The 46,778-nt window shown below is 67.5% G+C and carries 39 protein-coding genes and 6 pseudogenes; 27 read left to right on the top strand and 18 right to left on the bottom strand.

Annotated elements, in window-relative coordinates:
- Window positions 1–932: 932 nt before the first annotated feature.
- On the top strand, window positions 933–2,630 hold the full coding sequence (locus ACH41F_RS41400) for a B12-binding domain-containing radical SAM protein (protein WP_398839818.1): 1,698 nt from the start codon (window positions 933–935) through the stop codon (window positions 2,628–2,630).
- A 64-nt stretch (window positions 2,631–2,694) separates the two neighbouring features.
- Here the strand turns inward: ACH41F_RS41400 and ACH41F_RS41395 are convergent, their stop codons facing one another.
- Window positions 2,695–3,315 carry a hypothetical protein gene (locus ACH41F_RS41395; protein WP_398839817.1) on the bottom strand — a complete coding sequence of 207 codons (621 nt, stop codon included), beginning with the start codon at window positions 3,313–3,315 and terminating at the stop codon, window positions 2,695–2,697.
- Window positions 3,316–3,389: 74 nt separating this feature from the next.
- On the opposite strand from ACH41F_RS41395, the gene ACH41F_RS41390 reads away from it, so the two are divergent.
- From ACH41F_RS41390 to ACH41F_RS41345, 10 genes and pseudogenes are all read left to right on the top strand, one after another.
- Window positions 3,390–4,490 carry an aldo/keto reductase gene (locus tag ACH41F_RS41390; RefSeq protein WP_398839816.1) on the top strand — a complete coding sequence of 367 codons (1,101 nt, stop codon included), beginning with the start codon at window positions 3,390–3,392 and terminating at the stop codon, window positions 4,488–4,490.
- The gene (locus ACH41F_RS41385; protein WP_398839815.1) at window positions 4,487–5,356 is read left to right on the top strand and encodes an endonuclease/exonuclease/phosphatase family protein; all 870 of its coding nucleotides are present in this window, start codon (window positions 4,487–4,489) and stop codon (window positions 5,354–5,356) included. Before ACH41F_RS41390 ends, ACH41F_RS41385 begins: the two co-directional genes overlap by 4 nt.
- Before the next feature lie 253 nt (window positions 5,357–5,609).
- Window positions 5,610–5,789, top strand: a complete 180-nt coding sequence (locus ACH41F_RS41380; RefSeq protein WP_398839814.1) for a hypothetical protein — start codon at window positions 5,610–5,612, stop codon at window positions 5,787–5,789.
- Between the two features lie 53 nt (window positions 5,790–5,842).
- Window positions 5,843–5,986: a hypothetical protein gene (locus tag ACH41F_RS41375; protein WP_398839813.1), complete on the top strand. Its 144-nt coding sequence runs from the start codon at window positions 5,843–5,845 to the stop codon at window positions 5,984–5,986.
- Between the two features lie 102 nt (window positions 5,987–6,088).
- Window positions 6,089–6,772 carry a hypothetical protein gene (locus ACH41F_RS41370; RefSeq protein ID WP_398839812.1) on the top strand — a complete coding sequence of 228 codons (684 nt, stop codon included), beginning with the start codon at window positions 6,089–6,091 and terminating at the stop codon, window positions 6,770–6,772.
- Window positions 6,773–7,180: 408 nt separating this feature from the next.
- Window positions 7,181–7,552 carry a CU044_2847 family protein gene (locus ACH41F_RS41365; RefSeq protein ID WP_398839811.1) on the top strand — a complete coding sequence of 124 codons (372 nt, stop codon included), beginning with the start codon at window positions 7,181–7,183 and terminating at the stop codon, window positions 7,550–7,552.
- A 103-nt stretch (window positions 7,553–7,655) separates the two neighbouring features.
- Window positions 7,656–9,539, top strand: coding sequence for a trypsin-like peptidase domain-containing protein (locus ACH41F_RS41360; RefSeq protein ID WP_398839810.1), 1,884 nt, complete (start codon window positions 7,656–7,658; stop codon window positions 9,537–9,539).
- On the top strand, window positions 9,536–10,561 hold the full coding sequence (locus ACH41F_RS41355) for an AAA family ATPase (RefSeq protein WP_398839809.1): 1,026 nt from the start codon (window positions 9,536–9,538) through the stop codon (window positions 10,559–10,561). The genes ACH41F_RS41360 and ACH41F_RS41355 overlap by 4 nt, the downstream gene beginning before the upstream one ends.
- A pseudogene (locus ACH41F_RS41350) lies at window positions 10,558–14,916 on the top strand (SAV_2336 N-terminal domain-related protein); the annotation flags it as partial. The gene ACH41F_RS41355 and the pseudogene ACH41F_RS41350, both read left to right, overlap by 4 nt.
- A gap of 216 nt (window positions 14,917–15,132) precedes the next feature.
- On the top strand, window positions 15,133–15,564 hold the full coding sequence (locus ACH41F_RS41345) for a cold-shock protein (RefSeq protein WP_398839819.1): 432 nt from the start codon (window positions 15,133–15,135) through the stop codon (window positions 15,562–15,564).
- Window positions 15,565–15,778: 214 nt separating this feature from the next.
- Here the strand turns inward: ACH41F_RS41345 and ACH41F_RS41340 are convergent, their stop codons facing one another.
- The gene (locus tag ACH41F_RS41340) at window positions 15,779–16,408 is read right to left on the bottom strand and encodes a class I SAM-dependent methyltransferase (protein ID WP_097872253.1); all 630 of its coding nucleotides are present in this window, start codon (window positions 16,406–16,408) and stop codon (window positions 15,779–15,781) included.
- Here ACH41F_RS41340 and ACH41F_RS41335 point away from each other — a divergent pair.
- The 3 genes from ACH41F_RS41335 to ACH41F_RS41325 all read left to right on the top strand — a co-directional run bounded on the left by ACH41F_RS41335 (window position 16,397) and on the right by ACH41F_RS41325 (window position 19,522).
- Window positions 16,397–17,355 (top strand): IS5 family transposase gene (locus ACH41F_RS41335; RefSeq protein ID WP_398839808.1). Its coding sequence is split into 2 segments (ribosomal slippage): window positions 16,397–16,799 and window positions 16,799–17,355, totalling 960 coding nucleotides; the frame shifts between segments, so codons are not numbered across the junction. The genes ACH41F_RS41340 and ACH41F_RS41335 overlap by 12 nt on opposite strands.
- Window positions 17,356–17,815: 460 nt before the next feature.
- On the top strand, window positions 17,816–18,028 hold the full coding sequence (locus ACH41F_RS41330) for a hypothetical protein (RefSeq protein ID WP_398839807.1): 213 nt from the start codon (window positions 17,816–17,818) through the stop codon (window positions 18,026–18,028).
- 72 nt (window positions 18,029–18,100) lie between these two features.
- The gene (locus ACH41F_RS41325) at window positions 18,101–19,522 is read left to right on the top strand and encodes a hypothetical protein (protein ID WP_398839806.1); all 1,422 of its coding nucleotides are present in this window, start codon (window positions 18,101–18,103) and stop codon (window positions 19,520–19,522) included.
- 81 nt (window positions 19,523–19,603) lie between these two features.
- Here the strand turns inward: ACH41F_RS41325 and ACH41F_RS41320 are convergent, their stop codons facing one another.
- From ACH41F_RS41320 to ACH41F_RS41295, 6 genes and pseudogenes are all read right to left on the bottom strand, one after another.
- Window positions 19,604–20,026: a DUF4145 domain-containing protein gene (locus tag ACH41F_RS41320; RefSeq protein WP_398839805.1), complete on the bottom strand. Its 423-nt coding sequence runs from the start codon at window positions 20,024–20,026 to the stop codon at window positions 19,604–19,606.
- 44 nt (window positions 20,027–20,070) lie between these two features.
- Window positions 20,071–20,499, bottom strand: a pseudogene (locus ACH41F_RS41315) (winged helix-turn-helix domain-containing protein); the annotation flags it as partial.
- A 139-nt stretch (window positions 20,500–20,638) separates the two neighbouring features.
- The gene (locus ACH41F_RS41310) at window positions 20,639–22,603 is read right to left on the bottom strand and encodes a B12-binding domain-containing radical SAM protein (protein ID WP_398839804.1); all 1,965 of its coding nucleotides are present in this window, start codon (window positions 22,601–22,603) and stop codon (window positions 20,639–20,641) included.
- Between the two features lie 201 nt (window positions 22,604–22,804).
- Window positions 22,805–22,978 carry a hypothetical protein gene (locus tag ACH41F_RS41305; protein ID WP_391245424.1) on the bottom strand — a complete coding sequence of 58 codons (174 nt, stop codon included), beginning with the start codon at window positions 22,976–22,978 and terminating at the stop codon, window positions 22,805–22,807.
- A 118-nt stretch (window positions 22,979–23,096) separates the two neighbouring features.
- On the bottom strand, window positions 23,097–23,558 hold the full coding sequence (locus ACH41F_RS41300; RefSeq protein WP_398839803.1) for a hypothetical protein: 462 nt from the start codon (window positions 23,556–23,558) through the stop codon (window positions 23,097–23,099).
- A gap of 75 nt (window positions 23,559–23,633) precedes the next feature.
- Window positions 23,634–25,265 (bottom strand): caspase family protein, encoded by a 1,632-nt coding sequence (locus tag ACH41F_RS41295; RefSeq protein WP_398839802.1) that lies wholly within the window; start codon window positions 25,263–25,265, stop codon window positions 23,634–23,636.
- 435 nt (window positions 25,266–25,700) lie between these two features.
- Here ACH41F_RS41295 and ACH41F_RS41290 point away from each other — a divergent pair, with 435 nt between their 5' ends.
- Both ACH41F_RS41290 and ACH41F_RS41285 read left to right on the top strand, forming a co-directional pair.
- Window positions 25,701–26,747: a transposase domain-containing protein gene (locus ACH41F_RS41290; RefSeq protein WP_391245432.1), complete on the top strand. Its 1,047-nt coding sequence runs from the start codon at window positions 25,701–25,703 to the stop codon at window positions 26,745–26,747.
- A gap of 846 nt (window positions 26,748–27,593) precedes the next feature.
- Window positions 27,594–28,430, top strand: a complete 837-nt coding sequence (locus ACH41F_RS41285) for a hypothetical protein (RefSeq protein WP_391245112.1) — start codon at window positions 27,594–27,596, stop codon at window positions 28,428–28,430.
- Here the strand turns inward: ACH41F_RS41285 and ACH41F_RS41280 are convergent.
- From ACH41F_RS41280 to ACH41F_RS41260, 5 genes and pseudogenes are all read right to left on the bottom strand, one after another.
- On the bottom strand, window positions 28,427–28,684 hold the full coding sequence (locus tag ACH41F_RS41280; protein WP_391245109.1) for a TIGR02391 family protein: 258 nt from the start codon (window positions 28,682–28,684) through the stop codon (window positions 28,427–28,429). The two genes, ACH41F_RS41285 and ACH41F_RS41280, sit on opposite strands and share 4 nt — an antisense overlap.
- 44 nt (window positions 28,685–28,728) lie before the next feature.
- A pseudogene (locus ACH41F_RS41275) lies at window positions 28,729–30,146 on the bottom strand (NF041680 family putative transposase).
- 174 nt (window positions 30,147–30,320) lie between these two features.
- Window positions 30,321–30,704, bottom strand: coding sequence for a hypothetical protein (locus tag ACH41F_RS41270; protein WP_391245106.1), 384 nt, complete (start codon window positions 30,702–30,704; stop codon window positions 30,321–30,323).
- A gap of 118 nt (window positions 30,705–30,822) precedes the next feature.
- Window positions 30,823–31,257, bottom strand: coding sequence for a DUF6892 domain-containing protein (locus tag ACH41F_RS41265; RefSeq protein WP_391245104.1), 435 nt, complete (start codon window positions 31,255–31,257; stop codon window positions 30,823–30,825).
- Window positions 31,258–31,837: 580 nt separating this feature from the next.
- A complete protein-coding gene (locus ACH41F_RS41260) occupies window positions 31,838–31,993 on the bottom strand; it encodes a hypothetical protein (RefSeq protein ID WP_010059700.1) in 156 nt (51 codons plus the stop codon).
- An 805-nt stretch (window positions 31,994–32,798) separates the two neighbouring features.
- Here ACH41F_RS41260 and ACH41F_RS41255 point away from each other — a divergent pair.
- On the top strand, window positions 32,799–33,491 hold the full coding sequence (locus ACH41F_RS41255) for a hypothetical protein (RefSeq protein ID WP_391245101.1): 693 nt from the start codon (window positions 32,799–32,801) through the stop codon (window positions 33,489–33,491).
- Between the two features lie 561 nt (window positions 33,492–34,052).
- Here ACH41F_RS41255 and ACH41F_RS41250 read toward each other — a convergent pair.
- A complete protein-coding gene (locus tag ACH41F_RS41250) occupies window positions 34,053–35,225 on the bottom strand; it encodes a hypothetical protein (protein WP_398839801.1) in 1,173 nt (390 codons plus the stop codon).
- A 235-nt stretch (window positions 35,226–35,460) separates the two neighbouring features.
- Here ACH41F_RS41250 and ACH41F_RS41245 point away from each other — a divergent pair, with 235 nt between their 5' ends.
- The 3 genes from ACH41F_RS41245 to ACH41F_RS41235 all read left to right on the top strand — a co-directional run bounded on the left by ACH41F_RS41245 (window position 35,461) and on the right by ACH41F_RS41235 (window position 37,606).
- The gene (locus ACH41F_RS41245) at window positions 35,461–35,688 is read left to right on the top strand and encodes a hypothetical protein (protein ID WP_398839800.1); all 228 of its coding nucleotides are present in this window, start codon (window positions 35,461–35,463) and stop codon (window positions 35,686–35,688) included.
- Window positions 35,689–35,908: 220 nt separating this feature from the next.
- Window positions 35,909–36,835, top strand: coding sequence for a DUF4238 domain-containing protein (locus ACH41F_RS41240; RefSeq protein WP_398839799.1), 927 nt, complete (start codon window positions 35,909–35,911; stop codon window positions 36,833–36,835).
- A gap of 273 nt (window positions 36,836–37,108) precedes the next feature.
- Window positions 37,109–37,606 (top strand): hypothetical protein, encoded by a 498-nt coding sequence (locus tag ACH41F_RS41235; RefSeq protein WP_391245089.1) that lies wholly within the window; start codon window positions 37,109–37,111, stop codon window positions 37,604–37,606.
- Window positions 37,607–37,715: 109 nt separating this feature from the next.
- On the opposite strand, the gene ACH41F_RS41230 is transcribed toward ACH41F_RS41235, so the two are convergent.
- Window positions 37,716–37,958, bottom strand: coding sequence for a sigma factor-like helix-turn-helix DNA-binding protein (locus ACH41F_RS41230; RefSeq protein ID WP_391366214.1), 243 nt, complete (start codon window positions 37,956–37,958; stop codon window positions 37,716–37,718).
- 129 nt (window positions 37,959–38,087) lie between these two features.
- Between ACH41F_RS41230 and ACH41F_RS41225 the strand changes: the two are divergent.
- A pseudogene (locus tag ACH41F_RS41225) lies at window positions 38,088–39,089 on the top strand (IS5 family transposase).
- 79 nt (window positions 39,090–39,168) lie between these two features.
- Here ACH41F_RS41225 and ACH41F_RS41220 read toward each other — a convergent pair.
- Window positions 39,169–39,467, bottom strand: a pseudogene (locus tag ACH41F_RS41220) (hypothetical protein); the annotation flags it as partial.
- Window positions 39,468–39,557: 90 nt separating this feature from the next.
- Window positions 39,558–39,764 carry a hypothetical protein gene (locus ACH41F_RS41215; RefSeq protein WP_391245081.1) on the bottom strand — a complete coding sequence of 69 codons (207 nt, stop codon included), beginning with the start codon at window positions 39,762–39,764 and terminating at the stop codon, window positions 39,558–39,560.
- A 353-nt stretch (window positions 39,765–40,117) separates the two neighbouring features.
- Here ACH41F_RS41215 and ACH41F_RS41210 point away from each other — a divergent pair, with 353 nt between their 5' ends.
- Window positions 40,118–41,017, top strand: coding sequence for a Ku protein (locus ACH41F_RS41210; RefSeq protein ID WP_391245078.1), 900 nt, complete (start codon window positions 40,118–40,120; stop codon window positions 41,015–41,017).
- 97 nt (window positions 41,018–41,114) lie between these two features.
- Here ACH41F_RS41210 and ACH41F_RS41205 read toward each other — a convergent pair whose 3' ends face one another.
- Window positions 41,115–41,453, bottom strand: coding sequence for a DUF6233 domain-containing protein (locus ACH41F_RS41205; protein WP_391245075.1), 339 nt, complete (start codon window positions 41,451–41,453; stop codon window positions 41,115–41,117).
- Between the two features lie 145 nt (window positions 41,454–41,598).
- Here ACH41F_RS41205 and ACH41F_RS41200 point away from each other — a divergent pair, with 145 nt between their 5' ends.
- The 5 genes and pseudogenes from ACH41F_RS41200 to ACH41F_RS41180 form a co-directional block, all read left to right on the top strand.
- Window positions 41,599–41,970: a hypothetical protein gene (locus ACH41F_RS41200; protein WP_398839798.1), complete on the top strand. Its 372-nt coding sequence runs from the start codon at window positions 41,599–41,601 to the stop codon at window positions 41,968–41,970.
- A complete protein-coding gene (locus ACH41F_RS41195) occupies window positions 41,963–42,163 on the top strand; it encodes a hypothetical protein (RefSeq protein ID WP_398839797.1) in 201 nt (66 codons plus the stop codon). The genes ACH41F_RS41200 and ACH41F_RS41195 overlap by 8 nt, the downstream gene beginning before the upstream one ends.
- A gap of 560 nt (window positions 42,164–42,723) precedes the next feature.
- Window positions 42,724–43,650 (top strand): LysR substrate-binding domain-containing protein, encoded by a 927-nt coding sequence (locus ACH41F_RS41190; protein ID WP_391245070.1) that lies wholly within the window; start codon window positions 42,724–42,726, stop codon window positions 43,648–43,650.
- Window positions 43,651–44,146: 496 nt separating this feature from the next.
- Window positions 44,147–45,079, top strand: coding sequence for an NAD-dependent epimerase/dehydratase family protein (locus ACH41F_RS41185; RefSeq protein ID WP_398839796.1), 933 nt, complete (start codon window positions 44,147–44,149; stop codon window positions 45,077–45,079).
- Window positions 45,080–45,587: 508 nt separating this feature from the next.
- Window positions 45,588–46,292, top strand: a pseudogene (locus ACH41F_RS41180) (BTAD domain-containing putative transcriptional regulator); the annotation flags it as partial.
- Window positions 46,293–46,778: the final 486 nt, after the last annotated feature.

The raw sequence follows: 46,778 nt of genomic DNA, 5'->3' as shown, positions 1-46,778 counted from the left end.
TTGTCACTCCCCTGCCGCGCGCGGGCCCTGCACCCCTGGCGTCGATCCCGTTCCCCCACGGCCGGCGCCAGGGGCCCCACACCCTTGTCCCCCGGTGAGACGGTGCCCCGGGGGGCAAGGGCCAATACCCGGGTGCCGGGACTGCCCGCCCCCGAGCAGCACCGGCACCCGGGGCCTGGGATTTCGAGGGAACGGCCGCCATGCACCAACTCATCGTCACGCACCTGATGCAGGCTGGAGCGCGACAGGTACGTGGGCGACACCGGCAACGATGTCCGCCACGCCAACGCCGCCGAACCGGACCGGCTGTTGCACACACCGGCCGGCTTGTCTGCCTTGGACCGGGCCCATCCGTCCCGCAGGCCGAATGCTGCACCGGCGGCCCACACCAACGACCACATGCCGAATCGGCCCGCCCGTCCCCGGGGAACCGCCTTCACACCCCGTGGGCCGGTAGGCCCTGCCCGGAAGGACGCTCCACATGGCCGACACGACCACTGCGGCGCTGGACCGGTTGACCCGCGCCGTCACCACCGCATACCCCAACAGCCGCCCGCTGACCGACACCGGCCTGGCTGCCCTCGCGCCGCTGCTCATCTCCCCCAACGACCTGAGTGCCTGGCTGGGGGCGCACCTGGCCGGTGAGGGGCGGATGCGGGTCACCGGCACCCTAGACCGGCGCCTGCTGCTCCTGGAACGCCCCGACGGCGAATGGGTCGCGGCCGACCTGTCCGGCGCCGAGCTCGCCGCGCGCCACTGGCCCAGGTGGACCGAGGGCACCATGCGGCTACACACGCCGGACTCGTGGCTGTCGTACGCCGAACTGACCGAGAGTGCCGTCGAGCGGTTGGCGCGGCCGGACGTGCACCTATTTGCCCTGTATCACCCCGAGTTCTTCCCGTTGCCGCGCTTCCCTCTGGGGATCAGCCGACGTGGCCCGCGCCGCCCGCGCCACCCTGATGGGCACCGTCAACCTTGCCGACATGCAGTTAGGAGTCACGCAGGAGGAACTGGTCAAACAGATCACCACTGGCGCACCGGACATCGTGGGCATCTCGGCGACGTTCGGCCAGCACGACCTGATGCTGCAGCTCCTGGATGCGGCCTTCGCTGGGCCCTTACCGCCGATGGTGGTGGCCGGCGGCAGCCTCACCGCCCGCAACGAACGGCTGCTTCTGGAGCGCTACCCCGACCTGCTCGTGGCTCGCGGCGGCGGCGAGGCCACCATCGAAGGAGTGCTCGCTCACTGGCACGGCGACATTCCCCGCGAGGAGATACCCGGCATCGGCTACACCAGCGCCGCCCGGGGCGGCGGCATGGCCATCGGCCGGCGCCGCACCGCCAAACCAGTCGCCCGGGACACCGGCAGCGACATCCTGCCCGAGCTGGACCTGCTGCCGGCCACCTTTACCCACCACGGCGTCGCCCAGCTCGAGACTAGCCGCGGCTGCACCAACACCTGCTCGTTCTGTCCGCGCGGCCACAAGGGCCTGTGGGCCGGTGCACCCCCTGGGCAGCTGCCGTGGATCCTGGACGAACTGGGCCAGGTCTTCGACCGCCACCCCGACATCTCCCGCACCCTCTATCTGGTCGACGAAGAGATCATCGGCGCCGGCCACGACGCCGTCAGCCGGGTCCTGCAGCTCGCGCGCACCCTGCACGAGGCCGGGTTCGCCTGGGAGTCCAGCTGCCGCATCGACCAAACGGTCCGCACCGACCGCGACGAGGCGTGGCACGTCGAACGGGCCCGCATGTGGCGCACCTTGGTCGACCTGGGCCTTCGGCGGATGCTGTTCGGCGTGGAGTCGGGCGTCGACTCGATCCTGACCCGCTTCAACAAGGAGACCTGCGCTGAGCAGAACGCCCTGGCAATCCGGACCCTGTCCGCGCTCGACGTCCCCACCCGGTACACGTACATCACCTTCGACCCGCTCATGAACCTGAAGGAGCTGAAGGCCACCCACGCCTTCCAGGGGCGCGCCGATCTGCTGCTGCATCCCCAGCCCGACCTGGAACCGCGGGAGATCGTCCGCGGTGTGCGCGACGAGGAGTGGGTGGCCATGCACACCACCAGCCGGCCGTTGCACACTGGGATCAGCTACATGCTCGTCAGCATGGAGTGCCTGATCGGCGCCGCCTACACCCGGCAGGCGACCGCCGCAGGGCTCACCGGGGATCCGGAGCCGCTCATGGGCCGCGTCGCCTGCCGCTACCGGGACTGGCGCATCGGCGTCGCCAGCGGCTGGGCGCAGCGGTGGGTGGACCGCCATTTCGCTCTCGACTACACCTTCAAGAGCCTGGAGAAAGTCCTCGACGGCCCGCCCCGGCACGCCGTCCGGCAGGCGCGTGTGGTGCTCAAGGACGCCGCCTACGAGGTCCTCGGAGACGTGATCGGCTCCATCGAGCAGTACGACCTTCAGCGGCCCGAGCACGAGGCGGCACTGTCCGCGCGCATCGAGGGAGCGTTGGAGGCGCGGGCTGGGATGCTGCGCGACCGGATGGCCACCACCGTGGTGGAGGTTGGCCGCCATCTTGCAGGTGAGCACGCGGCCACCCTCGCCCGGGAGCACGGCCGGTGGGCGTCGGCGACACGCTGGGAGCTGATCAACGCGGGCGAGTCCTGTGCGTGAGTACCCGGTCAGGGCCCGGGTGCCCCGCGACCGCGTTGCGGGCGGGGCGCCCGGAGCCCCGGGCTCAGGCGCCGGTTTTCTCCGGGATCGGCACCCAGTTGAACTCTGGGCAGAAGCGGGCGTAGGTGACCAGCTTCCACGTCGCATACTCGTCGGTGCGGCCCGAGCTGCGCAGCAGGTGCTTGACCCAGGTGTGCGCGATGCGCTCGTCCAAGGTCATGGTGATGTCGATCTGGTCGAGCATCCGGCAGGCGACGGCGAAATCCTCGACCGTCAGCGCACTCAGGTCGATCTCGATGCCCTCCAGGGTGAAGGAGAACACCAGCCGCGAGGTGGAGAAGCGGGTCTTGCGCTCGCCCAGGAACGTCGTATGGGGCGCCAGGGACTCCCTCAGGCGGTCGCGGTCCTTGACGGGGTAGCCGATGCCCAGGTCCAGGTCGGAGCTCTCCAGGTTCAGCCGGGTGCCGAAGCTGCCGACGTCGCGCGGCTTGTGCCCGGTCCACTCCATGATCATCGCGGCCGCCTCAGCACGCACCCGCTCCAGACGGTCATCGTGGACGCGCATTTCCTCGTAGAAGGCGCGGGCGCGGGCGAACTCTGCCTCGGTGAAGTCATCGCGGCCGGCCCACCGTCGTTTGGCGATCGCGTTCAAGTCAAGTTCGGTGAAGGGGGGTTGAGTCGTCACGCGACGCACCATACTCACTCCCGCCCACGATTCATCAGCGTTTGCCACTAATTGAGAAGTAAGAGGTACTTCCTGTGAGTGCTCCAACTTCCCCCGCGCGCCGCATCCTGGCCGGCGGACTGTCCGTTCACCCGATCGGGATCGGCGCCTGGGCCCTGGGCGGCTGCGACCACAACCTGGGCCTGCCGATGGGCTGGTCCACCGCCGACGATGCCGCCTCACGCCGCGGCCTGGAGAGGGCCTACGAACTCGGCGCCAACCTCATCGACACCGCCGACGTGTACGGCCACGGGCACTCCGAACGGATCATCGGCGACTTCACCGCCACCGTTGAACGCGACACAGTGGTGCTGTCCTCCAAGGTCGGCTACCACCGCGGCACCGCCCGCCACCCCTACCTGCCCTCCGCCATGCGCCGCCAGCTCGAAACCACCCTGGAGAACCTGCGCACCGACCACCTGGACATCTACTTCTTCCACAACGCCGACTTCGGCCCCGACGACCGCTACCTGGAAGCGGCCATCACCCAGATGCACGACTTCCAGCGCCAAGGCCTGATCACCGCCGTCGGAATGCGCGGCCCCCACCGCTACGCCACTGAGCGGGTCACCATCGCCAAGGAACTGCGCGGCGACAAGTACGCCCGCTTCACCCAACTCGCCCAGCAGATCCGCCCCCACTACCTCGCGGCCCGGTACAACGCCCTGACCCCACCCCCGGCCGACGGCCGCCCCGACATCTTCACCCTCGCCTCCTCCCTCGGCGCAAGCGTCCTCATCAACAAACCCCTCGCCCAGGGACTGCTCACCGGCAAGTACGACCCCGACCGCCCGCCCGTCTTCGCTCCCGGCGACCACCGGCTACGCAAAGCCTGGTTCACCCCCGGCGCACTGAAGATCATCCAGGACGGCTTGGCGCCGCTGCGCGAGCGGTTCGGCGACACCTCCGCCGCCCTGACCCGCGTCGCCCTGCAGTACTGCCTGCAGCAGACCGAGAACGCCGCCGTCCTCGTGGGCTTCACCCGGCCCGAACAGGTCACCGAGAACCTGACCGCTGTCGGCACACCGCTCACCGCCGACGAACTCACCTTCGTCAGCGGCAGCCTCGGCCGGCTCCAGCAGAACCTGGACGCGGCCGGCGAGGTGTTCCTCGACGAAAAGGGCGCAAGCCGATGACGATCCCCGCCGAACAGCTGTCCCTGATCACCGCGGACACACCCGCGCACCCGCCGGCCGACGACGCCGTACGGCTGCTGCTGTTCAACGCCCAGCACGCCTCCCCCGAACGCTCCCGCCGCCAGGCCACGTGGATCGCCGCCCAGAAGGCCGCAGACATCGTCGTGCTCACCGAGGTGTCCTCCACCCACGGCGGTGACGCCCTCACCACCGCGCTCGCCGAGCACGGGTACGCCACCATCATCGCCCCTAAGCCGCCGACACCCGACTACCGCACCGTCCTCGCCTTCCGCACCGCCAACGCCCAACCGGTGCACAGCCCCGTCACCGTCACCCCGCACCGCGCTCCCGCCGCCCGCGTCACCGTCGGCGGCCACGACATCGGCATCCTCGGTCTGTACGTCCCCTCCCGCGGCCCGAAGGATCAGCGCAACGTCGCCAAGCGCGCCTTCCAGGACGCGGTCACCGAAGCCCTGCCGGAGCTGCACGCCGCCTTCCCCGCCATGCCCCTCATCGTGGCCGGAGACCTCAACGTCATCGAGCGCGGACACCAGCCCCCGCACAAGGTGTTCGGCGCCTGGGAGTACGCCTTCTACGACTCCTTCCACACCGCCGGCCTCACCGACGCCTTCCGTCACCTGCACCCCGACCAGGTGGCCCACTCCTGGTACGGGCACAGCGGTAACGGCTACCGCTTCGACCACCTCTTCGTCTCCACACCCCACGCCATCCGCGTTCTCGCCTGCGAATACCACCACCAAGCCCGCGAAACGCAGCTGACCGACCACGCCGTCATGACACTGCGCCTGGACCTTGCCTCCCCTTCGACCCAGGAGGCAACGGCACCCGCTGCCACCGCTCCCTGACCGCACGCTGCCGCAGATAGCACGTCGACCCATACGACCAACTCGACACTGACCACACCCTCTTGCACGGCAATGGCCAGGGCACTGCACACCTGTGCAAATCCGCTGAACCACCTACACCTCGGAGCGGACGGGAACCGCCCGATCTGACGAGCGGGATCTACCGCTTCAGCTCCGTCTGCGCGGAGCGGACCCGTGGGCGCGTGCGAAGCCGTCGCGGAAGAACGGTGCACCTCCGCCAGCTAGGCACCACATGGACTACACAGCGCTGTACCGCCAGGCGATGGCCGACGGTGCCACCGATTACGCACAGACCATCGTCACCTGCGCCGTCCAGGCGGCCCAGGCGGGCGCCATCACCCCCAAGGACGTCGCGGCTCTGGTCGCCGAGGTCAAGACGCACGGGGGTGTGAGACATGGAGGACTGTGGTAAGTGCTGCTGGTGGACCAAGCCCGGCTGTGGGCACTGAGGGCGAGGGACACAACATGGAAGACGCCGACCGGTACGCCGCTGGGGAGGCGGTGATCGAGTTCAACGAGTACTGCGGGTGCCTCGCGAACTACGGCGTACGGGTTTGGGAGCTGGCCCGGCGGCACGACAATGCCGAGCTGGCCCGCCGCCATATATGAAGTACTGGGACGACTTCCTGGAGAGCTGCAACGTAGGAGCTGAGAGCCCGGGACCTTACGGGATCAGCCCCACGGGACTGATCCTGTCGGCATGATGACCGCGTGGGAGAAATTTGGAATTGGATAACGTCCGACTTCGGCACGGGTTTGATGGGTGCTCTCGTCGGCGGCGGCTTCACGCTCCTCGGGACGTGGTATCAGTCGCGTAAGGACGACGCTGCCGCTCACCTGGCCCATACGCGGGACGTGGCACAACGAGCAGTAGAAGCGGTGACAACGGTCGCAATCACCATCCAGCGGCAGACATACCGCGGCCATGGCACGTTCGAGGACCGCGAGGGTTGGGGCCGCGAGCTGATGGCCCACCAGTCGAACCTGACCGCCCTCCTGGCGCTGCTGCCAGATGACCAGCGTGAGGCCCGACAACGCGTCTTCGACCTCTTGGAAGGCGTCCAGCACTGGGACGGCAGGGAGGTCTGGGAGCACTACCGCATTCGCACCACGCTCTTCCTCGGCGAGATGGCGGTCTGGCTCGCGGCGCTGGCCCGTGGTTCGGAGCTGCCCAAGTACAAGGACATCGGGATGGTAGCCGATGAACGGATCCTGGAATACCGCCAGGCAGAGCTGGAGGAGGAGCGAGAGACGCTCGTTATGCGAGCTGAGATGTACGAGCTGGGTGAAGAAGAGCACGAACGCGTCCGGGAGATCGACGCCGAGCTGGAAGAGATCAAGCAGAGGTTGAGTGCGCTCAGTCAGCCGGATCAGGCTCAGCTCACCTCGTCCTGACACCCGTCAGCGACATGCTTGCAATCTGAATCACCTTTGACCGCATGATCGAGATCAGCAGGACCGCTGTGTCCACATGCAGGCCCCGACTCCTCTGGAGCCCCGGGGCCTTTTCGTGTTTGGAGGTTGTCAGTGGAGGACGAGGTCTGGATGACGGTCAAGGAAGCGGCTTTCTTGGCCTGGTACGCCGGCCTCGGTCGGACAACCTGCTTCTCCTCATCTCCATCGGGCTGCCGGTGAGCTGTCAGAGGAGCGCAGGGATGCGCTGGACGAGATCGACCCCGGATGGTGCCCGGAACCGGACCTTCGAACGTCCAGCCGGGATCCAGCACTTCACTGCCGTCTGGGATCAGTCATGGATACGATGCTTGCCAGTTTTGAGTGTCACACAGTTCCTGAGGGGGGATCTTGACGCAGCAGCTGGTCGAACTTGCCATGCCCGACGGGAAGTCGGTCTGGGCCATGGTTGAACGGCAGGGACCGAGGGACACCGGACTCGGTGAACAGGTTACACAGCGCATCGAGGGCTTTCAGGAATCGTTGCGTGCCGTGGCGGCGAACGTGCGTGCCGCCGTGGCGACCGCTCGGCCGGATGAGGTGAGCGTCGAGTTCGGGCTGGAGCTGGCTGCGGGCAAGCATGGTGTGGTCGCGGCGTTGGCAGGCGTCGGTGGGAAGGCCGCGTTCAAGGTGACGCTGAAGTGGACCGCACCGGGACCCGACGCTGCCGAACCTGCGCAGCCGGATCCGGTTGTCGTGCCTGCGTCTTCTGACGAGGCGTAAATGTTCAGCTTCGCCAGACACATATGAGATTCCGGCACTCGCTATGCGTCGATTCAACCCGGTCACAGCTCTCCAGGAGCTCCTGGAGAGCTGCCGTGTGCTCGTGAACGGTGCAACCGATGGCACGGGATTTTTCGTTGCCCCTGGATTCGTCGTTTCTTGCGCCCACGTCGCCGGCATTGAAGCGGGTCTGCCCGTACTGGTTCGGTGGGGTGATCGAGACTATGAAGCGGTGGTCGTAGCGGCCTCTGGGGACGCGCCGGACCGGAGCAGTGCGCTGTTTGCGTTCCCCGACCTGGCTGTTGTGGAGCTCCTCGATCCACCGGATGGTCATCCTTGTGTGTGGCTCGACGCGGGCGGGCCCCCGCAGGGAACTGAGTTGACGGCGGTGGGCTTCACAGACACGCTCGAAGCAGGCGCGGCTGCGCCGCGTCGGGTGATGCTGACCGCTGGCGGCCGCACAGCCCAGGCGGACGGCCAGCTGGTGGAACTCGTAGACGGGGAGATCAATCCGGGGCTCTCCGGGGGTCCTGTGCTGAGCCATTCCAGTGCCCGTGTGTGCGCGGTCGTCAAGGCGACCCGCCTGGAGGACACCACCATGGGCGGCTTCGCAGTCCCCGTCGATGCGCTGCGGCTGCTCGATCCGGAGGTCTACCGGAACGTCATCACGAAGCACGACCAATTCCACCGGTCGGACCCACGATGGTGCAGGCTGTCCCATCGGGCTGACCAGAGTCCCGCCGACAAGTTCTCCGCTGCCATCGACCGACGCTTTCTCGGCCTGCTGTCTGCGCTTTCGGATTACCCCGATCCGGATCGATCACACTCCGCTGCATTCCTGGCTGTAGCCGCGCCTGGTACGCCGCTGCCAAAGCGACCGATGCTCGCCCATCGGGACGTCTACACGGAGTTGACCGCACTCATGCCGCCGCCGGACGGTCAACTTCCCTATGAGCTCGCTTACTGCGCCGATCTCGCCCGTGACCTGGCAGGGGCACCGTCCCAGGCATCGGACGCCGTGACAGCGTTGCGCGACCATGTGCTGATCGCCGCTGGCCGGCTGGAGCTGGGCGACGCGGTGCAGGCCAGGCTGGCGGGCGACAGAGTGCCGGTGCGGCGGCCCTCTGTGATCGGCAGGGTCCGGCATTCGCTCCGAAACCGGAGCCTGTACCACGTCATGGTCTGGCGGTTCCGGTCGCCGCACGACATCGTCCCGGGTGGGTCGGAATCCTCGGCCCTGCCCCTGCGGGAGGCACTCGGTCTGCTGTCCGAGGCGCTGGCTGAGCAGATCGGTCTCATGGTTGACACTCCCCAGCGCCGCGGGCTCATCGAACTGATCCTTCCGCGCGAAGTCCTCGACGAGGATTTCGCCGACTGGCGGCTGTGGCCGGAGGTCGGGTACTGGGCGCTGGGACGCAAGTACGACCTGGTGGTACGGCCCCTGGAACGACACGAAGCTCCGCATCTCCACGCGGCCTGGGAAGAGCGCTGGCGCCATCTGGAAAGAAAGCGGGTGGGTGAAGCACTGGTCTGTGTCTGCGGGCGCGACCGTCAGCGCCAGGCAGCGCTCGACGCCCTGTTCAACAACGACCCGGCGTTGGCCGCGTTGGCGCTGGCCGGGTCGCCGCGCCAGTCGCCGGTCACCGACGCATACACGGTCGCTCTCACGTCCGGAGTGCCGATGATGTTGTGGCGACGCGGTTCCGTGCCCGGGCCAGCAGTCTGCGGGAGGCCGTGCGGAATCCCGGGCCGGGACGCCTGCCCCGATCCGGAGTTCCTCACTCAGGCACGTGAGGTCCTCTCCGCCACCTCGCGCGACGAGGTGCCGGACAGGATCTGCGTACTGCGTAACGATGCCGAGCTCGAAGCAGAAGACGAGGGGCACATCGGTGAGCATGTCGTCCTGCTGTGGGACGACCCCAGCCGACGGATTCCTCGCACTCCCCTAGCCCCGGCCGCCAAGGTTCAGGAAGGACAGAGCCGTTGAGTGAGTGGACGATCTATCAGGGCGTCGGCGAGCCGCACGACGGCATCAACCGCCTGCCCGATCCGCCGCCGTGGCGTGACTTCGGCAGCGCCGAAGATGAGGTGACTCCCTTCGACCGAGAAGTACCCGTGCAGGGCCGACGGCGGCTGCCGCGGGCCGCGGCCTACCAGGCCGACACAAACATCGTCGAGGCAGTAAACACGGCCCTCTATCTACGCAGACCATTGCTGGTGACCGGAGACCCCGGCGTCGGCAAGTCAACGCTCGCAGACGCGGTCGCGAGCGAGTTGAAACTGGGCACGGTGCTGCGCTGGCCCGTGAACAGCAAGACCACGCTGCGCGACGGGCTATACCGGTACGACTCACTCGGCCGCCTGGAAGAGGCCGGTGTGAACAGGCACCAGACCGAACCGGGTGCGCAGCCGCAAGCGGCCGGGCCCGGCCGGTACGTCAGCCTCGGCCCGCTGGGCACCGCTCTGGCCCCCTACCGGCTGCCGCGCGTGCTGTTGATCGACGAGATCGACAAGAGCGACTTCGACCTGCCGAACGATCTCCTCGACGTCTTCGAGGAAGGCGGCTTCGAAATCCCCGAGCTGGCACGGGCCGCGGACACGCACGAGGAGGTCAAGATCCGGCCAGCCGGCGGCGGCGAGCACGTAACGGTCCGCCGCGGCATGGTCCGCTGCTGCGCCTTCCCGTTCGTCGTCATGACCAGCAACGGGGAACGAGACTTTCCCCCCGCGTTCCTACGGCGGTGCGTCCGCCTCCCCTTGCCAGCTGTCACCGACGATGAGACGCGGCTGCGGGCCATCGTGCGCGCCCATCTTCCCGAGGCCGACAATCGGGCGGAAGAAATCATCGCTTTGTTCATGGAGCGGGCGACGACCGGTGAACTCGCCACCGACCAGCTGCTCAACGCGGTCTATCTGATGAGCCGGACCGTCCGGGAGGGCGCGCCCGACCAGGACGGAATCGCCCGACTGGTGCTCCAGCATCTCAACACGACAGCGCCCCTCGAGTGACAAGCGACAGCGGCGGCATCGCACGCCTCGGCGCGCTGCTCGGCGCCCTCGCCCCCGACGGGCTGCCACCCGGTCCACGCGAGGTCGCCGAGCTGCTGTGGCTGGCAACGAATCTGCCTGCAGGGACCCTCATCCGGGCGCATGCACCACCTGACGAAGGCACTGGCGGTGAGACTCCGCCGTCTCCCCCAGGTCAAGAGGCGGCTGCCGCCGATGCCCCAGGGGTGGCCGCCGATGAGGGTGATGCGGAGCCGAAAGGGCGCCTGTACCTACCGGACAGCGGCGCCTCAGGCCAGCAACGCACCGGATTCCATCCCGCCTCCCTCATCCGCGTCGCCGGCGCCCCCGCTCTGCCACGTCGGCGTGCTCTGGCCAGGGCGCTGCGGCCGCTCAAGCGCCGGGTGCCCTCGACAACACGCCTGGTCCTCGACGAAGAAGCCACCGCCGACCGCATCGCCGACGAGGCCCGGTGGATGCCGGTCCTCGTGCCAGCTCAGGACCGATGGCTCGACCTCTCACTCGTCATTGACGTCCAGGGGGACGCCGCCACCCTGTGGCAGCCGCTGGGCCGCGAACTCCTAGGCGTGCTGCAGGTTCTCGGCGCCTTCCGCAGCATCCGGACATACTGGCTGCGTCGTCGTCCCGATGGCACGCCCGGGCTCGCTGCAAGCCCACGTCACGCACCACGCTCGGCCGCGACCGCGAGCGATCCCTCCGGCCGCACGACCACACTGCTCCTTACCGACGGAGTCGACCCGGGCTGGGGCGCCGAAGCCCTGCGCGGCATGCTGCGACAGTGGGCACGCAAGGGCCCCACTGCAGTAGTGCAGACCCTGCCCGAGCATCTGTGGCAACAGACGGCACTGGCACCGGAGCCAGGCCGCTTCCGCAGCACCGGGACGCCTGGCTCCTCCTCACGGCTGCACTTCAGCCCCTACACCCTCGGCTCTCGCACCCTGCAGCGGGGCGAGATCCCCGTGCCAGTGCTGGCCATTCATCCGGAATGGCTGGCCCCCTGGGCTGTGGCCGTCGCGGGCACCTGCGAGTTCGACGGCGCAGCAGTACGCCTGCCGGCGGATGACGCCGCAGCGGGCCACGCCCTCACGGCACCACCCTCCGGGCAGCCGGTCACCTTCGAAGACTTCCTAGCACAGACGCAACCTCGCCCTTTCCGCCTCGCCGCCTATTTGTCCGCTGCCCCGCTCAACCTCGCCATCATGCAACTGGTGCAGTCCTCCATGCTGCCGGACAGCCCGCCCTCGGACCTTGCCGAAATCGTCTTCAGCGGCATCCTGCGCAAACTCCCGACCAGCAGCACGGACAGCGACCCCCTACACCAGGCCTATGAATTCGCACCCGGCATCCGCGAGCAACTCCTCAGCACCCTGCGCCGCGACGAAGCCGCCCAGGTCATCGCCAACGTCTCCGCCTACCTCGAGCGCTATCTCCCAGCCGGCGCTCCACGCTTCACCGCCGCAGTCACCGATGCGGATGGCCCACTTCTCCTCCCAGCCGATGCACAGCACTGGGCCGAAGTGCAAAACCTAGTACGCCGTCGCCGACACCGCAGGGCTCCGGTGGGCTCTAACCCAGCCGATGACTTCCTTGCCACACGGGGGGCAGCGGGGAGGGGCGGCATCCGGGCCATGGCCCGGGACGCCCCACCGTACGCCCACCGTGAAAGCGCAGCGTCACCGGTGGGGCGGCCCATCCGGGAGGCCTCGACCTCCTACGGAGACAAGTCACTGCCGTCCGTAAGACCGGACGCGCACGCTCCGCTGCTCGAGGCCGTCCGTCGGGCTGCCCACGGCGCCAGCGGCATCGTTCTCGTGGTGGGAGAACCCGGCTCAGGCAGAACCGATGCGATCACGCGGGCCCTCCAGTGGGTCCCGGACGACTGGCGCATGTGGTCGCCCGACCTGGCACTGACACTGACTCAAGGAGCACCCAGGGTCGGCCAGCGAACGATCGTCCTACTTGAGGATCTGGAGGCGTACGCGGAGCTTCCCGGGTTCACTATCGACTCCTTGGCAGGCACCGTGTGTGATCTCGCCGAGAGCACCGAGCAAGCCCCTGTCCTGGTCCTGGGAACGATGACTCCCTCAACTTGGAACACCCTTGTGGCGAAGGCCCAAGAGAATGTTTCCGACGAGCACAACGGCTGCCGTCGTCTGATCGCCCGCGCCGAGGTCATCTCGCTATCTCTGACCAGCCCCGAGCCTCCACGATGGCAAGGCGAACCATCACGTACACGGCTCGTCGTGATCGCCAACACCACGGATCCCGTACGCGCCGGGAGCAAGTTCACCCACCTGGGTACGGGCTTCCTCCTGACGCCCCGTCTGGTCCTGACTTCCGCGCACATCATGGATCAGCCCGGACCGTCCGGGAGCGTGAAGGTCAGCAGGAGTCAGAGGCCCCTCACCGCGGGCACCTGGGTCGACTGCCGCGTTTTGTGGAGGAACAACGTTTCTGACGCAGCCCTGCTCCTGGCTGACCAGGACCTCGCCGCGAGCACCACCGACAGCCACTTCTCCACTCCCGGCTGGGCGGAGCCGAGTACCGAGGCCCTCAGCCCCTGCCACATCACCGGCACCACCATTGCGATCACGAAGTCCCGCACAGACGCCTATCTGACCGGCACCCTGTCCCCCACCTCGACTCATCCTGCTGCCATGTACGAGTTCGAGCCTGCCGACGCCCTCCCCAAGCCCAGATCGTTTACGAGAGGCATGTCCGGGGCCCCCGTCTTCTTCGGAAGTCATCTCGTGGGCCTTGTCGCCGCACGAGCAGACCGCTCCAGTCGCCTTCGGCTCAGCGTGGTCAGTATGGGGACTCTGACCAGTGACCCCGCCTTCACAGAGGTCTGCAGCCAGTACATGCCGCGCGTCCCCCGCCTGAACGTCCTGCCGTCTTCGGCTCCAGCCGGAGACAGGCGGACAAGCGACGGATCGGCCACCGGACCCCGACCGCTGCGGGTGTTCATCTCCTACGCCCACGAAAACAGCAACGACGCCCATGCACAGGAAGTCCGCAGCCTGGCACTAATGCTTCGTGCCGAAGGCATCGAGGTCCGTCTCGACCACATCACTGCTGAAGTCTCCCGGGACTGGACGGCCTGGATGCAACAGGAAATCGAGACCGCCGACGTCATCGTGGTGATCGTCTCCCCCGCGTACAAGCGCCAGGCTGAAGGTGACACTTCAACCAGTGTGACCTACGAAGCCCGCCTGCTCCGCAACGAACTCGCCCACGCCCCAGGAGACCGGAACCGGCTCATTCTGCCTGTGCTCCTACCAGGCAGAACCACCGCGGATCTCCCCAACTTTCTCACCCCCTTCCACTCGATCACTATCAGCTCCCTCACGAGAACTGGCATCGCCGACCTTCTGGCTCACCTCTCTGATCGTTCCCCTGCCACAGACCCAGGCGAGCAGGCGCGCCGTTACAGCAGCCTGGCAGACCAGTACTGGGATGCCGGACGTCATCGCGACGCACTTGCCGTCGCCAGCCAGGCCATCGACGCCATGACACGGTTGGCCTCAGAGAACCCGGCCGCCTATCAACCCGTCCTCGTCTCCACCCTCGTCATCCAGTCTGACCGTCTGGCCGAAACCGGCCGCATCCGCGAAGCGTTGCAGGCCGCCCGCCAGGCCGTTGAGGTATCTGAAACCCTGGTCCAAGCCGATCCCGCCGCCTACCGCACCGTCCTCGCCACGGCCTGGTCCACTCTCAGCAACCGACTCGCCGACAACGGCGAACGGGAGCAGGCGCTTGCAGCAGCCGAACGGGCAGCGACACTCCGCCGGCACACGGCGGACACCACCTCGCGGGCGTACCAGTCCGACCTCGCGCGGTCACTGTCCAACCTCAGCAACCGACTCAACGATCTCGGACGGCTTCAAGAGGCACTTGACGCGATCAACGAAGCAGCCGGCCTCTATCGACACCTCGCGCAAAACGACCCCAACACCTTCCTTCCCCTCCTCGCCACGACGCTCAACAATCAAAGCGATGCCCTCCGGGAGTCAGGCCGGCTAACAGAAGCAGTCAACGCACTCGACGAAGCGGTCGACATCCTCCGGCAATTCACCCGCACTGATCCTGACGCCGGCATTCCCTCACTGGCCAGCGCGCTGATCAATCTCGGCTCGATGCTGTCACAAACGAGACGACATGCAGAGGCCGTGGATATTGCCCGGGAAGCGGTCGACCTCTGCCGTCAGACGGCCGAGGCAAGCCCCACAACCGCCATCACTCGACTGGCGGCGGCACTGCACAATTTCGGTCTTCGTCTATCGGAAGTCGGACAGCCAGCCGAAGCACTCGCAGCCATCGACGAAGCCATCGCGATCCGTCGGCACCTCGTAGCGGCCGTGGCGGATGCAGCCCTTCCTGACCTGGCACAGTCACTGAGTGCGGCCGCATGGGTGCGCTCAAGACAACAAGGCGATCTGGAAAGAGCCTTGGAAGAGGCTCGGGAGGCTGTGGGTGTTTTCCGCCAGCTCGCCGTTCAACGGCCTGATGTGTTCAACAGCGACCTAAATCAGGCCCAGTCGGTCGAAGCAGCCATTCTCGTCGCCCGTGGCGTCCCGGACAAAAACAGGAAAGCGCGCGCATCGAAACTCACGGGAAAAGTGAAGTGGTACAACAAGGAAAAAGGCTTCGGCTTCTTGACGCGCGACGACGGCGGTGACGTCTTCGTACATTCCTCAGCCTTGCCCGCCGGAGTCGAAATGCTTAAACCGGGCGAGCGCGTAGAGTTCCAGGCCACCACAGGAAGCAGAGGGGACCAGGCCCGTTCAGTCACCGTCCTCAGTCCTTCTCCGCCCGTGACTCCGGCGCAACGTGAGCCGCAGGAGCTGGCCCATATTGTCCGAGACCTGACAACCCTTTTGAAAAACACCACGCCGATACTGGAACGGGGCCGCTATCCCAACAAGGCCACCGGGACCAAGATTTCCAGCCTGCTGAGGACCATTGCCGACCAACTCGATGAATAATATATAGAGCGATGCTCGCACCATTCCAGGAATCCGGGCACAGCCCACACAGTCCAGTTCGCCCCGCGCCCGAGTTCGTTGAGAATCACGCGGTAGGGCATGATCCGGGTCCCGGCTCCACTAGGGCCTGTCTGACAATTCCAGTCTGATCAGCGAGATTCGGCTGAGCTGGCAATCTGGAGGTGCGCCGATCGGCTGGGGGACTGGGCAGTGGCTACGAACGGCGGGCCAGTAGATGGGCGTCGAGGAAGCCCCGATCAGAGGCTGGATCGTGGAGCAGCCGGGCGAAGGGATCGAGCCCAGCATCGCCCAGCAGTTCGGCGAGGCGATCCACCGGCCAGCTGTAGGCGGGCGCCACCTTGTGGTCGAACCGGACCGGTTCTTGTCCGTCGGTCCCGAAGAAGGAGACCAGGAGCAGACCGTCCGGCGCCAGGACGCGCACCTGTTCGGTGAGCAGTTCCGGAAGTTCTCCAGGAGGGGTGTGGATCATTGAGTAGTGGGCCAGTACGCCGCCGAGCGCGGCGTCCTCGATCGGCAGGGATTCCATCCGCGCCTCTTGGAAGCGCAGCGCCGGATGGGCCTGCCGGGCGTGGTCGACCATGCCGGAGGCAAGGTCGAGTCCGAAGGCGTCCAGGCCGAGTTCGTGCAGCATGGCTGTCAGATGTCCGGGCCCGCACCCGACGTCCGCTGCCCGCAGGTTGCCCGTCGCGCGCACCAGTTCGGCGAAGGTGCCGATCATGGCCCGGGAGAAAGGCTGTGTCTCCAGCCGGTTTGCGAACAGCGATGCGTACAGCTCGACGACACCGTCGTAGGCCGTCCTGGTCTCGTCCTGATGATTCGCCACGGGCAGGACTCTATAGCCGGTCTGATAATTGATCTTGTGGTAGGTCGAGGTGAGTTGACGGATGCGGCATGGAGGCGGATAGAGCTCCTTTTGCCTCAGGTGGACGGACGGGGCCGTCCGTGGCGTGATCACCGGCAGGTGGTCAACGGGGTGCTGTGGCGGCTGCGGACCGGGGCTCCGTGGCGGGATCTTCCCGACCGGTTCGGGCCGTGGCAGACAGTCTACGAGCGGTTCGCCCGCTGGGAGGCGGACGGCACCTGGGCACGGTTGCTGGAGCATGTTCAGGTCCGCGATGACGCGGTGGGCCGGGTGGAATGGACCGTCTCCGTCGACTCCACCATCAACCGAGCCCACCAGCACGCAGTCGGCGCCCGCAAAAAGGGGATGCGAACGGGGACGAACTGGAAGTTCCGGGCCGCTCGCAGGCGCGCCAGGCCCTCGGCCGCTCCCGAGGCGGACTGACCACCAAAGTCCATCTCGCCGTCGATGGCCGGGGCCTGCCCCTGTCGATTGTGCTCACGCCCGGCAACGTCAACGACGCTACGGCGTTCGGCCAGGTCCTCGACGGCATCCGCACCCCGCGCCTCGGCACGGGCCGCCCGCGCACGACACCGGACCGTGTGCTGGGTGACAAGGCGTATTCCAGCAGGTCCATCCGTCATCTGCTGAGGCGCCGGGGCATCGCTGCCACGATCCCCGAGCGCCGCGACCAGGCGGCGAACCGCCGCCGACGCGGAGCCCTCGGCGGCCGGCCGCCGGCCTTCGACAAGGTCACCTACCGCGACCGCAACGTCGTCGAACGATGCTTCGCCCGCCTCAAGCAGTTCCGCGCGATCGCGACCCGGTTCGACAAGCTCGGCTACCGCTACCGTGCCGGAGTTGTCCTGGCTTCCTTGATCCTCTGGCTCCGCGAGTCCACGGGTGATCATTTGTCAGACAGGCCCTAGGCGGCCAGGAGGACAAGGTGGAGACCGGGCGCGCCGGGCTCAGGACCATCGGTGGTGCGGAGGCCGTGACGAGACTCGCGCAAGTGGGGAAGGGGGAAGTGCCGGCGCTGCTCGCGGTATTGCGGGACGCCCGCAACGGCATCACTCACATGGGGTGGGGGCGGCCGTCTGACGAGTGCAGGGGCCTGCTGGCAGCTGGTGTGGCGTACATCGATTCCCTTCTGCCCGAGCTGGCGAAGGAGCCGGAGTGGTTCTGGGAGAACCATTACGACGTGTGCAAGGGCCTCGTGGAGAAGACGACGGACGAACTGAGGGTGCGCTACGCGGCGAAGATCCGGCGGGCGCAGGCAACCTTCGCGAAGAAGACAGGGAGTCTGTCCGCCAGCGAGAAGACGGCCGTGGTCGCCAGTCTGTCGGCTGCGCCTCTGCCCAGCCGATGGCTTCTGCACATCCCCGCGCAGTGTCCGGCGTGCGAGAGTTCTGCCTCATCAGCGGCCGGGACAAGAGCGGCGACTACGCAGACATCTGGTTCTTCCCGCGCTACTTCGGGTGCCGGGTCTGCGAGCTCACTCTGACCGGATCTGAACTGGACCTCGCGGACATGAGGGCCCATTCACTGCGCACAGAAGAAGAGGTGGATGACGACTGGGAACCCGACTTCGACTTCATGTGACGCCGAAGCCTGTCACCTTGCGCGCTTTGAGGGCTACTGCCGGAATACCTGATTCTCTGCGACCATCTATCCATGGTCGGCAGCAGTGATCGTTCAATGCTTCGCGCCCTGCTCGACACCGCCGTCGCACCTCTGAGCGACCTGACGCACACCGTGCTGAGTCAGGCCTTCGAGCGACTGGGCATGCCGGTGATTCCCCAGAGCGCCGGCAGCAAGTCGACCCGGGTTGAACTGAGCCTGCAGCAGGTACCCGACACGGAACTGCCAAGACTGACCCAACGCGTCCTGCAGCAGCAGGACTTCCCCTTCCCTGTGCGCCCGCCGCTCCGCCATCAGCTCGAAGACCTGCTGTGGGCACAGAGCACGCCACCGGGCATACCGAAGAAGGCCCGCCGTGAACTGGCGCGCGCCCTGTCTCTGCCTGAGCTCACCCAGAACCATGACCGCTTCCTGGATCTGCTCGATCGCCTCTGGGTGATTGAGGGACCGGATCTTTCCTTCAGCGAGCTCAGCGCGCTGCTGGTAAACGGGACGCGGCCGGTGACGCTGAAGGACCTCATCGAGAAGCACGTCTTCCGCAATCGCGACGACGGGGACTGGTCGACGGAGCAGCTCTTCGAGAGCCTCGGTGCGTTCGAGGCAGGGGACGCCAGGTTCGCCCGCTTCCTGGAAGGACTGGTCTCGGCGGACGTTCTCCTGGACGAGCACCTGCAGCAGAAGACAGCCAGCACAATCAACGACCACCTTCGCCCTCATGGGATCGAGTTGCGGCAAACCGGAACCGACGGCGGCTATCCGCTCTTCACCCTGGTTTCGATACGGCTGCACAACAACCGCAAGCCGAAGAACATCATTTTCGCTTCCCTCGGGAAGCCAGACATCCGTTTTCGGTCCTCGGTGGACAACGACATCGAGATCGTCGGTGGGCGACCAGGGGCCACCCTTGTCTATGACCGCGAGATCCCGGCCGAGGGTCTGCGCTGGCGTGACCTGCACCGCTGGTGGCAGGACACCCACAAGTTCAACAGCGAGAACGACGCCAGCGAAGATCTCTACCAGCGGCTCCTCAAGAGCCTGCCGGACAACTCACCTGGTCAGAAGAACCTCTTCACGGCCTACCGTACGGCTCGCCCGTTCTGCGCTGATGACCTCGCTCTCCTGCCCGAGGTCTGGCTCCACTGGGACCCCCAGACCGTCAAGCAACGTGGCCCCGAAGCATTGTTGCGTTCCCGGATGGACTTCCTTCTGTTGCTGCCCTTCGGACAGCGTGTCGTTCTGGAGGTCGACGGAGTACAGCACTACACGCGCGACCACGGCCGTACTCCCGACACCGCCAAATACGCCGACATGGTCGCCGCCGACCGGGACCTCAAGCTCAGGGGCTACGAGGTCCTCCGCTTCGGCCACGACGAACTGAAACAACCCGAGGACGCCAAGAAACTTCTCCTCCAGTTCATCCCGGACTTGTTCAGCCGCTTCAGAGCCGGACCCTGACGTCACATTGACAGCACCTGCCCGCAGAGTCGCGCGGTGGCCATATGGGCGCAGCAGCCCGGACCGCGGTGTCGTGCCGCTTCATGCTCTGGTGCGTGCCTGATCGCGACGTTGCTGGCGTGCCGCGCGGAAGGCGACGCGCTGTTCGGGCTGGACGTAGACGATGAATACGGCTTCTTGGATCAGCGAAGCCACATCGTCCACCTCTTCGTAGGAGAAGGCCAGCCCGTCGTGAAGGCTCCAGTTGCCCAGCGTCCGGGCCTCGTCGAGGTCGCGGACGACGTCGGCTGATACGCCTTTGTTGGTCAGGTCGGCGATCTTTTCTTTGAGGTTCCGTCCGGTGGCCCCGCGGTCATTGCAGAGCTCTTCGACGGCCGCTCGGTACATCGCTGCCGCTGCCCGGAGCGCGCCGGCCTCCTGGCATCTGGTGCCTTCGCTGAACAGGTCGCGGACTTCCTGCGGGGCGGTTGGATCAAGGGTCTGGGCCGACCGTCGAGGATGCACCAGGAGCAGGAGCCGAGGCTTGGAAGCCCTCCGGCGTGCTCGTCGCGTTCAAGTGCTCTGCGGGCGGGCGCCTGCCATGACCAGCCGTGCCGTTTCAACAGCCGCCACACCGTCGCCACCGAAAGGCTCAACCTCAGGCGACGGCAAATCACCGTCTGGACCCGGGCCAAGGTCCAACGCTCATCGTCGAAGCCGTGCGCTGACGGACCCTTGCCGAGTTCCTCCTCGAGCACGGCGAACTGGGCAGCGGTGACGGTCGGAGAGTTGGCCGGGCCCGCAGAATGCAGGGCCTCCATGCCGCCCTCGCGCCAGGCACGGCGCCAGCGTTCCACCGACCGCACACTCACGCGCAGGTCCTTGGCGATCACCGCGGTCTTCTCGCCCGCCGCGAACCTCTCACCGGCCCGGAGCCGGATCTTCTCCCGAAACGCCCGACGCTCAGCGGTCAGGCCCCCACCCTCCGGATAACGCATACCACTGGCATACCGCAGGGATCATGAACCGTCACCACCCGACGACAACACGAAAACCTCAGTAACTGCGACCGGACGTTGCCTGCAGCCTGACGGGTGGCCCACGCGATGGCCGCGAGAGCGGCGCGGTGGTCAGGCCCTACACACCGACCAGCCCCTGTTGTCGTAGGACTTCCAGCCCGAAGACTCCTGCTTTCCTGACGTCGACTCCTCCCGTGTCGGGGTCGGACCGGGCGAACGCCTCGATGACCTCCTCCAACGACCGGGAGCCATCGCAGAGTTCGAGCAGATCGGCCGACAGCTGGCTCAGCAGAACGTAAGACGCCTCTTCACCGTCCCTGGTGACCCGCGCGAGTGTGGAACTCCCGACGGGCAGGCGAGCGAGGTTCTCCTTCCGCCTCAGGAAGGCGATGAGCTGCTCGTAGTCGACGGCGAGCCTGATGAGCGAGATGCTCGAGGGAATGTGTGGCATACCGGGGCGGGCGTCGATCGGGCGCATCGGCTCGTAGGCCTGCTTTCTCAGCCGGCACACCTCACGTTCGAGCCTGACCATGTTCAGGATCACTGTGTGGCTCGGGTTCGACGGCGGCGTGAGGTAGGCGCTCTGCAGGAACTGGAACAGCTCGTGCTGGAAGTCCGGATGCGCATAGTAGGCGGACACGTCGAAGGACGACTTCCATTCCCGGCCGATTCGTGGGAGGCGCCATGCGCGCCATGCGTCGAAGACGGTGAGCAGGTCTCCGCTGTCCTGGTGGAGTGCGATCAGCAGCCATCGGAAGCGTTGCATCCCGATCAGGACGAACTCCCGCAGCTCCTTGAGATAGGACTTGTCCAGCCACTGGGTGGGCACCGTGTAGAAGTTGGGGAAGACCTCCGGGTACGACGCGATCAGCTCCCGGTCCTGAGGGCTTTGTTGCCAGCCCTGGTGGGACATGTCGGAGTAGATCCCGTCCAGGGTGAGCTGATCGGCGTAGCGGCGCTGGATGGGGGTGTCGGCGAGTGGGGCGAGCAGGTGGAGCTGGGGTTCCACGTGGTCCAGGCGCAGCGCGTCCATGAGGAACGACATGGTTCCGCGCAGGTCGTCCTGCGTCTCTTCCGGGAAGCCGGTTATCAGCGAGGCCGCGGTCTTGATGGCGTAGCGGTCGGCGCATTCGAGCCGTTCCATTGCTTCGTGGAGGTCGATGCGCTTCTTGACGATCTTCTGGAGCCGGGCGGAGCCGGTTTCGATACCGAAGAAGATCCCCCGGCAGCCTGCGCGGTGCATCAGCGCGATGAGCTCATCGTCGATGCAGTCGGTGCGGGCGCTGCAGGACCATTCGTAGCTCTCGCCGGCCTGCAGCAGCGTTTCGCAGAACTCCACGACCTTGCGGCGGTCTACCGTGAACATGTCGTGGACGAGGTCGAATGCGGTGATGCCGTACTGCTGCTTGATGTGTCGCATCTCCTCGAGGACCCGTGCCGGCGACTTGAGGCGGAAGCGGCGCCGGAAGAAGTCGTTGGTGGAGCAGAACTCGCAGGCGAACGGGCAGCCGCGGCCGAGCTCCAGGGGAAGGTCGTGGCACTCGTTGATGTACGGGTGGAGGTGGAATGCCGGCGTGGGAAGGGCGTCCAGGTCCTTGATCACTGGGGCGTTCGGGTTGCGTGTCACGTCTGTGCCGGATCGGAAGGTGATGCCGGCGATCGGTGCGGGCGAGGAGCCCGTGTCGAGCGCGTCGAGGAGCAGCGGGAGTGATTCTTCGGCCTCGCCGCGCACCACGAAGTCGATGAAGGGGAACACCCGCATCGAGGGCACGTCCACGACGGAGGCCTGCGGGCCACCGAGGATGATGGCGGCGTGCGGCTTGGCCTGTTTGATGCTTTCGGCGATGCGGAGGGTCAGTGGGTAGCTGCTGCAGATCGTGCTGAAGCCGTAGACGTCGGCAGGCAGCGACGTGATCCGCTCGGCTGCGAAAGCGGAGAAGTCTCCGGGCGTACGTGCTGGCCTTTCTGCGTCGCTGTTCCTGGTGTGGAGGAACTCCTGGTACCACCGGTTGAGGTCGACGACGATCGGCTGCCGGCCCTGCTGTTCCAGCACAGCGGCCAGGCTCAGCACGCCCAGCGGCACGTTCTCGGAGACCGTCTTCATGGTGCGGTTCTCTGCCACGGAGGCGTCCTGGTACTCCGTCACGGTCGGCGGGCTGATCAGGCACACTTTCATCTTTGTGATTCCTCCTGAGGACCGGGGGTGCACGATGGGTGCCAGCGCGCCGGGCCTCGCCGGGTGTGTATGTGGCGAGGCCCGGGATCCGTGCGGCGGGCAGTGTGGTCAGAGGCCCACGGACACGCTGATCGACACCGAGATGAACGCCTGGGCATCCCTGCCCTGCATGGATTCGACGATGTTGTTGCGGAACTTCTCCTGGAGGGCGGCGAGTTCGGTATTGCTCAGGCCCAGGTCCGGAACGGAGACGACTACCTGTTGGGTTGCTTGCTCGCTCATGAGTTCCTCTTTCGGTGAGGTGGTCTGCTGCGGTTGAACCGCCAGGCTGTGGGAGTCGGAAGAAACTGTCCGCGAGCCCCGCATACGTGGGCGGGGCTGCCGGCCGATCACGGCGGCGCTATCTGGGATCGCGTTCACGCGCTTGACGGAGTGTCTCGGCGATGACGTCCCGCAGCGATCGTTCTATTGCTGTGCGAAGCGAACGTGACGTACGTGGCGAGCGGGCAGCACGTCGAACGAAGCGGAACGGGCGCTCGAACTGTCCTATGGTGAGGAGCTGCTCGCGGTCACGCGAATCGGATTCGCTGCGGAGGCGCTGATACGACACGCCCAGGCCTTTGACGTGTGCGGGAAAGCTTTCCCGATCGGCGTCGTCGAGGGTGACTCTGCCGTCACTGAACTCCTCGATGTGCCTGCGGAGTTCTGCCAACCATGCGGGGCGGGCTCCGGACGCGGTGAAAGCGAGGGACGTGGCGACGTCTATGTCCTCATCCGAGAATCCGGAGAGATCTGGTTCACGACATCCGGCGAGGTCACGGGCCGCCTTCTCGTAAATGGCGCTGTATACGCTGTCGGCCATTGTCTGTCTCGTTTCCTCGCAGGGGGTGACTGCATGAAGGGCAGTCACCCCCTGCGGAGCGGTGGTGCCGGTGCGTCAGATCAGAGCCAGGACGTACGGCGCGAGCTCGATCGCAACGGGGAGGACGTCGCCGGCGAAGTCGCCGACGTCGTCGACGAAGTCGACGAAGTCGTCGAAGATGCCCTTCGACAGGTGCGCCGCCTTGTCTGAGGCCTCCCCGTCGGTGACCATCTCGATGATCACCGGCGCGAGGTGCGTGAGGCTGGTGACGACGGCTTCCCAAAAGGCCGGGTCGTCGAGCAGCTTGCGCGGCACCTTCCTGGCGATGCGGGCAGCGACGTCCTCGGTGGCACCCTTGGTGAGCTCTTCGGGGTACAGGTCCCAGTAGAGCTGAGGGAAGCAGTTGGTCATGGTCCACGATGTGTCGAGCACCTGGGGCCACCACTCCTCGTCGGTGAAGCCCTTGTGGCCGCCCAGGTTAGGAGCCTTCGGCTTGACGCCGGCCGCCTTGCTGGCGGCGGCAAAGGCGGGCGTGAGCATCGTGGCGTAGGCCAGGACGTCGCGCTGGGCGGCGGTCCCCGCTCCTCCTGCCTTGGCGCCGGTCTTGGGCTTCCCGCCCGGCTTCTTGGACGGCGTACCGGTCGCCGCCTCGATGATCGGCTTGATAACCTTCTCGACTGCTCGTTCGACCTGCGTGGTGGTCACGGTCATGGTTGCTGTTTCCTTTCTTGACTGCGATGACTGCGATTTCCGTCCGAGGAGATTTCCGGAATCACCGCTCATCAGGGAGGCGATGAAGTCTTCGACCCAGCCGCTTATCTCCGATTCGGTTGCGGGCGGTTCCGAAAGGAATGCCTCGGACAGGCGGAATTGCTGGTCCTGGGGAGCGAAGCAACCGGGGGTCTGCTCCATCTCCAGTTCGTCGAGCGAATCGGCGGTGAGTTCGATCAACTCGCTGACTGTGCTTGATGCGTCCATCTGCTGCAGCAGCGCGTAGGTGAAGGCCGACAGGCCGTCGGTGTCCTCGCTGCCTGCCGCTGCGGTTTCCCGGGCCGCGCAGGCCGTCAGCAGTACGGCGTTGACCTCGACCTCGGCCCGCGCCTTGACGCCCTTCCTGCCGGGCCCCGAACCGGAGAAGAGTTTGGTCTTGGAACGAGCCGGCGCGCGGCCGAAGAGCTTCAAGGTCGGGGCTCTGCCTCCCACCAGGTCCTTGGCCTGCGCTTTGACGGTCTCGTAGGGAGGCACGAACACCTTTGCCCGCGTGGTTCTGAAGCGCTGTTGCGGGTCGAAGTAGTCCTTGTTCATGCCGCCCGAGTGGCAGGCGTCGATGACGACGGTGAGCGTCCCCGGAGGAACCTGTTGGCTGCGTTCGACCAATTCCGTGTCCTCCAGGAACTGATCGCGGTCGTGGCAGACCAGGACCTCGACGTAGCCGCCGTCGCGCCGGTCGCGGTACCCGTGCGACGACTGGTAGAAGACACAGCGGTCTCCTGGCTGAACGTCGGACAGGAGCCAGTCGAGTCCATCGCGAACGTTCACCAGCGTCGCTTCCTCGTCGTGGAGCATGCTGATCTCGGAGTCTCCGTCAGAGAACTCCAGCCGCTCCAAAAGGTCCCGTACGGCGTAGGTGTCCTTTACGCAGCTGTTCAGCTGATTGCCAGGAACCTCATATTCGTCGATGCCGACCAGCAGAGCGCGATTTGCCATGGATTTTTCCTTTCACGGAATACGGCTTGACACATCTCGATCCCGTGCGCCGGAATGCGACAGCCGGGATCCACTCATGGACACGGCCGTTCGCCGGCGACGCCGCCGGGACCGGCGACGAGTTGGCAGGTGACGGGCAGCCCCGCGAGGGGACCGGAGAGCCAAGCGACGTGACCTGCCATCAGTTCATCTCTCTATTTTTGCCGATATCCCAGCCCTGCAGCGCAAAAGAATCGATTCCTCTCTTGCAACGCAACCGTGCAGGCCGCGGAGCGCGTCAACATGCAGCAGAGGGAATAGCCGCTTTCGACTAGGTCAATGGTTTCTCCGCCCGCTCGACTTGGGCAAATGGGGAGAACTTGCAACCGCTGACTTAAGGAGGGGGAGCTTCTGATGCCGCGGCCGGGGCAACGCAAAGCCACCGTGGACAGCAACGTGTCCGACCGAATCGCCGTCCGCCTCCTCGTGCACACCTTTCCGCCGGACCTTGTCGATCACGTGGTGGCACAGTGCGGACGGGCCGAGCAGCGCAGGCGAATGCTGCCTGCCCGTACGGTCGTGTACTTCGTCCTGGCCATGTCTCTGTTCTGCCAGCGCAGTTACCGGCAAATCGTGCAGCTGCTGGCCGACTCGCTGGCCTGGGCCAACCGAGGCGACGACCTCCAGCCTCTGCTGTTCCCGACAACCGCCGCACTGTCGAGGGCCCGTGCCCGCCTCGGCCCCGAACCCCTGGCCGCGCTCTTCACGGAGGCAGTCCTACGCAGCGGCGCTGTGCGTCCCCGCTGCGAGCGATACCGCACGTGGCGCGTCCTGACCGCGGACACCGCATGCGTGGACGTGCCCGACACCCCTGCCAACAGGGCTAGGTACAGCATCGCGAGGGCGCCCAGCGAGCAGGTGCGGCCGCCACGTCCCGTGCTTCCCCAGGCAAGAATCGCCGTGCTCGCGGAATGCGGGAGCCAGATCATCACCAGTGCGGCGGTCGGGCTGCGGCCCACGGCCGCCGGCCCCGCCTTTGCTCAGGAACTGCTCGCCGCGCTGGCCCCTGGCGACCTGGTCCTCGCGGAATGTGAGGCGGCCGGTCTGCGCCTGTTGCCCTCGGTGTGCGCCGCAGGTGCCGACCTGCTCTGGTGGATCAGAGCCGGCTCACCACTCCCGCGGCACACGCCCCTCCCGGACGGCTCCTATCTCAGCGGCATCGGCGGCCTGTCCGGCACCCACCACGCCGATGTACGTCTGATCGCCGAGGGGTCGGACTGGCTGGTCACGACCCTGCTGGACCACGAGGCCGATCCGGGCCCCCACCTTGCCGCACTGGCCCGTCAGTACCGGAACACCGGAGTCTCGTTCCAGGCGATCGGCACACTGTGGCACAACGGCCCACTGGTGCTGCGTTCCCGCTGGCCAGCCGGGGTCGAGCAGGAGATCTGGGGCCACCTCCTCGTCCACCACACCCTGCGGTCCCTGATGCACCCGTCTTAAGTCAGCAGTGCGCCCGTGTGGCAGGGCAGTCCCAGTCAGTTCTGGTTCGCCGCGGCGAACCAGCAAGTGCGGGTAACGAGGAGCAGGAGGGGGTGCCAGCGAGGCCCCACGCGAGCGTGTCCGTACCGGCTGGTCCGGGGCGCGCGAGTGTTCGAATACGTCTACCGGTCGAACTCCAGGTGCTCGATGCCGGTGAAGCGCACCTCTTCCAGTCGGCCGGCGCGGGCGGTTATTGCCCTGGACGTAGGGCTTCGGGGGTTAGGGAAATGGATGTAGGGGACGTTCGTGATCGTCACACTGAGCGGATGAGCTTGTTCCATGCCGACGCCTACGGCCTGACGACATGATGGTGCACCCGCGGCGTCAGGCGATGCAGCCGGTCCTGGTCCAGCTCATTCAGCAGCTCCGCGATTGCGAGACGGTGGAGGCCGGGGCCGATTTCCAACGTGCCCTGCTCACGCGCCTGCTGGAGGTGGAGAGGGACCGGTGCAAGTTCAAGCGCGCCGTTACCCGGATGCGCAACGGCAAGCGGCCACATGCTGAGGCTCCGGAGCCTCAGTCGGGTCGCGACCTCGCTGACATCGCGAGCTGGCGTTTCGAGCACGACGTGTGCGAGCGGCTGGCCCGCCAGTTGCGCTCAGTGGGTGACGCGCTGGCCTGGCGCGTCTTCGGCTTCCACCGCCCGTTCATCCTCGCTCTGTGCCGCAACCTGTCGCCCGGACCGATGTACGGCAAGGCGGGCCTGACAGCGGAACACGAACACTTCGAGAGGGCCTGCAAGGAGGACGATGCTTTCGCGCTCCTGCACGACCTGACCAACTGCCTGCGCATCAGCGACATGACGGTATGGGACGGCGTGAACCCGCCCTGCACGGAAGAGATCAAGACCAACCCGAAGAACAGCAAGAGCGCGCAGCTACGGCGGATCAACCAGGCCCGCGCGGCTGTGCTGACGGTGGCCCGCTGCCAGGCGACAACGCCTCAGAACTCCTCTACGACCTGGACCTGCCGCTGCGCACCCACCTGGACGTACTGCGCGACGCCCTGGAGCGGGCCGCAACCGACGGCATCTACGCCACTTCGATGCCCGGCAGCCGGGCTCTGTTCGTCGTCGACCAATACGGATGCGTCCAGCAAGGCATGTCCTCCACGCAGCTCAACGAGCGTCTTCAACACGCCGCCGACGGCGCCCTGCAACAGGCAGGGATCACGGCCGGACGGGAGGACTACAACATCAACGCCACCAGCCTGGACAGCACGGCCCGTAACCCGCTGCGGGTGCCCTGGGCGAACTACCCGCTGCATCCGGTTGCCTGCGCCCGGTTGATTGGCGACTACGCCGTGGCGACCGTGGAGACCTCCGGGCCCGTACCGACCCGCCTGCTACAGGCCGCCGGCCTGGACGCGCGCTGGGTCCGCCCGCCAGGCAACGCGGACCTCCAGCAGGGCGAGGTCATCATGGAGATCCACCAGCAGGAACGCTTGCGGTCCGTGGCCCTTCCGGGCGGTCTGACGATGACCCCGGGATGGACGCTGCAGATGCGCCGGTCCGAGCTGGACCGCTACCTCATGGAGCTCCTGCAGCTCGGCACGTGGGCCGCAGGCATCAAACACGTCCTCGCCGCACGGCAGGCCGGGCGGCCGGGGCCGCACTACCGCAGCGAACACGACATCTGGGTCTAGCCGGCGCGCCCCACAGTGCACTGCTCGATCCAGCGGGCGAGGACGCTCAGGGTCGCCAGGTGTTCCAGCGCCTCCTGCTCGGTCAAGGTCACCTCATCCTCGTGAGCGGCAACGTTCCGCAGGGCGAGGAAGGCGCCGGCCGCGAGGTACTTGGCCCCTTCTTGGCGGGCGCGCCATGTAGGCGTGTTGCGGTCGCTGTCGAATCGCAGGCGGGGTTTCCCTGCTATGGGGTCCTTCATGTCGAAGGCCTGCATGCACAAGTCCATTTCGCCGATGTCGTGGCGCCCTAACTTGATCTTTAACCTGTGCGGCGGGGCCGTGGGGTGGTCGATTTCTTCCTTCGCTGCTTCGGCGCCGGTGTCTTGCGGAGTGTGTGCACGTCGTGGCGGGGTGTGGGCCGGGTGTTCTTTGTGCCTGGGGGGCGTCCGGGGCCGGGGCGGGAGGGTTTTGGTGCTTGGGCCGGGCAGGCGGCTTGTGGGCGGATGTGCCGGAAGTCGCGGCGGACTCGGGGGGTGAGCCTGTCTGGCGGGGTTGGTCTTTCCCAGGGATGTCGTAGGTTGGCTGCCAGAGTTCGGGCGAGCCGCAGTTGGGTGTAGGCGGCGAGGATGAGCCAGGTCCATCGGTCGGCTGCTTCAGGGGTGCGGATCTTCGGTGAGGTTCAGCCGAGGGTCTGTTTGAACAGACGGAAGGTGTGCTCGATGTCGAAGCGCCGGAGGTATGCCTGTCAGAGGCGGTCGGCGTCTGTCGGGGTGGCGTCGGTGGCGGACCACCACAGCCAGACGGGCTTGGGGGTTGCTCCGCTGGGCAGGTGGTCGATGTCCAGGCGGATCACCGTTCCCTCGACGATGGGGAGGGTGCCATCGGCGGTTGCCCAGGAGGAGCGGTGGGTCAGTCGGGGGTGGAGCCGGTTCCAGGAGCGGGCCCTGGCGGTGCCCTAGAGGCGGGTGTCGGTGACGGTTTCGGTGTCCGGGGTGTCCCAGGTGTCGGGTTACCCGAAGACGAACTCGTCTCCGTGCCGTGGTGGCCGGCCCTGGGCGTGCGGCAGCCGGGGTGGGACAGCCCTGCGCAGGACGCGGTCGGATCGCATCCGGGTCAGCACGTGCACGGACAGGTCCCCAGGAGGAAGCCGAGGCGGGGTGCGTCGTATCCGGCGTCCGCGACGATGAAAAAGTCAGGATCACCGGTCTGCCACTGTCCCGCGGGGATCAGTCGCTGAAGCAGATCGCGCAGCTGCCGGGCAGTGACGGTTGCGGTGTCGTCCCCGGGCGCCAGACGAAGCGCGTCCAGCGGTGCGGTCCATGAGCTGCGTCCTGGTTCAAGCGCGCAGATGACCGAGTAGGGCCAGCCGGGGATGGGGATGTGCTGATCTTTTCCTCTGCCATAGGTGTGGCACAGGATCCGTTCCGGTGAGGTGTGGGCGTCGGGCCGTAGCCAGCAGGTGACGTCGATGGCGAGGACCAACCCGCCGTCGGCAGTTCGCGGGAGTGGCACTTTGGCCAGTGCCCGCCGCAGCCGGTCGGCATCAATGCGTCCGCGGGCCAGGCCGGCGTAGAGCCCGCCGTGACCCCGGCGGTGTTCCCCTACCAGCGACAGTTCAGCTAGCGACCTCACCGGTCCGTCGCTGCACAAGACGGCATCCGCCAGCTCGAACAACGCGTCCGAACGAGCGGTCAGGCAGGAGTAGAACTCGCCCCGGAAGCATGACAGTTCCGCCAACGGCTCTCGCCGGGCATCGCGATGTCATGGCCTTCGTGCTGAAGGTGTGTGTTCCTTGGTCGGAACACATGTTCAGCCGAAGGCCGCTTCCGCGTACGGCAGTTACCGGACCGAGTGATCAAGTTCGACGCACTATTCGACGCCGGACGTTAAAGATCAAGCTAGGGCCTGTCGTCAAACCCCCCTCGCGGGGGTGCGTGCGCCGCCGAGGAAGACCGCGAGGCCCGTGTCGAAGTCCATGGAGGACGGGACGAACAGGACGGTCCGGTCCGGTGCGACGTACACCTTGCCGCCACCACGTCCAGCTTGTACTACACACACGCCCGCGCCGCCCGCCAGCTCGACGACGTTCGCCCCCGCGCCCGGTGCGAGGCCGAGGAACGCCCTGCCGACCTCGGCCAGTTGTACCGTACCGGCCCCCGGCGGCGGGGGCGGAGGAGGCGGGTCTGTCGTGAATGCCTTCAACTCCGGGGCCTTGCAGCCGCACCCGCCGGGCGGCCAGGCGCGTGAGCTCGCCGCCCCCTGCTCGGGGAAGCAAACCTCCTCGTTGCTGTGCACGTGGATCTGCCCCAGGCAGGGTGGACCGCCGAGCGCCGACTGCCGACACACGACCTCACGCCGGCAGTACGCACCTCATGCCTTCCCCTCGTCCCCCGGTCACTCCCCCGCCCGCCTCTCAACTCGCCTCGATGCCGCGGGCCGCGAAGATCTCCCACTTGCCCGGTGCGACCAGCGTGCCGTCGTCCACGGCAGTGACGCGCTTCAGGTTCGGCAGCAACGCGAGGTCGTCTAGAGAGCGGATGTCGAAGAGGTCATCCTCACCGCCCCAGGCCGGAGCGCAGTGCTGGTAGATCTCCTGGCCGGCGTCGAAGCAGAGCGTCTCAACTTCGGCCAGGAGCTCATCGCCGATCTCCAGTTCCTCGAAGAAGGTGCGCGACTCGTCGAGGACCTCGTCGTCAATGTCGTTCTCCAACACGTACACCGCGGGTATGTCGATGCCCCGCTCCCTCATGCGGGCACCGAGATCGAAGGCAGGCGCGAGGAGAGCTTGCTCGTACATGAGCACGTCGATCACAACAAGCTTGAAGTTGAAGTCTTTGAATGTGGCCACGCGACAGATCTATCACGCGGCTCCGACACGCTGGCGGTACGGCCCGCGCCCGCCGTCCAGGAGCTGGCGTCCAGAAGCTGCCAGGCAATCCACTCCACCCACGCACGATCCGCACCCGCACCCGCATGGCTGATGAACCACACCTGGTCCTAGCCGCTGTCAGACGCCCCCGCATCCGTCATCCGTGGTCCCCAGCACCGTGCCGCCGTACGCCACCAACCAGGCTACCGCCAGCGGCCCTTGGCCTCCGGGGATGCTTTCCCGGGGCACACCCCCGACGACGTACAGAGCGCCACCGGCATCTCGCAGACCAATGCGGCAGCATCCGCCTCACCCCGCAGCCAGGCTCTGCCCTCGACGACCGGCGGGCAGGGCCCGGCTCAGGGCAAACCCATCGCCAACGAGACAGGGCGGGGCCGGCGCATGGCCCCGCCCAAGGGCTCCTCTCTATGGCCGGGCTCACACCTCGTTCGGGCCTCGAGTAGTCCAGAAGCTCCTCACGGCGTGGACTTTCCGACACGGAGGGAGTCAAGTCATAGACACGTCACTCGTCGCAGAGAGCTGGTGAGGCACCCCGACTTTAAAAGAAGTGCTTGCGTCCACCGACCGCGCGACCGGTCGCACCCAGGATCCACAGGATGGCGCCAACCAGAATGAGGATGCCACCGATCGTCGTCAGCAGCCCCATGCCGACAAGCAGGCCGATGATCAGCAGAATAAGCCCAAGAATGATCATTCTATACCCCATCGTCAATTCCGGCTCAGGCGCGTGTGCGTATGAGCTTCACAAGGGCCTGAGTTCGTTCCTTGGTGGGTAGATCCCGACCAACTCCGAACGCCAGGACCTCGGTGCGATAGCCCTTGTGCCCGGCGACACGGTGTTCACGCCCTTCCTTCGAAACTTCGTTCAGTACGCCATCTCCTCGACCGTCCTCTGCTCCGGAAGGCCCTTCCTCCCCGGACCGGTTTGGACGTTGGCGACGGAGACACCGGGCAGCGGCGCCGGCAGGCAGGTCCTCAGGTCCCGGCAGCGGAGCGCAGGTACGGGTCGGCGACCTGGTCCAGCGTGCCTCGCAGCAGCCGCCACAGCTGCAACCGAGTCCCCCACCACGCCGATGCCCCTCGATCTCGCAGTCGCTAGTCAATTGTCGTCGTGCTCCTGCCGTTCGGTGAACCGGCCGGCCCCGTAGTCGAGTCGCTGCGCGGTTTCGATGAGCGGTGCCAGGGGGTCTTGTGACGTGTGCCGCCGGTCGTACCAGGGGCTGCCGCCCTGTCGGCCTCGCCATGTGCGGAGGCGGGAAAGCCATCGCTTGATGGTGGGGGTCGCAGGCTCTGTCCCGGCCGGAACCGGGGCGCGCTGATGTCCCGGCGGGTCGCGCCACGAAAGCGCCACGGTGCGCCACCCCTTCCGCCATACAGAAATGTCGACCAACATGAGCCCGTCGAATCCGGCTAGACCGTCGGAATTTCGCACATTTTTGCGCCCTGCCCTCGACCCAGGGCGGGGCTGTACGCCGTCCCCTTGCGAAGGAGAGCGCGCCATGAGAACCGACGCCAGGCAAGGAGCGGAATGGCTCGCCGCCGCCGCAACCGACCCGCGAGAGTGCAAACGGCAGTGGCACGGCGAGGTAGGCACCGCGGTCCTGGCCTGCGGCCGGTTCTGGGACGTGCTGAGCGTGCCCGAGGAACTCGGCCTGCTCGCCTTGGACGTCCTGCTGCGTACCCCCCGGCAGGAACCCGGCCCCACGCTGGCCGACTTCGCCGCCCACCGGGTGGGGTTCTTCCTGCCTCCCGACCCGGCCAGCCTCTGGGTCGGCTCCGGGCTCCGCTATGCCGGCCAGGGCGCCTGGATCGCCGCGCCGGCGCCCCAGCGGGCGACCGGGTCTCTGCGCTGGCTGGTTCCGCCGGACGGCAGCGGCATCCTGTACGCTCCCGCCGCCGTGGAACTGGCCCTGCTGCAGGCGACCGGGACACTTAACGCCCTGATCGACTCCGCCTCACGGCCGTCCGTGGTCCGGGGCCACAGCAGCCGTCGCGCATCGCGTCGGCTGGGCAGCCCGGCCCCCACGGACGGCCGGGACGACCCGCCCATATCCAGGAGTGACGCTCAGCCGTCCGGTTCGGCGAGGGGCGGCATTACAGCCACACGGTCCCACCGCCCCATACTCCTCCCGGAGTTGACGCTCGCCTGCCGCCCGATCACGGGCGGAGCGATGAGGGCCGCCCACCGCTGATCCGGCCGGCCCGGCACGGTCCGCCCCCTGGCCTGCCATTCGACGGCCAGGGCGGCGTAGATCGGCGGGTGCATCCCGTGCAGACCAGCGAGGCCGGCGTATGCCCGGGGGTGCTCCGCACGGCCCAAGAGACGCCCCGTGGTGGTAGAGGTGCTGTCCATGCCGCTGCAACGCGACGGGGTACGCCAGTGGTACGCCCGCGCTCGCCGAGGGTACCGAATCGGGTGAGCGCGCCTCCCCCGATCGGGGCTATGTGCTCGTCGGATGAGAAGCGCAGCGGCCGCTCGCCCTGGCGCATCGCAACAGTTCCCGGCCCACTTCCTTGGCAGGCTCCACCGCGCTCTCAGACTGCCGACAGCGCACAGCGGCTGCAGTCGGCGGACGACAGGCCTGTTCTCACCATGGAGGAAACGGCAGCGAGGGCTGGGCGACGGTTCTGTGCGCAGCGTGCGGTGCCCTGTATCGGTTGGGAGAGGCGGCCCGCGGCTTTGCGGAGGATGACTTCGGCGAGGGCGCCGCGGCCGTCGTGTCAGCATCAACCCCCGCGGTGAAGGGCTGGGTTCAGCTGATGGCCTTTTCGCCCGCTGCTGCTTCCGGGCCGACCACCTTGCTGAGAATCAGGTCACGGACGGGGGGCGGCAGCACCCCTGGGATCTGAAGGACCTGCCACTGGCAGCCGGGCACCAGACCATCAAGCAACACGAACATCTGGCACTGGAACAGCAGCATCAGTGCCGAGAACGCACCCTTCGACGGCGCCCAGCGGCGATCCCGCAAAGTCTCGATGACGGAGACCCCGGACAGCAGCATCCTGCCGTGCAGCCATTCCTCTACGGCCTCACCGTGCTGCCCGGCGTCCAGCTCGCGCTCCACCCGCTGGCACAGATCCAGAGCCCACTCCCGTTCCTGGGCTGCAGTGCGCCAGCCGGCCGCGAGGTCTTTCAGTGACGCCGTGTCCGCCAACGCCCGCAGGAGATCACGGGCGTCGCCGTCGGGGATGAAGGTCAGTGAACCGTCGTCCGCGATGATTTTGGCCGCGGCCTCCGGGACGTCCTCCTCGGTGGTCTCGACGAGCGAGGCAAACGGATTGGCCGGCATGCCCGGGCTCATGGCGCGCAGCAGAGCTCCGATGTCCTGCAGGGGAACGGAGCCGCCCAGGGTCGCGGACGCGGCGGTCAGTGTGGCGTCTTGCGGTGTGAGCTGCGGCGGTTCGGAGTTGTGGTCCAACTCCGCAAGTTCGGCGGGGAGTTTACCGAGGGCGCGGGTGATGCGCTCATCGATGCGGCGTGCCCGGGCCGGGACAAGGGTCACGGTCTGGCCGCTGTCGGGGAGCTGGTGGGAGAGGCGATCCAGCCGCTCGTCCAGGTCCAGGCCGTCGTCCGCGCCATCACCCTCATCGGGAAGAGTGGTGGTGTCAACGGCGGCACGGAAGGCGGCGCGCACCGTCGCCTCCGGTACCGGGAGCCCTTCGGCGAACAGCAGCAACGCCAGGTCCGCCGGCCGCTTGCCGCGCCCGGCCATGCGGCCGAGCGCCACGACCAGGTCGAAGCTCTCGGGCGGCGGCGTGGACGTACTGCCGCGACCCTGGCCGAGGCCTCCGCCTGGAATGTTTCCCGGCAGGAGTCCGGCCCTCCGCCAGCCGGCGAGCTGCTTGGCGGTGATGGTGAGATCGTGACGCGCCGCGTGATCGATGAGCTGCTGGTCGGCTGCGCTGGGGCCGTCGCTGGAAGACATGGCGCGAAGGTAGCGGCGCCCGCACCGGTCGCGGACCGGTTTTAGAGACCCCCCACCTTCGTCCGGTCGGTCTGCTACCCGTCCGCTCAAATGGCAGTGAAGCGGCAACCGTACGGCGCACCAACGCCGCTCCGGAACAGACACGTTGGAAGTCACCTGACCCGCTACATGAAGCATCGCGCCCGCCCGTGGGCGCTGCTGTTGTGCGCCCGATCCGCAAAGGAACTCACCTCGCATGACCACCGACACGGACGACTCCCGTCCTCAGGACCGCGACCACCAGGACCTTCGCCTGGTAGTGCTCCTCCTCGCCCTGGTGGTAGGGCTGCTGATCACCGGTGCGGCCATCTACCTCACCCGCGAGCATCCGCGTCTCGCGCAGCCCCTGGGCGTAGGCTCCGCCGTCATAAGCGCGCTCGCCGCCATCCCCGGCATCGTCGCCCGCGTCATTCGGCGACGATGACGCGCAGGGTCCCCGCGTGTCGGGTCCGACACGACTCGTCGCAGCGTTGCTGTGCGGGGACAGTGCGGTGACCTCGCCGGGCGAGCCCCGCTCGGGCTCAACCGGCGCTGAGGCAGGCGGGGGCGGCTCAGTCGCTCGCTGTCGGTGCCGGACGGCGGAGCCGCGCGGCGGGCGTCAAACCGTTGGCCCTGTGCATCGGGCGCTTGCCAGAATCTGGAGAGTGAAGGCAGCTCAGATACGTCGGCAGCACCTCGTCTCGCAGGTCCTGCTCAAGCAGTTCACCACAGCCGGGCCGGAAGGTAGCGGCCTCCAGTTGCGTCCCATTGATGTACGCAACCCTGAACGTCGGACCAAGTTGGCGAGCACACGGACGTGCGGCTGGGCCGACACCTTCGTGGCGTTCGACTCCGCGTCTGCCGAGAAGTTGTGGGACTCCGTGGAGAGTCGCGCCCACGCTGCCTTCGAGGCAGTACGCGCCGGCACGCCGTTCGCCGACCCGGGGCACGTTGAGGCTCTGCGTGACCTGGTCGTGCTCCACTATGTGCGGTCGTACCGCTATCGCGATGTGTACACCAACGCGTTCGAGACTGTGAGCGTGAAGCTCCGCGGTCAGCTCATCAGGCAGTATCCGGAGCAGCTCCGTCGAGAGGCGCTGCGGCAGACCAGGCTCCACCTGGACGGCTCGGGCCCCCTGGGTGCCTTCGCCGAGCGTCTCATCAAACAGTCCGAGGTTGCCCAAGAGTTCGAGAACGGCAAGCTGTTCCGCACCAGCATCGAGGGCATGTTCCACAAGGTGCGTACTGAGGCGGCGAAGTGGCGTCTGGAGGTGCTGACTCCGGAAAGCGGGCAGTTCCTGGTCGGCGACAACCCAGGCGTGTCCGTGCGTACGGACACCAAGCCCTTCGCATACAACATGGCCTTCAACGACGCCCACTCCATCGTCCTGCCCATCAGCCCCCGCCACCTGCTGGCCCTGGGCCGGGAGAACCTGGTCGGCACCATTCCCCGGGCCACCGTCAACGACCTCAACATTGTTCAGATCCGTGCCGCAGACCGCTACGTCTACATGCACCCTCGGAGCACGAGGCTAGAGACGTTCGCGAGGGACACAGCGAAACGGTGGCACACAGACCGCGCGGACCGCTGAGCACCATCCCGAGCCGCCCGGGCAATCTCCAGCGGGTCATGTCCGGCGGCCCGGGCGGCGGTGGCGAAGCCACGGCGGAGGGAGTGCCCGGACCAGTCGCCGGAAAGGCCGGCGGCGACGGCCAGGTGCTCGATCACCTCGGCAGCGGCCTCAGCCGTCATCCGCCCGGCCGGGTCCCCGATGGTGCGGCCGGAGCCGCGCGACTGGTCAGGGACCGCTGGAGCCCGGAAAACCGGGCGCCTCCGGGTACATCATCGGTGCAGAATGTCCGGCATGACCTATCAAAGCCCGTTCGGCGACATGGACACTGACCACGAGTGGCCGGACGCGCTGTGCCTGTCCCGCGTCAACTGCGCGAACGCGTCCGAGGAAACACTCGGTGAGTTCCACCGAGGCGCCATCGCGCTGATCGACGCAGGGATCCCGCAGCCGGCCTTCTTCCTCGCCCGGCAGCTGGCTGAGCTCTCGCTGAAGGCCATCATCGGACCGGGGGCGAGGGGCCACGACCTGGGGAAGCTGCTGAAGCGGCTGAAGGACAGCGACGACGACCTGTTCGCCCCCGGCGACGACCGGCACCTGATCGTGGAGTTCATCCGGGACATGCACCGCCGCGACCCGAATGGCGACGAGGGGCGCTACCCGACCACCACCAAGGGTGTGCCCTCGCTGGCCGCCGTGTGCTGCGCCAACCCGCTGCTGTTCCGCAAGTACGTCAACCTCCTCTTCCTCTACACCCAGGAACGCATCAGCCGTGTCGGCCAGACCGTCTGAAAGGCGAAATCCTCCGGCGTCGGTATAGCCGGGCTCGAGAGCTCAAGACACGCGAGCGTGCCCGGACCAGTTGGTCCGGGCACACACGATTTCTTCTGCAATCGGTTGATCACGATGCTTCGGCAGCAGGTGTCCAGCTGCCAGATGCCGCCGAACGCAGCGTTGATGGCACGGCCGGGGACGTCGCCCGTACGTGCCTGCGCAGCTTCCGCCGCGCTCGGGCCATCATCGTCCGCACGGTCCCGGGCTGCACGGCCATGATCTCCGCGATCTGGTCGGAGGGCAGCCCGTAGAGGCTGGTGAGGACGAAGGCCGTCTTCTCCGACTGCGTCAACACTGTGTCGGCGGCCACCAAGATGCTGGAAGCCTGGACGTTGCCGGCGGCGGTCTGCTCCGCCGACCGCACGAGGGCGCGTATCGAGTTCTGATCAATCTGCGGGATTCGCCCTCGTGGCGGGGCCCGATCCGGCAGATCGTTTGTGTGACGCGAGCGCAACTGACGGACGAAGAGTGGGCGTTCATCGGCCCGTACCTGCCCATCGGGGAGTACGGCCCGTATCCCGAGCGGCTGCGGCAGCAGTTCGAGGGCGTGATCTGGCGGTTCAAGACGGGCGGGCAGTGGCGGGAGATGCCGCAGGAGTTCGGCGCCTGGTCGACCGTCCACAACCGCTTCCGGCAGGGGCGTGACGCCGGCGTGTTCGAGGCCCTGCTGGAGGGCCTGATCGCGGAAGCCTCGAAGCGGGGCGAGGTGGACCTGTCGCTGGTCAGTGTCGACTCCACCACCGCGCGGACCCACCATGACACCGCCGGGATGCACCTGGACCAGGACGTCGTCACCGCGCTGGAGAAGGCCGCCGCCGAGGAGGAGAAGGCCAGGTCAAAGGGGCGGCGCCGAAGAACGAAACGGGCAGGACACCGAAGGCGATCCCGAACGCAAGGAACAGCGAGCCGTCCGGCGCCGGCGAAGGCTCCGGCTGAAGGCCGCCCTGCTGGGACGCTCCAGGGGCGGGCAGACCAGCAAGGTCCACCTCGCCGCGACCGCAGGTGCCGCCCGCTCGCCTTCGCGCTGACCGCGGGGCAGGCCGCGGACAGCCCGCAGTTCATCCCCGTGCTAGGCAAGATACGGGTCCGCGGCTCCGTCGGCCGCCCCCGCACCCGCCCGGATGCGGTAGCCGGGGACAAGGCCTACTCGTCCCGCGGCAATCGCGCCCACCTGCGCAGACGCGGCATCAAAGCAGTCATCCCGGAGAAGAAGGACCAAGCCGCCAACCGGAAGAAGAAGGGGTCCAGGGGCGGCCGTCCGGTCGGCCACGACGCCGACCTCTACAAGGAGAGAAACACCGTCGAGCGCCTGATCAACAAACTGAAGGCCTGGCGAGGCATCGCCACCCGGTACGACAAGACCCCGGGAAGCTACCTCGCCGGCCTCCACCTGCGCGCCTCGATGATCTGGATCAAGGACCTCACCCGAACCGCACATTGATCACGACCGAATACGCGCCTAACCCACTTCGGTGCGCAGAGCCCGGACAGGCCCGCCTTCGCGGCGTCGTCGTGCGCCGTGCCGTCGAGCGCGGTCCGGGCCGCGGCTGGGTGAGCCAAGCGACGGCGGCGCCGGTCAGCGCCACGGGCCACTCGACCACTCCGGCCACACCGAGCACGCCGGCACCGGCGTAGACGGCCATCCGGCGTCCGCGCGGCGAGACCGCGCCGATCCGGTCGAGGGCGTCGGTGGCGACCTTGCCGACCTGTTCCGCGCCGGGCAGGTGCCGCAGACCCGAGGCGACGGCCCGAGCGGCTGCGGAAGATCGGACGAACGGGGTGTCTCCTGGTTCCTGGCGACCTCCGTGAGCGCATGGATGGGCGGCTTCCGGTTTCCCCTCTCCGCCCCATATTCCGTCTTCGATGGGGTAAGCGCTTGTCTTGTTCGGCCGAGGCGCCGCCTCGGGCGTCAGACGACGGTCTGGCCGTCGTGGATGCCGCCCATGCAGCGCTTGGTCCAGGGCGAGCCGTCCCCCACGGCGGAGATGATGATCATGCCTCCGCCGGCGATGCACTGGCTCGCGGTGACGTCCGCCGGCAGCGCCGCGGCGCGGGCGGGGGCGGCGAGCGCGGTCAGGGCCACGGCGGTGAGCAGGGCGTACGGCAGCGTGCGCATGAGAACTCCTTCGGGCGGGCGAGCCGGACAGGGATGCCGTCCCAGCGTCACCAGGGGGTGCCGGGGCCGCCAGCCGGGTGAGGGATCCGGGTGGCGGACGGCGACGCGGACGGCAACGCAGGCGACGCGGGCAAGTTTTTCCGGTCTCCTCGCGAGCACGGCCAGCGGCGAACGCTGGCCCTTGCGCACCGCACGCAGTTGCTGCCAGTCGACTTCCGGATGGGCGCCGGGCAGGCCGTCGATGGACGATCTCCCGAAAGGCCTTGGTAAACGTCAGCGACCACGGCACGCCATGCGAGACACCCCCCGCACTCATAGCCTGGTGCCACTCGGGGCTGTCACGGAGGTCCCCCATGCCCCGAACCATCTGGAGCGGCGCCATCTCCTTCGGCCTGGTCACGGTGCCCATTCACGTGCATTCGGCGACCGAGAACCACTCGATCCAGTTCCACCAGTACCACCTGGAGGACATGGGCCGGGTCCGCGTGCGGAAGGTGTGCGAGCTCGAGGACCGCGAGGTCACCCAGGCCGAGATCGGCAAGGGATACGAGTACGCACGCGACCAAGTCGTGGCGATCACGGACGAGGACCTGAGCAATCTGCCGCTGCCGACGGCGAAGGCCATCGAGATCGCCGCGTTCGTGCCCCTTGAGAGCATCGACCCGATCCGGATCGGCGAGGGTTACTACCTCTCCCCGGACGGGACCGTGGCGGCCAAGCCCTACGAACTCCTTGTACAGGCCCTGGGCCGATCGTCGAAGGTGGCGATCGCCAAGTACGCGTGGTCCGGCAGGGAAAGGCTCGGCATGCTGCGCGTGAAGGACGACGTGATCGTGCTGCACGCCATGCGCTGGCCGGACGAGATCCGCGACCCGTCCATCGTCGACCCACCCACCGTCGAGCTGACCGACGACGAGATCGACGGCGCACTGACACTCATGGACACCCTGGCCGTCGACGACCTCACCGGCCCGGACTTCCGGGACCACTACACCGAGGCCCTCGCCGAGGTCATCGTGGCCAAACGCGAGGACAAGCCTCTGCCCGACGCGCCGGAGCCCGAGCAGCCCGGGCAGGTGCTGGACCTGATGGCCGCCTTGCAGGAGTCCGTGCAGAAAGCGAAGGTCTCCCGAGGCGAGGAAGCGGACGCGGACGTGCACCAGCTGCCGAAGAAGAAGCCCGCCGCGAAGAAGACCGCCGCCAAGAAGGCTCCCGCGAAGAAGACGGCCCGCAAGCCACGCAAGAGCGCCTGAGCATCCCTCGCGAACACGGCCCGCACTGCCCCCGACCACAGACCCGACCATGCAGGTCACAGGGCTGCGCAGTCATCCGCCGAAAGGGGACTGGCTGTCAGTCGAGCATGCCCAGATCGGTGTCGGGGCGGCAGTGTGAACATGGATCCACGCCCTCCGCGAGCGCCCGCACCGCCTGCTCCCGCGCTACGCCCTTGGACCGTTTGCCCGCCATATGGCAGCCGCCCACGTGGACGTACACCGGCGGTGTGGCCCGGTTCAGGCTCTGCTCGATCAACCAGTCCGGCGCCGGCGGCCTGGCCACGATGCCGTGCTGGCGTTCGGCCTCGCGGCGCTCCTCATCCGCGATCCACCGCCGGGTACGGGCAAGATCCCTCTCCTGCACCCGCTCCAGGAAACGGAGCAGAACGAGTCTAGACGGGGCTGAATCGTGCACACGTTCGATTATAGGAGGTAGCCTGACCCGCGCACCCCAGCACCCCAGCACCCCAGCACCCCAGCACCCCAGCACCCCAGCACCCCAGCACCCCAGCACCCCAGCACCCCAGCACCCCAGCACCCCAGGATGAAGCGTGGACCCCATGAGCCTCGAGGAGCTGCTGAAGCAGACCGGCGTCGAGGTGGCCGCACTGCCGCCGGCGCCCGCATCACCCACCTCACGGCAGGTGCACGCGCGCATCGCCCACCGGCCTCCGTATCTCTGCGCCGTCTGCGGGAAGACCGGCGCGATGGCCCGCGTGGTCGCAACCGACCAGGGGGCGCGTTGGGCGGATCTTTGTATCGGGCACGGCCTGACCGTGATGGAGCCCTCGCCGCGCATGCCGACCACGGCGGAGGGCATCCTCGCCGACCTGCGCGAGGTCGTCGCCGAGATGGCGGCCGAGACCGGCCGCACGCCGCGGATGCGGCTGTTCGCCGACGCAGGCGGCTGGCGGGACGAAGCTCATGGATGATCTGCACCGCTACCACGTCGCACTGATCCTCAACAGTGCACCCGCGCGGCATGGCTGGTGGGGTGTGGAGGGCGTGGCGCGTGAGAAGTTCAGGTTGTGGGTGGGTGAGTGCAGCGGCCAGGCCGGCTCCCGCGTGACCCTCACCGACGAACAGAGGGGCACGGTGTTGACGACGTGGCCGGACACCCCGTAGGTCCCTGCCATGCTGAGCGGCATGTTCGCCGATCAGCACTCAGCAGACCAGCTCGCCCAGACCACGGCCGACGCGGCTTCGGCCGACGACGCCGCCTCGGAGGCCCGCATCAGCTCAGACTGGGACAAGGCCATCGCGTGCTCCTCCGGTCGAACTGCCCGTTCACCAAGGAGACTTGCGCGATGGCCTGCCCTTGTTCAGGGAGCATGCACCGCCAGCGGATGCACGCCCCGGGCAGACACCCGCGCGTTCCGGGACCGGGCCCGGCTACACCACTTCATGGGGCGCCATCGTGAACCTGCAACGGACCGTGCCGGCCGCGCTGTTGGCGGCTGCCGGGAGGGTGGGACGCGTCCCAGCGCTGACGGGCTGACCTCCCGCAGCGGTAGCTCCTCGGCCGACGGCGCCCCAGCGTTCGGCCGGCCTGCTCTGCGATGGAGGAGTCCTGGGTCAGGGCGGGGTATCGGGACCGGTTGACGTGTCCAGGGGCTTCCTCGACCGCCCCCGGGCCTTCCCCCTCGAAACATTGATATGCCGAAGCACAGACATAGCATCTGTGGATGCCTTCTTTTCGCGCGCTGGAATGCCTCGTCGCTGTCGCGGACACCGGATCGATCACTCAGGCCGCTGCGCTGCTGCACTCCTCGCAACCCGCCGTGTCCCACCAGATCGCGTCACTGGAGCGCGAGACGCGCACGGCCCTGCTGCGTCGCGAGGCACGGGGGGTCAAGCTCACCGCCGCGGGGCGGGTCGCGGTCGCGGACGCCCGGCTGGCGGTCGAAGCGGCCACCGCCGCCGTGCGCTCGGCGCGGGCAGTGGGAGAAGCCGGGGGCGGGTCACTGCGGATCGGCTGCGCGCAAAGCCTCACCGTCGCCTTGCTCGCCCCAGTGCTTCGCGACTGGCGCCGACGCCACCCGGACGTGACTGTCGCTCTGCGTGAACTCGCCCTCATGGACGAGGCATTGAGGCTGATCGAGTCCGACGATGTGGACGTCGTGGTGCTGGCGGACCCTCCATCCGACCGCTTCCAGGTCAGTGCCGTCGCCGAGGAGGAGATCGTGCTGGCCGCACCCACCGGCCACCCTCTGGCCGAACGGGCCGCACTGCGGATCCAGGACCTCGATGGTGCGCCACTCGTGCACTTCACGGCGGACAACGCCCTCGGCGCATGGCTCGACCAGTGCTTCGCCCGGGCCGGAGTCCACCCGGAGGCGGTCATGCGGACGTCCGTCTCTGCCGCGGCACCTCAACTCGCCGCCGCCGGGCTGGGCGTCGCGGTCTGTCCGGTGAGTGCGGTCAGTGCGGGCTTTCCAGGCGTGGTCCGATCCTTCACACCACGGTGGACCAGGCAATTGATGGCGGTGACCTCCGCCGAACCCGATCCGCTCGTCGCGCGGTTCGTCTCGGGGCTGCGCCGTCAGGGAGTGCGGGTGCCCCGCAGCGTGCAGAGGCAGCTCGACGCGGGAGTCGTGGTCGCGGGCGAGTGAGCGCGGGCAAGCGGGCAGGCGGGCAGAACCCGAGGCGTGGCTGCTCGTCGCATCGTTGCCTTGCGGCTGGTTGAAGGCACGCAGAGGGGAGTGGGGCGCGGCCCTCTTTGACGAAACAGGCGCAGACTCTGTCCCCACGGCCTCCTCGCCACCGCCGATCGGGATTCGGCCGAGCGGGCCGTGCTCGACCGTGGCGTGACCGTACGATGCCACGCCCTGCGCGCGTCGGCGCACGCTGCGGTCCACTGCGCCTGTCTCGCCCACTGCAAGCCCCACAAGGGGCCCCTCGACCCTTCCGGGTCAGCGGCACGGCCTGTGAGCGCGAGGTCCGCGTCAGGCTGGTGGCGATGGGCAGGAGAGTCATCCATATTCTCTATGGCAGACCGTCGATTCATGCATGACTTCGAGGGAACATCGGGCCGCCCGTGATAGCTGCACACCACATGGCTTCCGTCCGCGGCGGACGGCAGCGTCACACATGAGGAAGAAGGCTCCCATGGCACAGACATTCGTCACCGGTGGCTCGGGTTTCATCGGCCGCGCACTGATCCGTCGACTCATCCGTGATGGCCATGCGGTCCGCGCGCTGGTCCGCAGCGAAGCGGCGGCCGGCAAGGTGGCGGCCCTCGGCGCGCAGCCGGTGCAGGGCGAGTTGACGGAGCCGGCCACCTGGCAGGACGCGGTGGCAGGCAGTGAGGTGCTGTTCCACCTCGCCGCCGAGACGGACATCACCGCCGACCGCGAGCGCCACGAGCGGGTGACGGTCGCTGCCACCCGTACGGCTGTCGAAGCAGCCCGTACCGCAGGGGTCGCCACCTTCGTCCACTGCGGCAGCGAGTCCGCGCTCCTGGCCGGTGAACCGCTGGTGGACATCGACGAGACCGCACCACTGCGGCCGGACTCCGAAGCCGCCTACTGCTCGGCGAAGGCCGTCGCCGAGCAGATCGTGCTGGACGCTGACGGACCGGGCTTCACCACCGTCTCCATACGGCCGCGGTTTGTCTGGGGCCCCGACAGCAGCCTGACCGAGGGCCTGGCGGCCGCGGCCAAGGCCGGGGAGTTCGCCTGGATCGACGGCGGCCGGCATACCACCGACGTGACGTACGTGGACAATGCCGTCGAAGGCTTGATACGCGGATGGCAGCACGGCCGGGCAGGTCAGGCCTACTTCGTCACCGACCAACACCCCGTCGTCCTGCGGGAATTCCTGGAGACGCTCTTCTCGCTGTACGGCGTCGACACGCCCATCCCCGACATGGACGCCGACACCGCCGCCCGGGTGGTGCCCGTACCCGCGCGGTGGTTCATCGGACAGCCGTGCACGCTGCGCACGGACAAAGCGGTGACCGAACTGGGCTACCGGCCCATCGTCCCGCACGCCGCCGGCCTCACCGCCGTGAAGGAAGCGCTCGCGTCCGACCCTTCGTGACGGCCGCACGAGGGCTGCACCTGGCCGTGGTGTCCACCCTGCTCAGACCTGCTCTGGCCCGGGCATGGCTCGGTGCGGGCCCTCGACCGAGTCAGATCGAGGGGGTACCGCCGGGCGGGCAAGCTGGGGCTGCCCCGCTTGACCGCCCGGAATGTGGTGGTGGCCGGTCTTGGATGGTTGAGTTTGCCGCCGAGGCGCTCCGAGTGGCTGCATAGGCGAGACCGGAGCGCGGCAGGCGGCTACGCGGAGCAGTCCCGGCTCCGTGGCCCTGCCGGAATGCCGAACTGACGTGCCGCTGAGTCTCCTGAGGGCACTCCGGCCAAACGACGGCGACATCGTCCGCGAGCCCGCCGTCGACTGCGTCGCGGACCGCCGAAGTCACCCACGCCACGCTCTCCCGCAGGCCGCGGCGGTGGCCTGCGGCAAGACTGCGTGCAGGATCGGCCATGCGCAGCTGAGGTTGCCGATGTGAAACCCGGTACGACACCGGTTCATAATCGGTCACGTGATGCGTCTTGCAGTTCTCGGTCCTGTCCGTGCCTGGCGGCGGGACGAGGAGATCGACCTCGGATCCCCACAGCAACGTGGATTGCTCGCGCTGCTCCTTCTGCATGAAGGGCGTCCAGTGGAGACCGAAGCGATCCTCGACGCTTTGTGGGGTGAGGGAGAGCCTCGAGGCGCTCGGGGCACCATTCGCACCTACATCTATCGTCTGCGGCCGATTCTCGGCGACATGGCGGCCATCGAATCCACCGGCAGTGGCTACCGGCTTACGGTTCATGACGGGCAGGTCGACCTGCGCAGGTTCCGCGAACTGATCGCACAGGCTCACACGGCGCGCCGCGCCGGTGCCTCGGCGCATGCCGCCGATCTCCTGCGCCAGGCCCTCAGCACCTGGCAGGGACCGGCCCTGTCGGGCGTCCGGGGCCCCTTCTTCGACCTTGAGCGTGACCGGCTGGAGGAGCTGAGGCTGGCCGCCCTGGAGGAGGTGTTCGACCTTGAGCTGGAGGCCGGGGGGCACCTAGGTCTGACATCCGAAATCCGGGCAGCCGCCATGGAGCACCCGCTGCGGGAACACCTCCACGAACAGCTCATGCTGTCGCTGTTTTATGCCGGCCGCCGAGCCGAGGCTCTGGCCGCCTATCAGCACGCACGGCAGCTCCTGCGCGAAGAACTGGGCGTGGACCCCGGGCTCGCTCTTCGCTCCCTCCACAGCCGCATCCTGCACGAGGGCGACGATCCGCACGCCCTCGCAGACCGTGAGCCGGCCTCGGCCAGCGCGCCGGTCCCGGCTCAACTCCCCCCAGATTCGGCAGTGTTCACCGGACGCCGCGCAGAAATCGAGGAACTGACCTCAACCCTGCGCGATGCCGCACACGCTCCGGTCGTCGGCATCACCGGCCTGGGCGGGATGGGCAAGACCGCGCTCGCCGTGCGCCTCGCGCACACCCAACGCCACCTGTTTCCCGATGGGCAGGCGTTCGCCGACCTCGGCGGCTTCAAGGCTCCGGTCGACCCGCTGGACGTACTCGGCCAGTTCTTGCGTGCCATCGGAGTGTCGCGGCTGCCGGCGTCCCTGGACGAACGTGCCGCGCTGTGGCGAACGACGCGCTCGACGAGCAGACCGTCGTGGTCCCGGGCACCGGCACCCTCGACCTCGTGATCCCGTCCCTGGCCGGTTCGCTCGCGGCCGTCCACG

The organism is Streptomyces sp. NPDC020489 (genome assembly GCF_044386545.1).
In the GTDB taxonomy this organism is placed as follows: domain Bacteria; phylum Actinomycetota; class Actinomycetes; order Streptomycetales; family Streptomycetaceae; genus Streptomyces.
This window is presented reverse-complemented; position numbering and strand designations above follow the sequence as displayed.

Coding starts and splice junctions, on each gene's coding strand:
- ACH41F_RS41385 (WP_398839815.1), top strand. CDS start 4,487: ATGACGATCCCCGCCGAACAGCTGTCCCTGATCACCGCGGACACACCC.
- ACH41F_RS41380 (WP_398839814.1), top strand. CDS start 5,610: ATGGACTACACAGCGCTGTACCGCCAGGCGATGGCCGACGGTGCCACC.
- ACH41F_RS41375 (WP_398839813.1), top strand. CDS start 5,843: ATGGAAGACGCCGACCGGTACGCCGCTGGGGAGGCGGTGATCGAGTTC.
- ACH41F_RS41325 (WP_398839806.1), top strand. CDS start 18,101: ATGGTCGGCAGCAGTGATCGTTCAATGCTTCGCGCCCTGCTCGACACC.
- ACH41F_RS41305 (WP_391245424.1), bottom strand. CDS start 22,978: ATGAGCGAGCAAGCAACCCAACAGGTAGTCGTCTCCGTTCCGGACCTG.
- ACH41F_RS41300 (WP_398839803.1), bottom strand. CDS start 23,558: ATGGCCGACAGCGTATACAGCGCCATTTACGAGAAGGCGGCCCGTGAC.
- ACH41F_RS41295 (WP_398839802.1), bottom strand. CDS start 25,265: ATGGCAAATCGCGCTCTGCTGGTCGGCATCGACGAATATGAGGTTCCT.
- ACH41F_RS41285 (WP_391245112.1), top strand. CDS start 27,594: ATGGGACGGCGTGAACCCGCCCTGCACGGAAGAGATCAAGACCAACCC.
- ACH41F_RS41280 (WP_391245109.1), bottom strand. CDS start 28,684: ATGCAGGCCTTCGACATGAAGGACCCCATAGCAGGGAAACCCCGCCTG.
- ACH41F_RS41260 (WP_010059700.1), bottom strand. CDS start 31,993: ATGATCATTCTTGGGCTTATTCTGCTGATCATCGGCCTGCTTGTCGGC.
- ACH41F_RS41255 (WP_391245101.1), top strand. CDS start 32,799: ATGAGAACCGACGCCAGGCAAGGAGCGGAATGGCTCGCCGCCGCCGCA.
- ACH41F_RS41250 (WP_398839801.1), bottom strand. CDS start 35,225: ATGTCTTCCAGCGACGGCCCCAGCGCAGCCGACCAGCAGCTCATCGAT.
- ACH41F_RS41245 (WP_398839800.1), top strand. CDS start 35,461: ATGACCACCGACACGGACGACTCCCGTCCTCAGGACCGCGACCACCAG.
- ACH41F_RS41235 (WP_391245089.1), top strand. CDS start 37,109: ATGACCTATCAAAGCCCGTTCGGCGACATGGACACTGACCACGAGTGG.
- ACH41F_RS41215 (WP_391245081.1), bottom strand. CDS start 39,764: ATGCGCACGCTGCCGTACGCCCTGCTCACCGCCGTGGCCCTGACCGCG.
- ACH41F_RS41210 (WP_391245078.1), top strand. CDS start 40,118: ATGCCCCGAACCATCTGGAGCGGCGCCATCTCCTTCGGCCTGGTCACG.
- ACH41F_RS41200 (WP_398839798.1), top strand. CDS start 41,599: ATGAGCCTCGAGGAGCTGCTGAAGCAGACCGGCGTCGAGGTGGCCGCA.
- ACH41F_RS41195 (WP_398839797.1), top strand. CDS start 41,963: ATGGATGATCTGCACCGCTACCACGTCGCACTGATCCTCAACAGTGCA.
- ACH41F_RS41190 (WP_391245070.1), top strand. CDS start 42,724: ATGCCTTCTTTTCGCGCGCTGGAATGCCTCGTCGCTGTCGCGGACACC.
- ACH41F_RS41185 (WP_398839796.1), top strand. CDS start 44,147: ATGGCACAGACATTCGTCACCGGTGGCTCGGGTTTCATCGGCCGCGCA.